General features: G+C 72.0%; 46 protein-coding genes, 1 tRNA gene and 2 pseudogenes (1 of these 49 cut by a window edge). 24 read left to right on the top strand and 25 right to left on the bottom strand.

What is annotated here, in order from left to right:
- Positions 1-298: pseudogene (locus TFC3_RS38375) on the top strand (hypothetical protein); the annotation flags it as partial.
- A gap of 395 nt (positions 299-693) precedes the next feature.
- Complete coding sequence (locus TFC3_RS34020; protein ID WP_067510370.1) at positions 694-1,551, top strand: helix-hairpin-helix domain-containing protein; 858 nt, start codon at positions 694-696, stop codon at positions 1,549-1,551.
- A 65-nt stretch (positions 1,552-1,616) separates the two neighbouring features.
- Here TFC3_RS34020 and TFC3_RS34025 read toward each other — a convergent pair whose 3' ends face one another.
- Both TFC3_RS34025 and TFC3_RS34030 read right to left on the bottom strand, forming a co-directional pair.
- Positions 1,617-1,991 carry a VOC family protein gene (locus tag TFC3_RS34025; protein ID WP_067510371.1) on the bottom strand — a complete coding sequence of 125 codons (375 nt, stop codon included), beginning with the start codon at positions 1,989-1,991 and terminating at the stop codon, positions 1,617-1,619.
- Between the two features lie 180 nt (positions 1,992-2,171).
- The gene (locus tag TFC3_RS34030; RefSeq protein ID WP_067510373.1) at positions 2,172-2,588 is read right to left on the bottom strand and encodes a VOC family protein; all 417 of its coding nucleotides are present in this window, start codon (positions 2,586-2,588) and stop codon (positions 2,172-2,174) included.
- A gap of 105 nt (positions 2,589-2,693) precedes the next feature.
- On the opposite strand from TFC3_RS34030, the gene TFC3_RS34035 reads away from it, so the two are divergent.
- The 5 genes from TFC3_RS34035 (at position 2,694) to TFC3_RS34055 (ending at position 15,823) form a co-directional block, all read left to right on the top strand.
- Positions 2,694-3,407 (top strand): energy-coupling factor ABC transporter permease, encoded by a 714-nt coding sequence (locus tag TFC3_RS34035; RefSeq protein WP_067510375.1) that lies wholly within the window; start codon positions 2,694-2,696, stop codon positions 3,405-3,407.
- The gene (locus tag TFC3_RS34040; RefSeq protein ID WP_067510377.1) at positions 3,404-3,781 is read left to right on the top strand and encodes a PDGLE domain-containing protein; all 378 of its coding nucleotides are present in this window, start codon (positions 3,404-3,406) and stop codon (positions 3,779-3,781) included. The genes TFC3_RS34035 and TFC3_RS34040 overlap by 4 nt, the downstream gene beginning before the upstream one ends.
- Positions 3,782-4,537 (top strand): cobalt ECF transporter T component CbiQ, encoded by a 756-nt coding sequence (gene cbiQ, locus TFC3_RS34045; protein ID WP_067510379.1) that lies wholly within the window; start codon positions 3,782-3,784, stop codon positions 4,535-4,537.
- A complete protein-coding gene (locus tag TFC3_RS34050; RefSeq protein WP_067510381.1) occupies positions 4,534-5,274 on the top strand; it encodes an energy-coupling factor ABC transporter ATP-binding protein in 741 nt (246 codons plus the stop codon). The genes cbiQ and TFC3_RS34050 overlap by 4 nt, the downstream gene beginning before the upstream one ends.
- A gap of 112 nt (positions 5,275-5,386) precedes the next feature.
- The gene (locus tag TFC3_RS34055) at positions 5,387-15,823 is read left to right on the top strand and encodes a hypothetical protein (RefSeq protein ID WP_153040635.1); all 10,437 of its coding nucleotides are present in this window, start codon (positions 5,387-5,389) and stop codon (positions 15,821-15,823) included.
- Positions 15,824-15,964: 141 nt separating this feature from the next.
- Here TFC3_RS34055 and TFC3_RS34060 read toward each other — a convergent pair whose 3' ends face one another.
- Positions 15,965-17,227, bottom strand: coding sequence for a DUF1479 domain-containing protein (locus TFC3_RS34060; protein ID WP_236718632.1), 1,263 nt, complete (start codon positions 17,225-17,227; stop codon positions 15,965-15,967).
- Positions 17,228-17,315: 88 nt separating this feature from the next.
- On the opposite strand from TFC3_RS34060, the gene TFC3_RS34065 reads away from it, so the two are divergent.
- The gene (locus TFC3_RS34065) at positions 17,316-18,497 is read left to right on the top strand and encodes an ROK family transcriptional regulator (RefSeq protein ID WP_067510515.1); all 1,182 of its coding nucleotides are present in this window, start codon (positions 17,316-17,318) and stop codon (positions 18,495-18,497) included.
- Here TFC3_RS34065 and TFC3_RS34070 read toward each other — a convergent pair.
- The 3 genes from TFC3_RS34070 to TFC3_RS38380 form a co-directional block, all read right to left on the bottom strand.
- Positions 18,469-19,302, bottom strand: a complete 834-nt coding sequence (locus TFC3_RS34070) for a Cof-type HAD-IIB family hydrolase (protein WP_067510513.1) — start codon at positions 19,300-19,302, stop codon at positions 18,469-18,471. The two genes, TFC3_RS34065 and TFC3_RS34070, sit on opposite strands and share 29 nt — an antisense overlap.
- A gap of 75 nt (positions 19,303-19,377) precedes the next feature.
- On the bottom strand, positions 19,378-20,388 hold the full coding sequence (locus TFC3_RS34075) for a LacI family DNA-binding transcriptional regulator (RefSeq protein WP_067510394.1): 1,011 nt from the start codon (positions 20,386-20,388) through the stop codon (positions 19,378-19,380).
- Between the two features lie 95 nt (positions 20,389-20,483).
- A complete protein-coding gene (locus tag TFC3_RS38380; protein WP_161952735.1) occupies positions 20,484-20,648 on the bottom strand; it encodes a hypothetical protein in 165 nt (54 codons plus the stop codon).
- 116 nt (positions 20,649-20,764) lie between these two features.
- Between TFC3_RS38380 and TFC3_RS38385 the strand changes: the two genes are divergently transcribed.
- Genes TFC3_RS38385 through TFC3_RS34090 form a run of 3 tightly spaced genes read left to right on the top strand, consistent with a single transcriptional unit; the run spans position 20,765 to position 22,449 of the window.
- A complete protein-coding gene (locus TFC3_RS38385; RefSeq protein ID WP_161952736.1) occupies positions 20,765-21,118 on the top strand; it encodes an STAS domain-containing protein in 354 nt (117 codons plus the stop codon).
- Positions 21,119-21,163: 45 nt separating this feature from the next.
- On the top strand, positions 21,164-21,958 hold the full coding sequence (locus TFC3_RS34085) for an SAM-dependent methyltransferase (RefSeq protein WP_236718633.1): 795 nt from the start codon (positions 21,164-21,166) through the stop codon (positions 21,956-21,958).
- Positions 21,955-22,449: a GNAT family N-acetyltransferase gene (locus TFC3_RS34090; protein WP_067510401.1), complete on the top strand. Its 495-nt coding sequence runs from the start codon at positions 21,955-21,957 to the stop codon at positions 22,447-22,449. Before TFC3_RS34085 ends, TFC3_RS34090 begins: the two co-directional genes overlap by 4 nt.
- 16 nt (positions 22,450-22,465) lie before the next feature.
- Here the strand turns inward: TFC3_RS34090 and TFC3_RS34095 are convergent, their stop codons facing one another.
- A complete protein-coding gene (locus TFC3_RS34095; protein WP_067510511.1) occupies positions 22,466-23,038 on the bottom strand; it encodes a redoxin domain-containing protein in 573 nt (190 codons plus the stop codon).
- Between the two features lie 107 nt (positions 23,039-23,145).
- Complete coding sequence (locus TFC3_RS40265) at positions 23,146-25,698, bottom strand: CHAT domain-containing protein (RefSeq protein ID WP_067510507.1); 2,553 nt, start codon at positions 25,696-25,698, stop codon at positions 23,146-23,148.
- A gap of 107 nt (positions 25,699-25,805) precedes the next feature.
- Here TFC3_RS40265 and TFC3_RS34105 point away from each other — a divergent pair, with 107 nt between their 5' ends.
- Positions 25,806-27,158, top strand: coding sequence for a S8/S53 family peptidase (locus TFC3_RS34105; RefSeq protein ID WP_067510404.1), 1,353 nt, complete (start codon positions 25,806-25,808; stop codon positions 27,156-27,158).
- A gap of 301 nt (positions 27,159-27,459) precedes the next feature.
- On the top strand, positions 27,460-27,930 hold the full coding sequence (locus tag TFC3_RS34110; RefSeq protein ID WP_153040631.1) for a GNAT family N-acetyltransferase: 471 nt from the start codon (positions 27,460-27,462) through the stop codon (positions 27,928-27,930).
- 38 nt (positions 27,931-27,968) lie between these two features.
- Here the strand turns inward: TFC3_RS34110 and TFC3_RS34115 are convergent, their stop codons facing one another.
- Positions 27,969-28,502 carry a hypothetical protein gene (locus TFC3_RS34115; protein ID WP_067510505.1) on the bottom strand — a complete coding sequence of 178 codons (534 nt, stop codon included), beginning with the start codon at positions 28,500-28,502 and terminating at the stop codon, positions 27,969-27,971.
- A 52-nt stretch (positions 28,503-28,554) separates the two neighbouring features.
- Positions 28,555-29,148 (bottom strand): RNA polymerase sigma factor, encoded by a 594-nt coding sequence (locus TFC3_RS34120; protein WP_067510408.1) that lies wholly within the window; start codon positions 29,146-29,148, stop codon positions 28,555-28,557.
- Between the two features lie 312 nt (positions 29,149-29,460).
- Between TFC3_RS34120 and TFC3_RS40620 the strand changes: the two are divergent.
- Positions 29,461-29,577, top strand: a pseudogene (locus TFC3_RS40620) (CGNR zinc finger domain-containing protein); the annotation flags it as partial.
- A 237-nt stretch (positions 29,578-29,814) separates the two neighbouring features.
- Here the strand turns inward: TFC3_RS40620 and def are convergent.
- Positions 29,815-30,354, bottom strand: a complete 540-nt coding sequence (def, locus tag TFC3_RS34125) for a peptide deformylase (protein WP_067510410.1) — start codon at positions 30,352-30,354, stop codon at positions 29,815-29,817.
- Positions 30,355-30,407: 53 nt separating this feature from the next.
- Here def and TFC3_RS34130 point away from each other — a divergent pair, with 53 nt between their 5' ends.
- Complete coding sequence (locus TFC3_RS34130) at positions 30,408-30,878, top strand: hypothetical protein (RefSeq protein ID WP_067510412.1); 471 nt, start codon at positions 30,408-30,410, stop codon at positions 30,876-30,878.
- Between the two features lies 1 nt (position 30,879).
- Here the strand turns inward: TFC3_RS34130 and TFC3_RS34135 are convergent, their stop codons facing one another.
- A complete protein-coding gene (locus TFC3_RS34135; RefSeq protein WP_067510414.1) occupies positions 30,880-31,119 on the bottom strand; it encodes a DUF3040 domain-containing protein in 240 nt (79 codons plus the stop codon).
- Between the two features lie 63 nt (positions 31,120-31,182).
- On the opposite strand from TFC3_RS34135, the gene TFC3_RS34140 reads away from it, so the two are divergent.
- Positions 31,183-31,908, top strand: coding sequence for a GAF and ANTAR domain-containing protein (locus TFC3_RS34140; RefSeq protein WP_067510416.1), 726 nt, complete (start codon positions 31,183-31,185; stop codon positions 31,906-31,908).
- Positions 31,909-31,911: 3 nt separating this feature from the next.
- Here the strand turns inward: TFC3_RS34140 and TFC3_RS34145 are convergent, their stop codons facing one another.
- Positions 31,912-33,285: a hypothetical protein gene (locus TFC3_RS34145; RefSeq protein WP_067510418.1), complete on the bottom strand. Its 1,374-nt coding sequence runs from the start codon at positions 33,283-33,285 to the stop codon at positions 31,912-31,914.
- Positions 33,286-33,508: 223 nt separating this feature from the next.
- On the opposite strand from TFC3_RS34145, the gene TFC3_RS34150 reads away from it, so the two are divergent.
- The gene (locus tag TFC3_RS34150; RefSeq protein WP_067510420.1) at positions 33,509-34,627 is read left to right on the top strand and encodes a sigma-70 family RNA polymerase sigma factor; all 1,119 of its coding nucleotides are present in this window, start codon (positions 33,509-33,511) and stop codon (positions 34,625-34,627) included.
- A gap of 168 nt (positions 34,628-34,795) precedes the next feature.
- On the opposite strand, the gene TFC3_RS34155 is transcribed toward TFC3_RS34150, so the two are convergent.
- The 6 genes from TFC3_RS34155 to TFC3_RS38930 form a co-directional block, all read right to left on the bottom strand.
- Positions 34,796-34,868, bottom strand: a tRNA-Gly gene (locus TFC3_RS34155).
- 22 nt (positions 34,869-34,890) lie between these two features.
- Positions 34,891-35,568, bottom strand: a complete 678-nt coding sequence (locus tag TFC3_RS34160; RefSeq protein ID WP_067510422.1) for an ABC transporter ATP-binding protein — start codon at positions 35,566-35,568, stop codon at positions 34,891-34,893.
- Positions 35,561-36,496, bottom strand: coding sequence for an ABC transporter ATP-binding protein (locus tag TFC3_RS34165; protein ID WP_082772766.1), 936 nt, complete (start codon positions 36,494-36,496; stop codon positions 35,561-35,563). Before TFC3_RS34165 ends, TFC3_RS34160 begins: the two co-directional genes overlap by 8 nt.
- On the bottom strand, positions 36,496-39,159 hold the full coding sequence (locus TFC3_RS38390) for an FtsX-like permease family protein (protein WP_067510503.1): 2,664 nt from the start codon (positions 39,157-39,159) through the stop codon (positions 36,496-36,498). The genes TFC3_RS34165 and TFC3_RS38390 overlap by 1 nt, the downstream gene beginning before the upstream one ends.
- The gene (locus TFC3_RS34175) at positions 39,156-42,281 is read right to left on the bottom strand and encodes an ABC transporter permease (protein ID WP_067510501.1); all 3,126 of its coding nucleotides are present in this window, start codon (positions 42,279-42,281) and stop codon (positions 39,156-39,158) included. The genes TFC3_RS38390 and TFC3_RS34175 overlap by 4 nt, the downstream gene beginning before the upstream one ends.
- A gap of 37 nt (positions 42,282-42,318) precedes the next feature.
- On the bottom strand, positions 42,319-42,483 hold the full coding sequence (locus TFC3_RS38930) for a hypothetical protein (RefSeq protein WP_201787316.1): 165 nt from the start codon (positions 42,481-42,483) through the stop codon (positions 42,319-42,321).
- A gap of 257 nt (positions 42,484-42,740) precedes the next feature.
- Between TFC3_RS38930 and TFC3_RS34180 the strand changes: the two genes are divergently transcribed.
- From TFC3_RS34180 to TFC3_RS40130, 5 genes are all read left to right on the top strand, one after another.
- Positions 42,741-43,898, top strand: coding sequence for an LCP family protein (locus TFC3_RS34180; RefSeq protein ID WP_067510428.1), 1,158 nt, complete (start codon positions 42,741-42,743; stop codon positions 43,896-43,898).
- Positions 43,899-43,933: 35 nt separating this feature from the next.
- Complete coding sequence (locus TFC3_RS34185; RefSeq protein WP_153040632.1) at positions 43,934-44,485, top strand: hypothetical protein; 552 nt, start codon at positions 43,934-43,936, stop codon at positions 44,483-44,485.
- A 70-nt stretch (positions 44,486-44,555) separates the two neighbouring features.
- The gene (locus tag TFC3_RS34190; protein ID WP_067510432.1) at positions 44,556-45,275 is read left to right on the top strand and encodes a hypothetical protein; all 720 of its coding nucleotides are present in this window, start codon (positions 44,556-44,558) and stop codon (positions 45,273-45,275) included.
- A 33-nt stretch (positions 45,276-45,308) separates the two neighbouring features.
- Positions 45,309-46,025, top strand: a complete 717-nt coding sequence (locus TFC3_RS34195) for a GGDEF domain-containing protein (protein ID WP_067510434.1) — start codon at positions 45,309-45,311, stop codon at positions 46,023-46,025.
- Between the two features lie 29 nt (positions 46,026-46,054).
- A complete protein-coding gene (locus tag TFC3_RS40130; protein ID WP_255363823.1) occupies positions 46,055-46,186 on the top strand; it encodes a hypothetical protein in 132 nt (43 codons plus the stop codon).
- Here TFC3_RS40130 and TFC3_RS34200 read toward each other — a convergent pair.
- Both TFC3_RS34200 and TFC3_RS34205 read right to left on the bottom strand, forming a co-directional pair.
- Complete coding sequence (locus TFC3_RS34200) at positions 46,158-46,916, bottom strand: S9 family peptidase (RefSeq protein WP_067510436.1); 759 nt, start codon at positions 46,914-46,916, stop codon at positions 46,158-46,160. The two genes, TFC3_RS40130 and TFC3_RS34200, sit on opposite strands and share 29 nt — an antisense overlap.
- 138 nt (positions 46,917-47,054) lie before the next feature.
- On the bottom strand, positions 47,055-47,615 hold the full coding sequence (locus TFC3_RS34205) for a TetR family transcriptional regulator (RefSeq protein WP_067510438.1): 561 nt from the start codon (positions 47,613-47,615) through the stop codon (positions 47,055-47,057).
- A gap of 105 nt (positions 47,616-47,720) precedes the next feature.
- Between TFC3_RS34205 and TFC3_RS34210 the strand changes: the two genes are divergently transcribed.
- Both TFC3_RS34210 and TFC3_RS34215 read left to right on the top strand, forming a co-directional pair.
- Entirely contained in the window at positions 47,721-48,617 is an 897-nt protein-coding gene (locus tag TFC3_RS34210; RefSeq protein ID WP_067510439.1) for an SDR family oxidoreductase, read from the top strand.
- Between the two features lie 98 nt (positions 48,618-48,715).
- On the top strand, positions 48,716-50,272 hold the full coding sequence (locus TFC3_RS34215) for an ATP-binding protein (protein WP_067510499.1): 1,557 nt from the start codon (positions 48,716-48,718) through the stop codon (positions 50,270-50,272).
- 53 nt (positions 50,273-50,325) lie between these two features.
- Here the strand turns inward: TFC3_RS34215 and TFC3_RS34220 are convergent, their stop codons facing one another.
- From TFC3_RS34220 to TFC3_RS34235, 4 genes are all read right to left on the bottom strand, one after another.
- On the bottom strand, positions 50,326-51,126 hold the full coding sequence (locus tag TFC3_RS34220) for a DNA-formamidopyrimidine glycosylase family protein (RefSeq protein ID WP_067510442.1): 801 nt from the start codon (positions 51,124-51,126) through the stop codon (positions 50,326-50,328).
- A 6-nt stretch (positions 51,127-51,132) separates the two neighbouring features.
- A complete protein-coding gene (gene lysS / locus TFC3_RS34225; protein ID WP_067510529.1) occupies positions 51,133-52,854 on the bottom strand; it encodes a lysine--tRNA ligase in 1,722 nt (573 codons plus the stop codon).
- A gap of 353 nt (positions 52,855-53,207) precedes the next feature.
- Positions 53,208-53,579, bottom strand: coding sequence for a hypothetical protein (locus TFC3_RS34230; RefSeq protein ID WP_067510444.1), 372 nt, complete (start codon positions 53,577-53,579; stop codon positions 53,208-53,210).
- 174 nt (positions 53,580-53,753) lie between these two features.
- Positions 53,754-55,719 carry the 3' portion of a carbohydrate-binding module family 20 domain-containing protein gene (locus tag TFC3_RS34235; RefSeq protein ID WP_236718634.1) on the bottom strand. Its footprint extends 74 nt past the window's final position, so only the last 1,966 of its 2,040 coding nucleotides appear in the window; the start codon falls outside the window, past its right edge — the gene reads right to left on this strand; it ends in the stop codon at positions 53,754-53,756.

Genomic DNA, 55,719 nt, shown 5'->3' with positions numbered 1-55,719 from the left:
GGTCGGGGTGGTGGCGCTGACCGGGGGCGCGAGCCGGATCAGCGTGGCGTTGCCGCCGCCGGACGGGACTTTGACCGTGCGCATGTCGGGCGGGGCGAGTTTGCTGGAGGTGCGAACCTCGCACGCTGTGCCGGTGCGCGTGCGGGTGGCGCGCGGGGCCGGGCAGGTGGTGCTGGCCGGCAAAACCCATGAAGGCGTGGCTGCTGGGGGTACGTTCACCTCGCTGGCCTGGGATGATGCGGCTGACCGGGTGGACGTCGACGCAGCGGCCGGGGTATCCGCACTGACCGTCTCCTGACGCCGGCGCGGGATGCCGACGCCATCGGGCGTCCACACCGGCCGTTCTCGAGGCGGACGCGGGCTCAGGACAAGCCCAAGTGGCCGCTTGCTGTCCAGGGCCACCATGTCGGCAGACCGGCGAGCGAACCGGACTTCCCGGGCACCCGGACCGCCGCACCCCGAGGCCGGGGACGGCGATGCAGCGACGCTCCCCTATGATGCGCGCTACATCAAGCACCCGTAGCCGTCCGGAGGCAAGCCGTGCAACCGTTTCTCTTCCTCGTCGGCGGGCTCGTGGTCGGGGGGATAGCCGGCTGGTTCGCCCGCGGCGCCCGACCCGCCCCTGCCGCCCGGCCGGTCCCCTCCGCCTCGGGCACGTCTGCTGGCTCCGAATCAGGTGGTGCGCCGGCTGCTGTGGCTGCGCCGGTGCGGGGCGTTGCGGCGGAGCCGGGCGTTGCGGTGGAGCAGGGCGCGGTGGCCGTGGCGGATTCCGTTGATGGGGAGCGGGACCCGGAAGCGGAAGGCGCAGCGGAAGGCGAGCGCGCGGCCGAGGAAGAACGCGCCGCCGAAGCGGAACGCGCCGCCCAGGAAGAGCGCGCCGCGGAAGTGGAGCGCGAGGCCGAGGAACAGCGCGAGGCCGAGGAACGGCGCGTCGCGGAAGTGGAGCGCGAGGCCGAGGAACAGCGCGAGGCCGAGGAACGGCGCGTCGCGGAAGCAGAGCAGGCCGCGCAAGAGCGGGCCGCGGAAGCGCGGCGCGCGGCAGAAGCGGAACAAGCCGCGGAGGCGCAGCGCGCCGCCGAAAAGGAACGGGCCGCGGAGGCAGAGCGCGCCGCCGAGGTGCAGGACCGAGAGCCCGTACCCGTGAGCGAGCCGAGGCCCGAGCCGATCCCGGTCGCGCAGGCCCCCGAACCCACAGCCGTCTCCCTCGAGCCAGTGGCCCCGAAGCCCGTCACGACCACCGCAGCGCCGTTCATCCCGGCGCAGGCCACCAGCCCCGACGGGAACCAACCCGCGGCCATCGCCCCGCAAGCCGCTCTCAGCGTCGAGCCGCACCCCGTGCTCACGCATGAGCCGGACGACCTGACCAGGATCGCGGGCATCGGGCCGAAGATGGCCATGGCTCTCGCGGCCGGTGGCATCACCACGTTCGAGGAGCTGGCCGCTGCTGACGTGGGCACGCTCAAGGCGACCATCACCGCGGCCGGGATGCGCCTCGCGCCGACCATCGCCTTCTGGCCCGAACGCGCCCAGGCCCTGGCCGCAACGAAATAGCCGCAACGAACAGAGCTCACCGAGGTGCAGCCCCGGACCGATGAGAGGTCCGGGGCTGCACCACCTCAGAGGTACGGCCGGCTGATGATCTCGATCGCGTGGCCGGCGGGGTCCTTGAAGTAGAAGCCCTGGCCGCCGTGCTCGGCGTTCACCTCACCGGGTCGTTTCATCTGGGGGTCCGCCCAGTAGGTGATGCCCCGCCCGGCGATGGTGGCCAGGCAGCGGTCGAACAGGTCGTCGTCGACCAGGAACGCGTAGTGCTGCATCTGGATATCCACCGGCGGCTCGGCGAACTGCAGCAGGACTCCCTCGTCGAGTTGCACGTTGAGGAACAGGCCCCACGACGGGGCTTCCGGCAGCTCGAACAGGTCACGGTAGAACTGCGCCGAAACGGCTTTGTCCTTGGCGGCGATGATGGTGTGGTTGAAGCGGACTGGCATGCGTACCGTCTTCCCGGTCGGTGAAAGAACCCGGCCGGACGCTCACAGCGACCCCAACCACGGAAAAGACCCGGATGCCACGCACCCGGAAATTCCACGCACTGTGCGTGGCGGCTGAAGAAGCCAGAACCTCCGGGGGTAGGCCCATCTGGGGCGCACCCGGAGGTTAGCACAGCCACTTCAGTGCAGGCAGAACTCGTTGCCCTCGGGGTCGCGCAGCACGTACGTCAACGGTCCCCGGTCACTGTGCGCCTCGAACAGCGACGCCCCCAGCCCGATCAGCCGTTCCACCTCGTCGGTCTTCTTCTCGTCGGGTACGTGGATGTCCAGGTGCACGCGGTTCTTCACGGTCTTGCCCTCGGGCACGCGCTGGAAGTACAGCCGGGGTTCCGTGCCGGCGGGGTCGCTGACCGCTGCCACCTCGCGGAAGGCCGGGCGACCCCCGATCTGCACGCGGTCCTCGGCGGGCATGCGGCCCGAGGCCACGAGCTGGTCGACCAGCGCCGAGTGATCTTCCACGACACACCCGAGCACGGCTGCCCAAAATTGGGCCTGGGCGTGGGGATCTGCGCAGTCAAAGGTCACCTGGGTCCGCATGGGACGTCATTGTGCCGTACGCATGTGACGTAGTTGCCAATACTATGCAACAACAACAGTAGCGCCATATGCTGCGGGAACGAGCGCGTTCCTGGGGAGGAATCGATGCAGGTACAGGCGATGCACATCGCCAACGGGATCGTGGACGGGCCGGTCTCGGCGATGTTTGCTGTGTTCGCCGCGCTGGCGCTCGCGTTCTGCGTGTGGCGGGCCCGGGCGGACCTCGACGACCGCCTCGCCCCGATGGCCGGGCTGGTCGCGGCCTTCATCTTTGCCGTGCAGATGCTCAACTTCCAGGTCCTGCCGGGCGTCTCGGGGCACCTGCTGGGCGGCGCGCTGGCCGTGGTGCTGGTCGGCCCGTGGGTGGGCGCGCTGTGCGTGTCGACCGTGCTGATCGTGCAGTGCCTGCTGTTCGCCGACGGCGGGCTCACCGCGCTGGGTCTCAACATCACGAACATGGCTCTGATCGGCACGGCCGCAGGTTACCTGCTGGTCGCCGCGCTCATGCGCCTGCTCCCGAAGACCCCGGCCGGCGTCGGCGCCACCGCGTTCGTCGCCTCGGTCATCGGGGTCGTGCTGGCCTCGCAGGGCTTCGTGTTCGAGTACTGGCTGGGCGGCACCACCCACCTCTCGCTCGCCACCGTCTCCGGCACGATGGCCGGGGTGCACGTGCTGATCGGCATCGGGGAGGGCCTGATCGCCGCCACCACCGTGGCGACAGTGGCCCGGGTGCGCCCCGACCTGGTGTACGCGCTGCGCCGTTTCCGCCCGGCCGCCCCGGCGCCCAAGCCCGTTCCCGTGAAGGAGCCCGCGGCATGAGCAAGCGACTCGGCTGGTTCCTGGCCGGCGGCCTGCTGATCGCGCTGCTGCTGGCCGGGGTGGTCAGCAACTTCGCCTCGGGCAGCCCGGACGGCCTGGACGCCACGGCCCGCGAGGGCTGCACGGTCAACGCCGACGGCGAGATCACCGGCGGCACCTGCATGGCCCAGCAGGAGAAAAACCACCAGATGGCCGGCAGCCCCCTGGCCGGCTACGGCATCAAGGGCATCGACAACCCGTACCTGTCGACCGGGCTGTCCGGGGTGCTGGGCGTGCTGATCACCTTTGGCATCGGCGGCGGGGTGTTCTGGCTGGCGCGCCGGCGCGGCACCAAAGCCGCCGGGCTGGACCGCAGCGAGAAGGCCGGGGTCTGAGTGGGCGCCGGGCACGCGCATCCGCTGCATCTCGACCGGCCCAGCCCGGTGCACCGGCTCGCCCCCGAGGTCAAGATCGCGGCCACGCTGCTGTTCACGATCGTCGTGGTGGCCACGCCACGCGAGGAGTTCTGGGCGTTCGGCGGCTACGCGGTGCTGCTGGCGGTCGTGGCGGCCGTGGCCCGCGTACCGGGAAATTGGCTTCTGAAGCGCGCCTCCATCGAACTGCCGTTGGTGCTGCTGGCGATCGCCCTGCCGTTCGCCGGGCATGGCGAGCGGGTGACGTGGCTGGGCATGTCGCTGTCGGTCGACGGGCTGTACGGCGCCTGGAACATTTTCGCCAAGGGCACCCTGGGCGTGGTCGCCTCGCTGTTGCTGGCCGCGTCGACCACGATGCGTGACCTCATCCTCGGGCTGGACCGGCTGCGCTGCCCCGCCGTTTTCACCCAGATCGCCACGTTCATGCTGCGCTACCTCGACATCCTGGCCGACGACGCGCGGCGCATGCGCGTCGCCCGGCTCTCACGCGGCTACGATCCGAGGTTCCTGTGGCAGGTCAAGGCGTTCGCGGTGAGCGTCGGGTCACTGTTCCTGCGGGCCTACGAACGAGGTGAACGGGTGTATCTGGCGATGGTGTCGCGCGGCTACGACGGGCGGCTGCCGCGCGCGGGGCGCGACAAGGCCACGCCCCGCCAGTGGGTGCAGTCGGCGGCGTTGCCCGTGGCGGCCGCGGCCATTGCGGTGATGGCCAGTTGAGCCTGTCCATCAAGGACCTGACGTTTGCCTACCCCGATGGCAGCGTCGCGTTGCGCGGCGTGAACCTCGAGGTGGGTGACGGCGACCGGGTGGCGCTGCTGGGCCCGAACGGCGCCGGCAAGACCACGCTGGTGCTGCACCTCAACGGTGTGCTGCACGGCGGTGCGGGCACGGTCGAGGTCGGAGGGTTGCGCGTCGAGGCCCGTGACCGCGCCCGGCTCGCCGAGATCCGCCGCCGGGTCGGGATCGTCTTCCAGGACCCCGATGATCAGCTGTTCATGCCCACAGTGGCCGAGGATGTCGCGTTCGGACCGGCGAACCTGGGGATGCGCGGTGCCGAGCTGCAGGCGCGGGTGGACGAGGCGCTCGAGGCGGTGGGGATGGCCGCACACCGCGATCAGGTGCCGCACCACCTGTCGTTCGGTCAGCGCCGCAGGGTTGCCGTGGCCACGGTGCTGGCGATGCGCCCCGAGCTGCTGGTGCTCGACGAGCCGTCGTCCAACCTGGACCCGGCGAGCCGGCGCGAACTGGCCGAGATCCTCGAGCGGCTGCCGGTGACCGTGCTGATGGTGACGCACGATTTGCCGTACGCGATGCAGCTCTGCCCCCGCTCGGTCATTCTCGATGGCGGCCTGATCGTCGCGGACGGCCCAACCCCGCAGATCCTGGCCGATGAGACCTTGCTGCATGCCCACCGCCTGGAGCTTCCCTACGGCTTTCATCCGGTACGCCCATAGCGCCCGCCACCGCCGGGTGCCCGCGCCGGCAAGGTGCACCCCGCATCGGCCAGGTGTCCGTAAAATCCGGAAACTGAGGACTGCTCGCATAAGTCCGTTCTAGGGTTCGCTCGTGGCAACGAGGGCTTCCCGGCCGCTGGGTTCCGGGACGATGAAAAAGGTGGCGGCGGCCACCGCGACACTGCTGGTCGCCGCGCTGGCGGGCCCGCCATTAGCCGCGTATGCCGATGTGGGGCCGGTGAGCGTGAGCGCGCAGGGGGCGCGCATCGCGGTCAACGTGCTGGGCGGCGTGGCGCCGGTCACCATCAACCAGCCGGACCCCGCCAAGACCTGGTCGACCTCCACCGGCGGCGCCGCCAGCACCGCCAGCGTCGCGGGCGCCACGATTTCCAGCGTGCTCAACCTCGCAGCGGTCACCGCGTCGGCCGGCCCGGTCACCGGGGGTGCCACGGCCACCGCGGGCACCGCCGGGCTCAGCGTGCTGGGCCTGCTCAACGTGGGCGCAGTCAGCACCAGTTGCACCATGTCGGCTTCCACGATCGCGACGACCACCGACGTCGCCAACCTGACGCTGGCCGGGGCGAACGTCAACCCGGACGTCAACCTGGCGATCGGGTTGCCCGGCGTGCTGAACGCCATTATCGACAAGCGGATTGCCGCGTACAACGCCGCGAGCGGGCGGCTGGACTACACCGTGCGGGCGATCGACCTGAGCCTGCTCGAAGAGGGCCCGGTGGTCAACGGCTCGGTGATTGTGGGCGAATCCAAGTGCTCGGGCATCGTGAAGCTCGGCGCGGTGAACCTGGCCGCCGCCGCGCTGGCCCCGGGCGAGAACGGCACCCCGAAGGTCACCGTCACCAACACCGGCGACATCGCGGCGCCGGCCACCACGATCCGCATTCCGTTGCCGCCCACCGGCTACACGCTGGGCACGCCCACCGTCACCGGCGGCGGCACCTGCACGACCAGCACCACCCACGTCATCTGCACCGCGGTGACCGTGCCGGGCGGCGGCAACGCGGTCGTGTCGCTGCCCGTCGCGCTGGCCTCCTCGGCCGGCTCGGCGGCGAACTGGGCCCCGGCGGCCGGAACCATCACCGCGGTGAGCACGCCGATCAGCGGCGTCACCGGCACCACGATCAGCGTGACCGGCGGCGGCACCCTGGTCACCCGCCAGCCCGCGCGCAGCACCGGCGGCTCGATCACTGCCGACCCGATGACGGTGGCCGCGGGCAAGGCCACCACCACCACGATCACCGTGAACAACGACGGCCCGTCGGATGCCACCACCACGGTGAGCATCCCGCTGGCGGGTAAGCCAGCCGGGGTCTCGATCGCCTCGGCGACCGTCGGCGGCACCGCGTGCTCGGTGGACGCCACCGCGATCTCCTGTTCCGGGGTCACCGTCCCGGGCGGCGGCAGCGCCACCATCGCCGTGCGGGCCGCGGCCACCACGACCACCGCGCCGGGCACCACCTGGACCGTGACCGGCATGCAGGCCACGCTCAACGGCACCGCGATCAGCGGGCAGGGCCGGGTGCTCACCGTCAGCGACCCCGACGTCAACCTCGACACCGGCGTCTCGATCACCCCGGCCACCGCGGTCCCCGGCGGCGGCCCGGCAACGCCGAAGGTCAGAGTGGCCAACCTGGGCATCATCCCGGCCACCGGCACCACCATCACGCTGCCCGCGCCCCCGGCCGGCTACACCGCCGGCACGGTCACCACGACCGGTGGGGGCACCTGCACCACCACCGCCGGCATCCGCTGCACCGGCGTCACCGTCCCGGCCACCGGCTCGATCACCGTGTCCCTCCCGGTGACGCTGGGTGCCGGGGTCACGGCGCCGTGGACGGCCACGGCAGACGCCCCGGTCACCGCAACGAGCGGGGATTCCACCGGCACGGTCACCGGCACGATCGTCACCGCCGACCCGCGCTGGACCCTGGGTGCCAGCGCCACCGGCCCGGCCGCGCGCACCGTGCGCCCCGGTCAGAACGCCACGATGACGATCACCGTCAGGGACAACGGCCCGTCCGACGCGCGCGGCGCCGGCTTCGTGGTGGTGGCCCCGCAGGGCACCACGTTCGGCACGCTGAGCGGGGCTGCCGCGGCCTGCACCCAGCTCTCCCCCACCACGCTGCGCTGCACCCAGGACATCCCGGCGGCGGGCCCGGCGGTGACGCTGAGCGTCCCGCTGGCCGTGTCCGCCTCGGCCGACCCTGCCGTCCCGCTGACCGGCGGGTGCGTGAGCCTGGACAACGACACCGACTGCGCCGGTACGAGCGACGTCGCGCTGCCTTCGATCCAGCTGCGCACGCCCATCGCCAACCGGCTCACCGTCACCACCACCCCCGCCACCGTCGTCCCGGGCCGTTCGGACACCGGCGTGGTGACCCTGACCTCGACCCAGGACGAGGACGACCTGACGGTCACGATCCCGCTCACCGGCCTGCCGGCCGGGTTCACCGCGAGCACCGCCACCAGCCCGGCCGGGTCGTCGTGCACCGCCGGATCCGCCGCGCTGACCTGCACCGGGGTGCGGCTGAGCGCGGGCCGCGCGGCCACCATCGATGTGCCGGTGGCGCTGGCGTCCGCGGTGACCCCGCCGGCCACCTGGACCGTCAGCCCGCTGACCGTGTCCGACAGCGGGGAGCAGCTGAGCACCAGCGGCGCGCTGGCCAGCGCGGGCACCCCGGTGTACCAGCTGACCGCCGAGGTCAGCGGGCCGGCCGACAACACCGTCGAGCCGGGGCAGACCACCAGCCTGGCGCTGACCGTCAGCAACGCCGGGCCCTCGGACGCGCCCGCCGCCCCGTTCGGCGTGCTGGCCCCGGCCGGCACCACGTTCGCCCCGCTCGCCGGGGAATCGGCCACCGCGTGCCGGCTGTCCGCGGACTCCACCAGCGCCGCCTGCACGGTCACGCTGGCCGCCGGGGTCAGCACACCGCAGCTCGTGCTGCCGGTGAACATCCCGGCCGGCGCGGACGTCAACACCCCGCTCGGCGGCGGCTGCGTGGACCTGGACAACAACGGCTCCTGCGGGGGCGCACCCGACGTGCGGTTCGACCCGATCGAGCTCAAGGTGCCGTTCGCCCAGCAGGTAACGGTGACTGCGGCCCCGGCCACGGTGACGCCTGGCGACGACGACGCCGCGACGCTGAACGTCAACGCGGTGCACGGTGACCTCAGCGGGTTGACCATCACGGTGCCGCTGGCGCTGCCGAGCGGGGTGACGGTCAGCCGGGCCACGGTGGGCGGCTCGGCGTGCCCGGTGCTGGGGGGCCAGATCGTGTGCAGCGACGTCGCGGTCGGGAACGGCGCCAGCGCCGCCATCGCCATCACCGTGCACGCCGCCTCGGACGCGGCCCAGGGCACCTCCTGGACGGCGGCCGGCATCACGGTCGCCAAGGGCAGCGAGTCGATCACGGCGTCGGAGCAGCTCGCCACCATTGGCGCTGCCGAGTACACGCTGCGCGCCACGGTGACCGTGCCCGACCAGGGGACGCTGGAGCCGGGGCAGAGCGGCACCCTGGGCGTACAGGTGGACAACCTCGGACCCTCCGATGCCACCGCCGCCACCATCGGGGTGCTCGCCCCGACCGGCGCGACGCTCGGCACGCCCGCCGACGCCGCCTGCAGCCTGGTCACCGCGACCCGAGCGACCTGCACGTTCAACCTGACCGCGGCGGGCGCACCGCTGGACTTCGCGTTCCCGTTCACCATCGACGCGGGCGCCGACCCCAGCCAGCGGCTGACCGGCGGGTGCATCGACCTGGACGCCGACGGCGTGTGCGGGTCCGGCGACCCGGCCGTCACCGACATCTGGCTGGCCACCCCGCTGAGCCAGATCATCACCATCGGCACCGACGCGGGCACGGTCGTGCCCGGCGAGTCCGGCACCGGGCGCGTCACCCTGCGGGCCAACCGGCCGGTCAGCGGGCTGACCGTGAGCATCCCGCTGAGCCAGTTGCCGGCCGGGTTCACCGCCCCAGGCGCTCTCGTCGACGGCGGTTCCTGCTCGACCAGCGCCACCGACATCACCTGCTCCGGCGTGGACCTCACCGCCGGGGTACGCAAGGACGTGATCGTGCAGGTGGCGCTGGACTCGGCAGTGGTGCCACCGCTGACCTGGACCGCCACCGGCATCTCGGTGACCGACGGCACCGACAACGTCACCGCGAACGGCGCGATCGCTGCAGCGGGTGCACCCGTCACCGCCGTCACCGCCACCGTGACCGGCCCGGCCGACGGCACCGTCCCGGCCGGGGACACCACCACCCTGACCGTGGTCGCGGCCAACGCCGGGCCGTCGGATGCCACCGGGCGCGCGTTCACCGTCACCGCACCGCACGACACCACGTTCGGCACGCTCACCGGGGACGCGGCGAGTCGCTGCCAGGTCGCCGGGGACGCGCTGTCGGTGACCTGCACCGTCAGCCTGCCGGCCGGGACCAGCACGCCCGACCTGGCGCTGTCCCTGGTGGTGGCCGCGGGCGCCGACCCGTTCACCGCGCTGACCGGCGGCTGCGTCAACCTGTCGGGCAGCGCCGGCTGCTCGGGCACCGGAGACAGGAGCATCGACCCGATCGTGCTGAAGGTGCCCTTCGCCCGGCGCGCGCAACTGGTCACCACCAGCGCAGCGCCCGCCCCCGGCACCGAGGACACCGCCACCGTGGGCATCAAGGCGCTGCACGGCGACCTGAGCAACCTGAGGCTGACCATCCCGCTCGCCTCGGTGCCCGCCTCGCTGAGCGTCACACCCGCCGACGCCGCCTGCACCGCCTTTCCGGGCCAGATCGTGTGCACCGGGCTCGACGTCACCGACCAGCAGACCGCCGGGGTGACCCTGCGCGTACGGGCGACCGCCGCCGCGTCCCCCGGCACCGCCTGGACCGCCACGGGGGTCGTGGCCGACGCCGGCAGCGACAACCAGCTGACCGGCGACCCCCAGCTCGCCCGGGTCGGCGCGCCGCAGGCCACCCTCGCCGCGACCACCACCGCCCCCGACCCGGCGATCCTGCCAGGCGGCACCGGCACCCTGCGCGTCGACGTGGACAACCTCGGTCCGTCCGACCTGGCCGCCGCCACCATCGGCATCGACGTGCCCACCGGCGCCACCCTGGGCTCACTGAGCGCCCCGACTTCCCAGGTGTGCACCGCGAACGCCGGTGGCACCCGGCTGACCTGCACCTTCCCGCTCGCTGCGGATGACACGCCCCGCCGGTTGGACGTGCCGCTGAGGGTGAGCGCCACCGCCGACCCGGGCCAGCCGCTCACCGGCGGCTGCGTCGACCTGAACAACGACGGCGCCTGCGCCGAACCGGCCGACCAGCCAATTCCCGGTCTCGAGCTGGCCACCCCGTTCACCCAGCAGGTCACCATCAGCACCGACCCGGTCACCGTCACCCCGGGCCGCACCCGGGTGGCCCGCGTCGTGGTGGGCACCGACCCGCAGCAGAGCGGCCTGAGCATCGTCATCCCGCTCGCCGACCGGCCCGGCGAGGTCATCGTCGGCACCCCCAGCGTGGCGCCCAGCGGCACCTGCACCAGCGACGCCACCGCGATCCGCTGCACCGGCGTGGACCTCGCCGCCGGCAGCGCCGCCCGGGTGGCCATCCCGCTGTCGGTCACCGCGGCGGCGGCCGCTGGGCAGACGTGGACGGCGACCGGCATCACCGCGAGCAACCCGGGCGGCGGCACCGCCACCGGCAGCGGCGTGCTGCTACGCACCGGCCCGGCCGCGTACACGCTGACCGGCTCGGCCAGCGGCCCGGACGCCGGGACGGTGCTGCCCGGTGGAACCGCCGACGTGACGCTCACCCTGGGCAACACCGGCCCGTCGGATGCCACCGACGCCCCGGTCGCCGTGACCGCGCCCAGCGGCACCACGTTCGGTGACCTCGCCGGCCCGGCCGCGCGGAGCTGCACCGCCACCACCAGTACCACGCTGAGCTGCCGGCTCACCCTGCCGGCGACCGCCGACCCGGTCGTGTGGACGCTGCCGGTGCAGATCCCGGCCGGCGCCGACGCCTCGGTGGCGATCACCGGTGGCTGCGCCGACCTGGACGGCGACAACGCGTGCGGCGGCACCAACGACCTCGTGCTGCCCGACATCTCGCTGCGCGCGCCGCTGGGCTCGGTGCTCACGGTCAGCGCCGGCAACCCGTCGATCACCCCCGGCGCCACCGGTACGGCCAACCTGCGCGTCGCCGCCACCCAGGAACGCACCGGGTTGAGCGTCGCAGTGGACACCACCACCCTGCCCGCCGGGCTGAGCATCACCGGCGCGGGCCCGGCCTGCACCGTGACGACCGGCGCGGTCACCTGCACCGGCGTCGGCATCGCGGCCGGCGGCACCTTCGCCGTCCCGCTGGCCCTGAGCGCCGCCGCCGACGCCGACCCGGCCGGGTGGACCCCGGCGGTCACCATCACCGGCGGCGGTGAAACCGTCGACCGCAGCCCGGCCACCGCCACGATCGGCGCGCCGGTGCACCCGCTGAGCGTGGACGTGGAGGTCCCGGCGCCCGGAACGCTGCTGCCCGGCGGCACCGGCGAACTCGCGGTCACCCTGACCAACGACGGACCCTCGCTGTACCGCCAGGCCCGGGTGCAGTTCAAGGCGCCCACCGGCACCACCTTCGGCCCGCTGGGCGTCCCGGCAGCCACGTTCTGCACGGGCACCGCCGCGCTGGTCGACTGCACCGCCGACCTGCCCGCCGGGGACCGCGAGTTCACCCTCACGCTGCTGGTGCCGGGTACCGCCGACCCGGACAGCCCGCTGGACGACGGGTGCGCCGACCTCAACCTCGACGGCGACTGCACCTCCCCGCCGGACGGCTACTTCCCGCCGATCGTGCTGGCCTCGCCGCTGAGCGCCGACGCGCGGGTCAGCACCGAAGCAGGCACCGCCGTACCGGGTGGGGCGGCCACCACCGGTTACGTTGTGGTCGACGCCGACCGGGCGATCACCGGGCTGACCGCCACCGTCGCGGCCACCGCCGTACCGGCTGGCCTGACGATCACAAGGGTCACCGGCCCCGACGGCTCGGTGTGCACGATCAGCGGCACCGCGATCTCGTGCACCGGCGTGGACCTGGCCGCCGGGCAGCACCGGGTCATCGCGGTCACCGCCACCGCGGCGGCGAACCTGCCCGCCGGGATCACCTGGGCGCCGCAGGTGACCCTGCGCAGCTCCGACGGCCGGAGCACCTCGGCCACCGGCACGCTGATCAGCACCGGGACGCCGGTCGCGCCGGTTTCATACGCGCTGGGCACCACCGCCGGGACCACCGAGCCGGGCGCCACCACCACGCTCACCGTTACCGTGCGCAACGCCGGGCCCTCCGACGCCACCGGGGTCACCACCAGCGTGCTCGCGCCGCAGAGCACCACGTTCGGCACGCTCACCGGGCAGGCCGCGACGAACTGCACCCCGGCCGGCGACACCCGGCTGGACTGCCGCTTCGACCTCGCCGCGAGCGCACAACCGCTGATCTGGTCGATTCCGGTGCTGGTGGCGGCCACCGCCGACCCGGTCACCACGCTGGGCGGCGGGTGCCTGGACCGCTCCGGCGACAACACCTGCGGCACCGGCGACGACCCGCTGCCGGGCATCGCGTTGCGCCGCACGCTGGGACAGGCGCTGACCGTCATCGCCGGCAACGCCGCGATCACCCCGGGACGTACCGGCACAGCCACCGTCACCGTCGCCTCGGCCGATGCGCGCAGCGGCCTGGACGTCACGATCCCGTTCGCGGATCTGCCCGCCGGTCTCAGCGTCACCGCGGCCCGCCAGGGCGGTACGGACTGCGTCATCGGCACCACCGACGTCACGTGCTCGGGCGTCACCCTCGCGGCCGGGGCGAGCACCGGCATCGCTTTGTCGCTGTCGGCCACCGCGAACGCGACGCCGGGCGCGGCCTGGTCCCCGGCCGTGGCGATCTCGCAGGCCGCCGCCAGGGTCACCCGCACCGTCACCGCGGCCACCGTGGGCACCGCGACCTCGACGCTGACCGTGACGGTCGTGCCCCCGGCCGCCGGTACGGTCCAGCCCGGCGGCACCGGCACCCTGGCTGTGACTGTCCGCAACAGCGGGCCGTCCAACGCGCTGGCGCACCGGCTCACCTTCACCGCGCCGGGAAGCACCACGTTCGGCACGCCGCCGGTGGACTACTGCTCGGTGGACGCGGCGGGTACCACGGCCACGTGCACGGTTGATGTGGCCGCGGCCGCTTCGCTGCAGTTCACGCTGCCGGTCACCGTGTCCGCGACCGCCGACCCGGGCACTGCGCTGGGCGGCGGCTGCGTGGACACCGACAGCGACGGCACCTGCGACAGCCCGGTCCCGCCGATCGAGTTGGGTACGCCGCTGAGCGGGCGGGTGCGGGTAAGCGTGGCAGGCGCAACGGTCACTCCTGGACGTACCGGCAATGCTGTGGTCCGCGCAACCAGCAGCGCAGCCGTCACCGGCGCCACGGTCTCGCTCCCGCTCGCAGCTCTGCCCGCCGGACTGACGGTCACGGGATTCGGTGGTCCCGCCGGATCCACCTGTACGCGGACCAGCTCGGCGATCACCTGCAGCGGCGTCACCCTGGCCGCCGGTAGCACCGACGTCATCTCGCTGAGCGTCACCGCCACGCCCGCCCTGCGCGCCGGGGTCGCCTGGATCGCGAGCGGCATCACGCTGACCTCGGGCACCGAAAGCGTCACCGGCAGCGGCACCCTGGCCACCACCGGCGCCCCGGTCTCCGCGCTCACCGCCACGGTCACCGGTCCGACCGGCAACCTCGATCCGGGCGAGCTGACCTCGATGGCCGTCACGCTCAGCAACCCCGGCCCGTCGGACGCCACCGGCGTGACCGCCACCGTGTCCGCGCCCACCAACAGCACGTTCGGCGCGCTCTCGGGCCAGGCCGCGATCGACTGCAGCCCGAGCGGCACCACCGCGCTGACCTGCCGCTTCGACCAGGCCGTGGGCGCCGCGAAGACGTGGACCATCCCGGTGCAGGTGTCGGCGGCCGCGCAGGACCAGGACCCGGTCGGCAACGGCTGCGTGAGCATCGCGGGCGCATCCGGGGTGTGTGGCGGCTCGGCCACCGTGGTCAGCCAGGCCGCCGACCGGCCGGTCAGCGAGACCACCGACGTGACGCTGGCCCCCGGCACCATCGCGGCCGGGCGGTCCGGCACCGCCACGATCACTCTCAGCACCGCCGTCGACGAGTCGGCGCTGACGCTGACCGTCCCGCTGGGCACCCTGCCGGCCGGCCTGACCGTCGACGGCGCCAGCATCGGGGGCACCGGCTGCCCGGTCTCCGCCACGGCCATCACCTGCGCGGTCGACGCGCTGATCGCCGGCACCGATGCCACCGTGCAGATCGCGGTCAGCGTGGCCGCGACGGTCGCCACCGCCACGACCTGGAACGTCACCGGGGTCAAGCTGAGCAACAACGCCAACCCCAGCGACTTCCGCTCGGCCGGCGGCGTGCTGGTGACCACCTCGGCGGTCGGCTACACGGTGACGGCCACGGCCGGCGCACCGTCCATCCTCAAGCCGGCACCCGGTCAGACCACGGTGCTGCCGATCACGTTGACCAACAGCGGGCCGCTGGATGCCGACCCGTACACCGCGACGTTCGTGCTGCCCCCCGGCACGACACACGGCACGCTGCCGGACCGCTGCGCCGAGGGCGCGACGGCGAGCATCGTGACGTGCACGGTGTCGCTGGCGGCGGGCGAGAGCACCGACCTCGATCTGCCGCTGGTGATCGGGGGCGGCGCGACGCCCGGTTCGACGATCAGCGGCGGGTGCTTCGACGGCGACGCCAGCGGTACGTGCGGCTCGGACACCGACCTGGCGCTACCGAGCCTGGTGGTCAGCAAGGCGACGGTGGACCTGGACATCAGCTACAGCAACCCCAGGCCCTCCGGCGCCAAGGGTGCGACGGTGCTGCTGCGGTTGCCGTACAGCAACAACGGCTCGCAGAGCGCCGCGGATGTCACGTTCCTGATCGACCCGCCGGCGAACACGACGCTGACCAACGCGGCGGTGCTGCTGGACGCCTCGGCGGCGGAGTTCACCGCGGCCGCCACGTCGGCCGGCACCGTCGACATCGACTGCGAGCCGGCGCCGGACGCGGACGCCAACACGGTGACGTGCACCGGGCCGGATGCCTCGGTCGGGTCGAACAGCGAGCTGTGGCTGTACCTGGCGATCGCGAAGACCGCGAAGGCGGGTACGTACCCGGTGAACGTCATGATCAGCACGACCAGCGCCGAGGGTAACGTCGTCAACAACACGGCTACGGCTCAGCTGACAGTTGCCGGTTCACCCTCCACCAGCGACCCCAGCGATGCGGACGATTCCGACAAGTCCGGTGATGATGGAAACGGGGGCAATGGGGATAACGGCGGCTCGGGTGGTAGCGACAACCTGGCCAAGACCGGCCAGGACCTGACCGGCCTGATCCTGCTCGCCGTGCTGATGATCATCGGTGGTGGGGCGGCGCGCATCGCCGCCCGCAACCGCCGCACCCGGCCTCGCCCCTAGCGCTGGACCGGCCGCTTGAAACGGGCCGGGCGCTTGAAACGGGCCGGGCGCTTGAAACGGGCCGGGCGCTTGAAACGGGCCGGCCGCTTGAAACGGGCCGGGCGCTTGAAACGGGCCGGGCGCTTGAAACGGGCCGGGCGCTCAGGACAGGCCCAGCCCGTGCCGGCCGGTTTCGTTCAGGTCGGCCGGCTGGAAACGGTCCGCCCAGTCGCGTTCGTAGTGTTCCTCGGGGAAGTCGCTGGGGCTGGAGCCGGTGCGGAAGGCCTCACGCACCTCGGCGGCGTACCGCTCGTTGCGCGGGCACCACGGTGCTGCCGGGATGTACATGACGTTGCCCCAGCCGCGCTGGTTCGTCACCGGCGCCACGCTGTGGATCATGTCGGCGTGCCACCACACCGAGTCGCCTGCCTTGACGTCCGGGATGCCGGTGAGGGCGCGCATCAGCAGCGGATGCCACTTCTCGTTGGCCGGGAACACCTGGTTGACGGTGACCCCGCACATGTCGTCGTCCGGCACGTCGCTCAGCAGCGGGCGCAGCATCAGGTACGCCATCGCCTCGGGGATGGGCACGGTGTGCAGCACGCCCTGGTCGTGGTCCATGTCCGACAGCGCCGTCCAGCCCTGGAACGTGCGGAACGCCGAGCACATGGTGCTGCCCGGGTACTGCGGTCCGGCGGTGCGGTAGGCGGGGTCCCAGGGGTCGTACTGCTCGACCGAGCCGTCGAAGAGGTGCCGGAACGCCTTCTGGTAGGCCGAGGTCAGCCACAGGTCCAGCGTGCCGGGGTCCAGGTGGGTGCCCAGCCCGCCGGAGTCGGCGCCCTCGGGCCGGCGCCGGATGCGGTCGGGGTACAGCGAGTCGCGCTGGGGGTCGAACCAGGTGGTGCCCCCGGACTCGTGCTTCCACTGGCTGTTGAGGAAGGCCTGGACGGCAGCCATCCGCTCGCTCTGGCGGGCCTGCATCTGCGCCGGCGACCAGTAGATCGGGTAGATCTCGGGCTTGGAGCCCACGCTGCCGAAGAAGTCGTCGCCGGGGCCGCGGTAGTTTTCGAAGAACCGGTTGCCTTCCACGTACCGCACGATGTCGCGGTCCCAGCCCAGCGCCTGCTCGCGCTCGAAATGGCCCCGCACGACCAGACAGCCACGCCGCCGCACCAGGTCGAATTGCTCGCTGCTCACGGTGCCGGCGGCGATGTCGTCGTACCGGATGACGGGCCACACCTCTTCCCCGCGGGCCTTGGCCGCCTCGACCTGTTCGACCGCTGCATCGATGCGGCCCTCGACGACCGTGAAGACCTCGTCGACGGTACGGCCGGAGCTCGCGATCCGGGCCCGTAGAGCGGTCTTGACCTCGCGGATCGCCGCCCCGAGGTCGTCCGGCGGGCTCTCCCAATGCGGCAGCGTCATCATGTCAACCTTTCAAGTCAGGCTCCCTTACTTGAGCAACGTACGGACCCTCCCCATACAAAGCAAGTCCCCTGACTAGAATTGGCAGGTGGACCTGGCCCGCTCGATGACCGACGAGACCGTGCTGCGTGCCCTCATGCAGCACCGCCGCCTGACCCGCGCCGAGCTCGCCGCGCACACCGGCATCTCCAAGCCCACAGCGGGCGAAAGCGTGCGCCGTCTGAGCGCCGCCGGCCTGCTCGCCGACACCGGCGAACGCACCCCCGGCGGGCGCGGCAAGGGCCGGGTGGGCTCCTACTACGCCCTCACCCCGGACGCCGGCACCGCGCTGGCCGTCAGCATCGGCCCCTCCGGCGCGGTGGCCGAACAGGTCGACGCCTACGGCGACACGGTGGCCCGCGCCCGGCGTCCGCTGCGCACCCCCACCGAGCCCGAAGCGGTCGCCGCGGCGCTGCACGAGCTGACCGCGCTTGCCGGACCGCTGCCCCGGCTGGCGGTGGTCAGCGCCGCCGACCCGGTGGACCGGCGTACCGGGCGCCTGCGCAAGATGCCCGACGCCCCGTTCCTGCTCGGCGACCTCGATCCGGTGGCGGTGCTGTCACCGTACGTCGCCGGTCCGATCACCGTCGACAACGACGTCAACTGGGCCGCCCGCGCCGAACGCGACGCCACCGAGGGGCGCACCGACTTCGCTTACCTGCACCTGGGCGTGGGCCTGGGCGGCGCGGTGGTCAGCGACGGCGAGGTGCGGCGCGGTCACGGCGGCCTGGCCGGCGAACTCGCCCACCTGGTGACCACCGGCCCGAACGGCGACGCCACCGGCTTCATTCAGGTGTTCGGCGAACTCGGCCTGCGCCTGCCCGGTTCGACCGCCATCGACACCGCCCGGCTGCTGGCCGCGGTCACCGGTGACGACCCGGACGCCTCGGCCACCCGCTCGCTGATCGCCCGCGCCGTGGCCGGGGTGGTGGCGGCGGTGGTGGCGCTCACCGACCCGGCCGAAGTGATCCTCGGCGGCTCCTGGGGCCCGCACCCGGCCATCCTCGACGCTGTCAGCGCGGTGGTCGCCCGCCAGCCCCGCCCGGGCCCCCTGCACGCGGCCACCGTGACGGCCGAACCGTCCCTGACCGGAGCCCGCACCGACGCCATAACCCGCCTGCGCACCGCCATCATCACTGCCAGTCAGCCCCCGGGCCCCGCCGCCGATGCCGGGCCGCTGAGCCAGGCCGGTGACCGGTGGGTCAGGCTTGCTGGGCCAGCAGGCGCGTGAGGGTGGTGACCACGCCGTACTCCCGATGCGAAGGCGCCTGGAAGCGCGCCCGCCGCGCCACCTCCGGATGGGCGTCGGCCATCGCGAACGACCATTCGGCGGCGTCGAGCATCTCCAGGTCGTTGAGGTAGTCGCCGAACGCCGCGGTCTGCGCCGGTGTGATGCCCAGCGCCGACTGCAGGGCCCGCACCGCCGCGCCCTTGTCGGCGGTCGCGCTCATCAAGTCGATCCAGTGCACCCCGGAGACCACCACGCGGTTCTTGTCCGAGCGCAAGCGGCTCAGGTGCGGCGCGGTCTGCTGCTCGGCGTTGCCGAAGTCGTACACGGCGACCTTGAGGATCTCGTCGTCGACGGCCGCCAGGTCGCAAACCACCTCGAGGGCGGCGTAGTACTTGCGGGCCTCGCCCAGGAACGCGTCGTCGGTGCGGGACACGTACGCCGACCGCTTGCCGCACACCACCACGCCGAGGTCCGGCCCGTCCGCGGCCAGTTCGTCCAGGGCCACCAGCACCTCCCGGACGAACGCGCCATCGAGGGGATCGGAACTGATCTCCACGCCGTCGCGGACCACGTACGAGCCGTTCTCGGCGATGAACGGCATCCCCTCGGCGGCGTGGGCGAACTCGCGGTGCAGCGTCGCGTACTGGCGCCCGCTGGCCGGCACGAACAGGACTCCCCGGGCCCGCATGTCCGCCAGCAACGGCCACAGCCCGTCCGGGACCTGCCCGTGCTCGTCGAGCAGCGTGCCGTCCATATCCGCTACCACGAGCCGCAGATCGAGCGCCGCCTGAACCGAAGCCGTCATACGTGGCACGCTATCCGGCGTCCGGGGCAGGCTTGCAGGCCGTGCGACAAAAGGTGAGCCGCCTGACTACACCTCTCAGAGAGATCCCGCGAAGCTCGGCAGCGGCCCGAACCGTCCCCGCCGGCGAATCCCTGTTGACCCGCGTTCCACCAGCCGCACCGGCAACAACACCGGCCCGGCAACCGGCGATCCTTCGATCAAATTCAGCAGCCGCCGTACGCCCACAGCCCCCATCTCCCGCAGCGGCGCCGCCACAGTGGTCAGCCCCGGAGTGATCAGCTCCGCCGCCGCCACGTTGCCGAAGCCGACCACGTTCACCTCCTGCGGGACCTGGATGCCACGGGCGGTCAGGGCGCGGATGAGCCCGATCGCGATCAGGTCGTCGTACGCGATGATCGCCGTGGCCGGATGGTGCAGCCACTCCCCCGCAGCGGCCATGCCCCCGGCGGTGGTGGCCGGGAACGGGCCGATGCGCCGCGACTGGACGCCGTACTCGCAGCCGGCCTGGCGCAGCGCCCGCCGGTGCATGCCGTCCGCCCAGCATCCGGCCGGGCCGCCCACATAGGTGACCGATTCGTGGCCCAGGGCGGCCAGGTGGGCCATCACCTGGCGCATGCCGTCGGCGATGTCGGCGATGACGGCCGGCACAGCGGCGCACAGCCGGTCGACCAGCACCGCCGGGCGCTGGGCGGCCAGCCGGAGCAGGTCGTCGTCGCCGGGGGTGCCGGACATGATCAGCGCGCCGTCGACGGTGGCCAGGGCCCGGTCGAACGCCTCGCCCGGGCCGTGGGCAACCACCGTGATGTACCCGGCCTCGCCCGCGGCGTCCTGCGCGCCCCGCATCACCTCGGCGGTGACCGGGTCGGTGACGTCGCTGGCGATCAGGGCGAGCATCGAGGTACGGCCGGTGGGCAGCGCCCGGGCCAGCGGGTTCATCCGGAAGCCGAGCTCGTCGACGGCGTTCCTGATGCGCGCCACGGTGCTGTCGGCCACCCGGCCGGGGCGGGTCAGGGCACGCGAAACCGTCGACGCGGCCACCCCGGCGGACCTGGCGACGTCGTAGATCGTGGGCGCCCGATCTGCCATAGCCTGCAGGCTAACCGGAACACGGCTCGCGTCAGGCCGGATCAACCAGAGCCGTCCGGCTCGATCGGCGATCCGGGCGTCGCACCGCCGGAGAATCAGCCGGCCTCGCCGGGCGATGCCGGGGCGGGCTGCAGGTCGAACGGGTGCCGCAGCCGGGCCATCGCCTCGTCGCTGTGGTCGGCCGCGACGAGGCGCGGGGTGGCGTCGTCGCCGACGGGCTCGGTGCGGAACTGCGGGACGGACAGGACTTCGGGAACCATGCTGTGCGGCTCCTGCTGGTAGTAGAAACAGAACCCGGGGGGCTTACCCCTTTTGTGCCACCGGGAAGCGTCGCTCGATCGAGGGACCGCCGACCGGCCGGCTGCTACAAAGGGTCATGCGGTCCCCACAGTACGGCGTCGTCCGGGTGATGATCGACGGTGGTCGGGAGGTGTGCGTGCGGCTCTTCGGTGAGCTGGACGTGGACTGCCTCGACGACCTGCGCCGCGAGCTGGCCACGGCACGCAACAACCGTGCCCCGCAGTTCGTGGTGGACCTGGGCGAGACCCGGTTCCTGGCGTCGGAGGCGATCGGGGCGCTGCTGGAAGGCTGTCTGCGCGCCCGGGACGCGGGCAAGCAAGTGGAGATCGTCAACGCGCGGGGCATTGTTCGTACCGTCCTGCAGGTGACCGGTGTTCTGGATCTTTTCACCGTGGCCGTCGCACCGCTCGGACTGCGCTGGGCCACCTGAAGGGCCGGTTCGTAACGGCGGGCGGGTGCTGCCATGATGGTCGCCATGACGGCGATCGACTCGACGGTTCCGCACCCGGCCCGCCGCTACAACTACTGGCTCGGCGGCAAGGACAACTTCGCCGCCGACCGCGCTTCCGGTGACGAACTGGAGGCTGCTTTCCCCAATGTCCGCAAGGGAGCACTGGCCAACCGGGCGATGCTGCGCCGGGCCACCCGCTTCCTGGCCGCCGAGGCGGGCATCCGGCAGTTCCTGGACATCGGCACCGGGCTGCCGACCGCCGACAACACCCATGAGGTGGCGCAGAGCGTCGCGCCGGAGAGCCGGATCGTCTATGTCGACAATGATCCGCTGGTCATGGTGCACGCGCGGGCCCTGCTGACCACCAGCCCGCAGGGCCGCACCTCCTACATCGAGGCGGACCTGCGCGACCCGGACGCGATCCTGGCCGACCGCACGTTGCGTGACACCCTGGACCTGAGCCAACCGGTTGCGCTGATGCTCATCGCGGTGCTGCATTTCGTGCACGGTCACGGTGCGGCCAAGCCGATCGTGCAGCGCCTGCTTGCGGATCTGCCCGCCGGCAGCTTCCTGGTGGCAACCCATGCGACCTCCGACTTCGGTACACCGGAGCAGGCGGCCCTCTACCAGCAGATGGTCGAGCAGGGGCGCAGTGACGTGTGGACCCGCCCCCGCGACGAGGTCGCCGAGCTGTTCGAGGGTCTGGAGCTCATCGACCCCGGTGTTGTCCCGGCCAGCAAGTGGCGCCCGGGCCCCGGCGACCCCGCGTTCGCCGACAACGAGGTGAACGTGTGGTCGGGGGTCGGCCGCAAGCCATGAGCGTGCACCCGGTGGCGATGACCGCCGCGCACGCCGGGGCGGTGCTGGCAATCTACGCGGCGGGCATCGCCACCGGGGACGCCACCTTCGAGACCGAGGTGCCGGACTGGGCCGCCTTCGAGCGCACCAAGCTGACCGGCCACAGTTTCGTAGCGCTCGACGGCGACGGCCCGGTGCTCGGCTGGGTGGCCTGCTCACCGGCGTCGGCCCGGCGCGCCTACGCCGGTGTGGTCGAACACTCGATCTATGTGGATCCGGCGGCCGCCGGTCGCGGGGTGGGACGCCTGTTGCTGCAGAAGCTGATCACCTCCACCGAGGCGGCCGGCATCTGGACGGTGCAGTCGGGCGTCTTCCCGGAGAACAAGGCCAGCCTGGCCCTGCACGACCGCTGCGGTTTCCGCCGGGTGGGCACCCGCGAACGGGTCGCCCGGCTCGATGGCGTGTGGCGCGACGTCGTCCTGCTGGAACGTCGCAGCCCCCTGATCAGCTGATCCGCAACGCCTCGGCTCAGCCGTTCCGCAACGCCTCGGCGATTGCCGGGGCGCCGGTGCGGGTGCTCCGGTCGGAGTGGACGTCAACGAGGCGGACCACGCCGGTGCGGCCGGCCACCACCACCGCCGGGTAGGGCAGGGTGGAGCGTCCGGTGCCCAGCGCCGCGGTGGTGGCCGGGCTGCTGAAGCCGATGTTGAACGCGTCGATCAGCGCGTGGCGGGGGTCGGAGGCGACCAGCATGCTCAGCCCGGCGCGGTGTTTGTGCTCGGCGAGGCGCTCGGGGCGCTGAGGGCTGACCGCGACGATGTGCGCGTCGATTCCGGAAAGACTCTTCTCGTACGCGGTGAGAGCCTGTTCGCAGCCGGCGGCACCGGCATGGGCGAAGAAGATCAGCACGAGCGGGCCGGTGTGCAGCAGGCGGCGCAGGAAGATCGGGCCCAGGTCGGCTTCCACCAGGGGCAGATCGGGCACCTGGGCACCCGGGGAGATCATGCGGCTCCAGACAGCGTCGCGTTCCAACTGATGGCGGAACGCGGCGTCGGTGGCGGTGCGGGCTTGCACGTCAGGGCGGGCCGAGGTGACGGTCATGGGACTCAGCCTACCCGGTACCGACCCGCATTTCCTATAGGTTTAATATGCTTAACGAACCGTTCGCCGGGCGTTGGCCTGCCCCTTGTGACGCGGCTTGCACGGCGTTATCCGGGGCCATAAGCGGTCAGGCCGTACCAGGCGACGTACTCCTCGGCACCGCCCTCGGCCAGGGCACTGCGCGCATGCCACACCGCGCTGGGCATGGTCTCACCGCGGGCCAACTGCTGGTGCAGCACGGTCATCGCGCCCGCCGACGCGCCATCCGGGATCGGCACGTCGGCCGCGGCCACCCCGGTGCTGCCGTGCGACATCAGGGCACTGGCAAAACCCAGCACTTCATTTCCCATGTACGGCTGCTGCGCCCCGGAGTGACATGACGCCAGCACCACCCGGTGCGGGGCGATGCCGTGAGCCAGCATCTCGTACAAGGTGACCGGCCCGTCGGCCAGTTGCAGCGCGGAGAACAACGGGCTGTCCGAGCGGAACCGGCCGTGGCACGCGAAGTGAGCCAGCCCCGCGTTCTTCACCAGCGCCAGCGTTGCCTCGGCGGTGCTCTGCGGCGGCAGCAGCACCCGGGCCCCGTCGTACTCGCCCGCAACCGCCTTGACCTCAGCACCCGCGCCGTCGAGATCCGGGCCGGCGATCACCACGACCGGCGGCTTCGTCCCGCTCGCCCGGCCCCGGCGGGCGTGCGCCCAGAGCCCCGCCGACGGCACCACCGACACCGGCGCCGAGTGCAGCGCGGACCACGGCACACCGAGCAACTGCGTCGAGGGCACCACGACCAGCGGTACGTCCGCCGGCACCCCCAGCGGCTCGACCAGCAGCCGGGCCAGCTCGTCCACCGCGTCCTGGGTGGCTGTGCGCGCAGCCGCACCGAACCGGGTGCCGCTGAGCAGCCGCCGCAGCCCGAACTCGGCCGCCGCCAGCTCCCCCTGCACCGCCGCCACCGTGCCCAGCTCGATCACCCGCGTCCGGCGCGGGGCCACCACCACGGCCAGCACCCGCTCCCCCATCACCGCATACTCGACCAGCCACTGCCCGTCCAGCGAGCGCCGCAGCTCGGGCAGGCTCGCCGGGGCCGTGGCCTCCCCGCCGTCACCCTGCTCCCCCGACCACGAGCGGCGGCGGATCCGGGCCTCCAGCGCGCTCTGCCGGCTCAGCAGCGCCGCCGGTTCCTCACCACGGTCCAGCCTGGCGTCACGCAACTCCTGCTCGACGTGCCGCAACGCGACCACGTCCTCGTCCACCCCGGTCGCCGGGGGATGCACCCGCAGCAGCGCCGCGGCCCGGGTGCGTTCCAGCCACTCGAAGATCCGCCCCGGCGAGCCGCCGGGCAGCAGGGTGCGCAGCCCGACCTCCCCCAGCTCGGCGCCGTGCCCGGAAGCCAGGACACGCAACTCCAGCGAGGGCAGCGCCGCGCGGTGCCGGGAAAGATCGCGCAGACCTCGTACGCAGGCTCGCAGCACGTGATCAGGGTTCTCCGCCTCGGCCAGCAGGGCCCGGGCCAGGTGACCGCGCAGACGCACCAGCAGCGACTGACCCTTGGCGAGTTCGCCGACCGCCACCAGTTCGCTGCGGGCGGTGTCATGGCGGTGCAGCGCCAGCGCGGCGCGCCCGGCTGCCAGCCGGGCATAGGCGGCTTCCTCGCGCAGGCCCTGGCGTTCCAACGTGGAAGCCGCCCGGCGCAGACGGTGCAGGACAGCTGCGGACGTACCGTCCACAGCCGCGCGGGCCTCCGCTTCCACCACCGCGGCCCGCGCCGCCCAGGCCGGGCGCCGCTGCCGGCGGAAATCGCGCACCGCCGCCTGTGCATCCGCCACGGCAGTCGCCGAATCCCCGAGTTCCAGCGCCAGCCGGGCGCACCGCAGCCGCGCCTCGGCGGCCATCAACCGGGCGCCGTGCTTCTCGAACTCCACCCGCGCCGAGCGGGCCGCCACCGTCGCCTCGTTGAGCAGACGCAGGTCACGCAGCACATCGGCATACTCGACGTGATGCTCGCCCAGCGGCAGCCCGGCCTCGGCGTGCAGACGCCCGGCCTCCTCGAAGCGGCGCACGCTCTCGGCCAGGCGCCCGGCGTGATAGCTCGACCAGGCGTGGCTGTTGGCCACGATCGCGGTGTAGCGGGCCCCCAGCTCCCGGGCCAGCCCCGCGGCGCGGTCCAGGTAGCCCAGCGCGTCGTCCGGGCGCCCGCGCAGGGTGTGGATGTTGGCGAGGTTGTTGGCCGCCTTGACCCACACCACCGGCGGGCTGGCCGGATCGTCGAGCACCTGCGTGTACGCCCCCGCGGCGTCCTCCAGCCGGCCCCGGTTGTGATCGAGCACGGCTAGCTGGAAGCGGATCTCGGGCCGCCCGGCCGGGTCGGCGAGGTCCCCGGCACGGCGCAGGTCGCGGGCCGCGGCGTCATAGCGGCCCAGCTCCTGCAGCGCCACCGAACGGGTGACCAGCACATCGGCGAGCCGGCGGGACAGTACACTGCGGTCCGCCAGCCGCACCGCGCGGTCGAGCAGCCGGCGGGCGCCCTCATTGTCCAAGGTGACGTGACGCACGTACGCGACGGCCCGCAGGCTCGCCACCAACGCCTCGGTGTCGCCGGCCGCCGTGGCGTACGCCACCAGTTTCTCGGCCTCCGCGGCGTATCTGGCCGGATCGACCACGACTCTGTTGTAGGCAGCGTCAGCCTGATCTCGCAGATTTGCATACATGAAAGCCGCCCCGCCTTCCCCAGAAGCACGAGAGTACCGATGACAAGGGAGAAGAATCCATGACCGTCGCGTCCCGCTGGCCGCTCCCCGACCGGCGAACCGCCGCGCAGCTCGCGCAGGACCAGGAGGATGTACGCCGCCAGGTCAGCAAGTTGGCCGCCGCCAACGTGGACCCGGCCGCCCGTCAGGAGCAGGACGTGTTCGTCCAGCGGATTCTGCGCCGCCAGCGCGCCGCCGACGCCGCCCAGGCCACCGACTTCGTGCACTTCCTGCTCGAACCCGGCGGCGACCGCGCCAGCCTGGCCGCCGCCGGTGACCTGGTCGTCGATGCCACCCCGCAGGCCGCGCGGCGCCTGGCGGACCTGCTGCGCGACTACGAGCCCGCCGACCGCCCCGGCCGCAGCCGGCACCGGCGCACCCGGGTGTTCCGCAGCCGGGGCAAGAACGCCGCAGCCCTGCGCGCCGACGCCCGCCGGCTGTGCCGCGAGGACGGCGTGACCGCGAACATCAACGCGATCGTCCCGCTCGGCTATGTCACCAAGGGCAACTCCTACCCGGGCAGCACCGTCGCCCCGGCCCCGTTCGCCACCAACGGCGCCACCGCCCCGGTCCGGGTGGCCCTCATCGACACCGGCATCACCGCCCAGCCCCGCGACGACGGCTGGGACAGCGGGGTGGTCCGCGAGGGCACCGACCCGATCAACGTGCTGGCCCCGTTCGACCGCATCGACTGGTTCGCCGGGCACGGCACGTTCAGCACCGGCATCGTGCGCCAGATCGCCCCCGACGCCGACGTGTCGGTGTACCGGTTCACCACCACCGACGGCCTGGGCACCGACGAAGCCGCCGCTGACATGCTCATCAAGGCCGCCGAGGACGCGGGCGGCGAACGCCTGATCATCAACGCCTCCTTCGGCGCCCCAGCGGTCGACGGCATCCCCCCGCTGGCCATGCAGGAGGCGGTGGCACACATCGCCGCCGAACACCCCAACACCCTGATCGTGGCCAGCGCCGGCAACGACGGCCGTGACCTGCCCCTCTACCCGGCAGCCTTCCCCGGCGTGAAAGCGGTGGGGGCCCTCAACAGCGACCTCACCCCCGCTACGTTCACCAACCGCGGCACCTGGGTCCACTGCGCAGCGGTGGGAGTGGGCATCATCAGCACCTTCGTCGAGGGCAAACTCCCCCCGGAGGACAACATCGGCACCGACGTAACCTTCGGCCCCGACTCCTGGGCCACCTGGAGCGGCACCTCCTTCAGCGCCCCCCAGATCAGCGGCGCGGTAGCAGCCCTGTGCGGCGAAGACCCGTCCCTGACCCCGCACCAGGCGTTCAACCAGCTCATCGCCGGACGGCCCACGGCACCGGGGCTGGGCGCAGTGGTGCACATCCTGCCCGGCACCCCGGTCTGAGCAGACCAGCCGGCGGCCTCTCGGAGGGGTGAGGCCGCCGGCTCCCGGCTCTTTGTACGGGTTTGCGCCTTGGTGATCGCTGGCGGGTGCCCCTGCGGCCCCGTGGACCCCAACTGCCCTTCCACCCCGCCTGCCAAGCCCCAGCTCACCCGCGACCTCGCTGGGGACGGTCACCTCAACGCCGCTGTTCGCCGCAGGGATCCGGCCGCTTCTCGCTGGGTGTCCGGCCGGCCCGGCCCCGCAACCCGGCATGATGACCCCGCCGCACCCACGCACCACCAACCAAGCGGGGAAACCACAAATGTCATTAGCCCCAGAACCAAGCATCCGCCTGCGCCAAGTAGCCGACAGCGACCTGGACGTCTTCTTCCAGCACCAATCCGACCCGCAGGCCACCGCAATGGCAGCCTTCCCCGCCCGGGACCGCGCCACCTTCGACGCGCACTGGGCGAAGATCCGCCCCGCCCCCGGCGTCGTCATGCGCACGATCGACGTCGGCGACCAGGTTGCCGGTTACCTCACGAGCTGGCCCGGCGAGGGGATGCGGCTGCTCGGGTACTGGGTTGGGCGGGAGTTCTGGGGGCGGGGTGTGGCGAGCCGGGCGCTGGCTTTGTTCGTACGGGAAATCGAGGATCGGCCCTTGGGTGCTCATGTTGCTGCGCACAACGGGGGGTCGATACGGGTGTTGGAGAAGTGCGGGTTCCGGCGGGTGGCGCAGGCGCCGGCGGCCGGGGACGGCGTGGAGGAAGTGAGTTTCGTCCTCGATGACTAGGCCTGTTTCGCAGGCCCTGCGAAACAGAACCCAGCGGCTCAGACCAAGGTCCATTGGGTGGCCACGGCGGGGAAGCCTTCGCGGCGCAGGGTGAGGCTCATCGGACCGGGCAGGACGTCCTCGACGACGAACAGACCGCGGCCGTCGGCGTCCACGTGGCGGGAGTCGGTGGCGGCGGGCTGGCGGACCTCGATGGCGGCTGGGCCTCGGGGGGCCAGGTGGCCGGTGAGGCGGCGGCGACCGCCTATCGACTCGACCTGGACGGCGATGACCACCTCGTCGTTGCCGCGCTCGTCGACCACCTGGAAGGTCAGCTGGCGGGGCGGCGGGGCTGCACCGGGGCCGCGAACCGCCATGGCACGGCTGCCGGCGGGCTCGGCGGTGGCGGTGGCGGAGTCCTCGACGAGCTGGGCGAACTCGGCGTCGAGGGCGCGCAGGATGAAGCTCTGCTGGGCCAGCGTCACGAGGTCGGCCGGGGCCGGATCCACGTCGCGGAACATCGCTTCCAGACGGGCGAGCAGCCGTTCGTCGTCCGGGGCGAGGTCGTCGCCGGGCTCGACTGAATCCGTCACGGTGTCTCCTCGGGGCGGGGGGAAAACGCGTTGCGTGGCGCGTTCGTCACTGTCACGATTCCCGAGTTTGGCCGTCGATACCTTCTGTCAGGAATCGGCGCAACTGATTCAGGCAGCGTTTGCGGGTGGGGCCGAGGCTGCCGATCGGCATGTCGAGCGCCGCGGCGGCCAGTTCGTACGACGGGCGGCGGTCCTCGGCGTCGACGATCAGCACCCGCAGCACCTCCTGGCAGCGCTTGCCCAGCTGGCCGAAGGCGTCCCACAGCTCGGCATCGCGCGCGGCCGTGAGCACCGGGCGCTCCGGGTCATGATCCGGGCCGGCCTCACGGTCGAGCAGCCACAGATCGTCAACCGGCTGCGTCCGCCGGCCCCGGCGCAGCGTGGCCCGGGCCTCGTTGCGAGCGGTGGTGCCCAGCCAGGCCCCCAAGCGTTCCGGGTCGCGCAGCGCACTCAGGTTCTCCAGCGCCCGCAGCCAGGTCTGCTGGAAGACGTCGGCGGAGTCCGCCGTACCGAGGCCATGGATCCGGCAGATCGCCCAGACCCGCCCGCTGTAGCGGTCGACGATGCGGTTCCACGCGGGATGGTTGCCCTCGAGCGCCAGGCCGACGAGCCGGGCCAGGTCCTCCACCGGCGCCGTGTCGTTCATCGAGCGGTGTCGTTCATCGGGTGGTGTCACTCATGGTGGTTGGACTCCCGGAAACAGAACCGAAGGTGGGCTGAATTCACCTTAGACCAGCGCCTCACCCGGCCCGGCACCCTGACGCAGCGGGGTTCCCGGCGCGTCCACAGCCGACTAGGTGTGCCGCAGGCGGCGGATCCGGCGGGTGGGCATGGGGACGGTGGAGACTGCCACACCGGTGCGCGAGGCGATCCGGGACGCGTGCGAGGGACAGGTGGGCGTACCGGTGGATGAAGAGGCCCGGAATCTCCTGGCGGGGGCGGCACTACGGCGGGGCGCAGCCGGTGGTGCACGATGAGCATCTGCGGCAGCCGCGCCAAAATGCACGCCTACCGGGAACGCCGCACGCAGAGACCCGGCCTGGGGACAGTAAAGCCTCAGGGCAGTAAAGCCTGAGAACAGCAAAGCCTGAGGGCGGTAAAGCCTGAGGGCGGTAAAGCCTGAGGGCGGTAAAGCCTGAGGGCAGTAAAGCCTGAGGGCAGTTAAAACGCCGCTGCGAATTCCACGGGGGAAGAACTCGCAACGGCGTCATACACACCATAGTCGATGGGCTCGCCATCGTCCAATCGGGTGGGCCGTGATCCTCCGATCGCGGCGGGTCCCGCACATCGGCCACCCTTGATCCGGGGTTGCTCAGTGCGGGCTGGTGCGCACCTCGGGCATCGGCACGCCCTGCGCCCAGGCTGCCTCGCGGATCGTGGTCAGCAGGCGTTCGCGCTGGCCCGGGCGTTGGCGGTCGATGAACAGCACGCCGTCGAGGTGGTCGGTTTCATGCTGGATGCAGCGCGACAGCAGGCCTTCGCCGACGAGTTGGAGGGGGTCGCCGCGCTTGGTGTAGCCCTTGGCCACCACGTTCATCCGGCGACGGGTGTCGAGGTAGATGCCGGGGATGGACAGGCAGCCCTCGAAGCCGTCCTGATCTTCCTCGTCGGGGAACTCGAGCACCGGGTTGACCAGGTGGTCGACCTTGCCGTCGCTGAGTTGCGGGGCCAGGGCGAACACGCGCAGGCTGACGCCGAGTTGCGGCGCGGCCAGCCCAGCCCCCTGGCTGTCGGCGAGGGTTTCGCTCAGATCGTCGACGAGTTTGCGCAGCTCGGCGTCGAAGTCGGTGACCGGTGCGGCCGGGGTGCGCAGCACCCGATCTCCCACCAGCTTGATCGGCAACACAGTCATGGGAGCCAACCTACCGCCGGTTTGCTTGCCCCGGCGGCGGGCACCCGCAGGACATGGGTATCGGATTCCTGAGCGGTGCGGCGGCGGGTGCGGCGGGTACGGCGGCCCTCAACGCTGCCACTTATCTCGACATGGCCGTGCGGGGGCGGGCGGCGAGCAGCACCCCGGAGAAGACCATCGAAGCCATGGAGACCCGGTTGCCGGTGGACGTGCCGGGCGAGGGTGACACGCGGCAGAACCGGGTCAGCGGGATTGCCAGCCTGACCGGGGTGCTCACCGGCGTGGGCATCGGGGTCGCCTACGGGGTGCTTCGCCGCGCCGGTTTCCGCCCGCCGGTGCCGGTGGGGGCGGTGCTGACCGGGGTGAGCGTGATGGGCCTGACCGACCTGTCGATGGCCCGGTTACGGGTCACCGATCCGCGTAGCTGGTCGGCGACCGACTGGGTCAGTGACCTGCTCCCCCACCTGGTGTACGGCGCGGTCACCTACGCCACGCTCGCCGCGCTGGACCGCAACTCTCAGTGACTCAGCCACGACCCTTGAGCACGAACGCCATGCCGGCCAACCAGGGCAGCACCGACAGCACCGCGCCCTTGACCCCGCCGAAGGCGAGCATGCCGAGCGCGACCAGGCACAGCACCACGCCGATGATCAGCGGGACACGGCCGGGCGGGCGCCGCTGTTCGTGGAACGCCGCGGTGAAGCCCGGATCCTCGCGGTGCAGGTTGGCCACGATCTTCTCGAAGCTCGGCTCGTCATCGGCCATGACGCAAAGCTTAGAACCCGGGTACGACGTTTAGGCCCGCCGTGTCCGGCGAATGCGGCGACGATGACGCAGCAGCCGTACCTGACCATGCTCGACACCCTGAGTGAGGGCCCCGACCTGCAGACGTTCCTACGCGAGACGGTACGCATCGCCGCGCGCGACCTATCCGGGGGCGGCTCGTGCGGGCTTGCCGTGTGCTGTGACGAGCACGGGTGGACCACCGCGGCCAGCAGTGATCTGGCGTTACGGGCCGACGAGGCGGGTTACGGCGGGATCGAGAGCCCGGGGCTGGAGGCGATGCAGGCGGGCTCGCTGGTCGAGGTGGATGATCTTGCCGAGGAGTCGCGCTGGGCGGCGTACCGGCCGTACGCGATGGATCTGGGTGTGCGCAGTGTGCTGGCGGCGCCCTTGCCGGCGCAGGGCCGTTCACGGGCCGCGCTGACCGTCTATTCGCAGAAGCCGCACGCGTTCGCCAGCCAGCAGCGCCAGCAGTTCGAGATGTTCGCGGGGGCCTGCGCGGCAGCTCTGGGGGTGGTGCAGCGCCTGGCCGGGCTGACCGAGGTCGAGGATCAGCTGCGTCACGCCCTGGACTCGCGCGGGGTCATCGACCAGGCGATCGGCATCATCATGGCCCAGCAGCGCTGCCCGGGTGACACCGCGTTCGCCATGCTGCGCGCGGCTTCACAACGTCGTAACCGCAAGCTGCGGGACCTGGCCGTCGACATCGTCACGCGGGTCGGGGGTCAGGCTCCGCACCAGCCGACCCCTTTCAAGGTACGAGCACACTGAGGCTTACGACACCAGCAGCCCCAGCACCGGTCCGGCCGAGCGCAACGCCGCGATCAGATGCTCGCCGGACAGCCGCACCGGGTGCCGGTCCTCCCACAGCGCGGCGATCGTCAGCGCGGTGGTGGCGTGCGAGGCGGCGAGCGGCAGCGTCGGGTACCGGCTCATCGCAAGCTGGTCCAGCAGCGGCCGGTGCCGGGCGAAGCGGGCCAGCGAGCGCCACAGCTCGGCCGGCGCGTACGACTCGGCGGCCACCCCGGGCGCTTGCGGCAGCACGCTGATCGCCTCGAACGGCTCGGCCCCGGCCAGCCACATCTCCGCCGCTTCCACGCCGCGGCGCGCCGCCGACTCGCACCAGTACGGCACCAGCGCACCGGCGTGCACCCGCCACGGATCGAACAGCGTGCCGGTCTCCACCACGCAGTGTTCGGTGACCGCCCCGGCCGCCCGCCACCACTGCCGGTACAAATCGGCCACGAACGCGCTCAGCGCCCCGGGCCGCGGATAGCAGATCCGGTACGCCGGGGTGACCCAGCGCCGCAGCTCGTTGTCGAAATCGGGTTCCCCTGCGGTTTCGGCGTACCGGCTGACCGCGCCGGCGCCCGGGGTGGCCCAGCTCGTGACGCCGAGGGTGGCCAGCAGGTCGCCGAACGCCGGGTTGGCGGTGGTGTAGTCGGCGCTGGTCCAGCCGGACACCGGGCTGCCGACCTGGAACCCGTACCCGGGCGTGAGGTCCTCGACCGTCCAGTTGCGCAGGTCGCGCACCATCAGCGCGGGTCCGCCGGCCAGGCGGGTGCGCAGGAACAACCGGTACGCGTGCGGGATGCGCCGCCACCGCACGTGCAAGGTGAGCGTGCTGCCGCACAGCGGGCCGCGCTGCACCGGATCGTGCACCTGGCGCACGCTGACGCCCGGGTTGCCGCCCAGGATGCAGGCGGCGATGTCGCGGCCGTAGTCGCGGGCTCCCCGCCAGTCCTGCACCGCGCCAGGCCAGCGCACAGTGACCACGAACCCGGACGGCAGCCAGGGCGCTCCCAGCGCGGCCGCCAGGTGCACCGCGCCGCCGTGCGCCGATCCGAGCACCATGGCCGGGTAGGAGGCGCCCGGGTAATGGTCCACAATCCACTGTGCCACCGCGTCGGTATCCAGGGCCGCCGCCATCTCCGGGGGCAGCGCGGCAGCGGCGGCGTCACACGCCAGTTCGGTGGCGCGGCGCCGCGCCGGTGCGCGGGGGTGCCGGCCGAGGATCGGGACGCGGTCGAGCCCTCGGCTGTCCTGCTGGTGCAACGCGCGGGCGGCTGCGGCCAGCAGCCCCCGGCCGAGGCTGTCCGGGCACATCGCGTGGGCGGCGAGCGGGGCGGGTAACCCGACGGCGGTCATCGCCGTCCTTCGATCAGGTGAGCCGGGCCGCCGCGCACCTGCGCCGGCACATCCATGAGCTGCCCTCCCGCCGTGCCTGCTGCCGTGGCGAGCAGCCCGAGTACCGCATCCAGCGCGTTTCACACGGGGTGTTTATCGGCACTCCAGGGCATTGCGCACCCTCGGCGGGCGGGACTACGGTCAGCCAGAACGCGGCCGGGCAGCTCACCTCAAGGAGGTGCCGATGACCGCTACACACCCGCCGGGCAACGCGCGGGAAGACCTGGACCAGATCGCCGTCGCCTACGCCGAACGCTGGGCCGTGGCCGGCCCGTCCGGCCGGGCCGCACTGCGCGACAAGGTGATCACCGTGCTGCTGCCGTTCGCCGACCGGCTGGCCCGGCGGTACCGCCTGCGCGGCGAACCGCTCGACGATCTGCAGCAGGTCGCGCGGATGGGCCTGGTCAAATCCATCGACCGGTACGACCCCGGGCGCGGTTCCTTCACGGCGTTCGCGGTCATCACGATAAACGGCGAGATCAAACGCCATTTCCGCGACCGTACGTGGAGCCTGCACGTGGCGCGCCGGCTGCAGGATCTGACCCTGGAGGTGAAGGCGGCCACCGAGGCGCTCGGGCACGCCATGGCCCGCGACCCGACCACGGCGGAGATCGCCGTGCACCTGGGCATGACCGAGGATGACGTATGCCGGGCCCAGTGCGGCGCCGCCGATCACACCGCCCTGTCGCTGGCCCTGCCGGTCGGCGACGATGAGCAGGAGCTGGGCGACATGCTGGGCATGCGGGACGCCTCGATCGAGTCGATGGCCGACCGGATGACCGTGGCCGGGCTGGTGCGCCGCCTGCCGGCCCGGGTGCAGCGGATGATCAGCCTGCGCTTCTACGGCAACCTGACGCAGGCCGAGATCGCCGAGCGGCTGGGCATTTCGCAGATGCACGTGTCGCGGCTGCTGGGTCAGGCGCTGAGCTGGCTGCGGGCGGCGATGCTGAGCGACGTCCCGCCGCCGTGGACGGGTGTGGTGGCCGACGACGATCACAGCAAGCTGTGGATCCGGGTCCGCCGGACGGTGGCGGGGGCGACGGTGCTGGTGTCCGGGGAGATCGACCGGGACACCGCCGAGCAGGCCCGGCTGCGGCTGCACGAGGCAATCGCCCACGCCCCGCCATCGGGGCTGGTGGTGGATCTGACCCGGCTGCCGTTGGTGGACGCGGCGGGGGCGGCGGTGCTGCGCGACATGGCGGTGGCGGCGGCGCTGGCCTCGGTGCCGATCGCGATCACCGGCATGCAGCCGCAGGTCCGCCACGTCCTGACCGTGCTCGGCCTCGACTGCGGCGACGCCTGACCGCAGCTCACCTGGGGCCCGGCCGAAACCCGGCGTGGCCCAAGCCCTGGCCCGCCAAAGCCCGGATCGGCCACGAGACAGCTCTGCGCAGCGAGCTGGAACGCGAAAACCCCTGGACCCGCGGTGCGGATTCAGGGGTTGCGATGTCCCGGACGGGACATCATCACGAGCGGACGACGAGATTCGAACTCGCGACCCTCACCTTGGCAAGGTGATGCGCTACCAGCTGCGCTACGTCCGCGTGCTGCGTGCAGAACTTTACCTCACGGTTCGAGGCGCCCGTCGCGCAGGGTGAGAACCCGGTCGGCGCGGTCCATCAGGCTGGGGTCGTGCGTGGCCACCAGGGCGGTCATGCCGCGGGCGTCGACCAGCGCGCGGAGCAGGTCCATGATGGCCCGCCCGGTTTCGGAGTCGAGCTGGCCGGTGGGTTCGTCGGCGATCAGCAGCGGCGGGTCGTTGGCCAGGGCGCGGGCCACCGCCACGCGCTGCTGCTGACCGCCGGACATCTCGTACGGCCGCTGGTTGGCCTGGGCGCCGAGCCCAACCAGTTCGAGCAGCAGGCTGACCCGTTCCTCGCGCTCCTCGGGGTTCTGAGCGGCCAGGCGCAGCGGCACGCTGATGTTCTCGGCTGCGCTGAGGATCGGGATCAGCCCGAAGGACTGGAACACGAAGCCGATGGTGGTGCGGCGCAGACCCAGCAGGTCGTTCTCCCTCGCGCCGGATACGTCGTGCCCGTCGACCTCGATGGTGCCGCTGCTGGGGCGGTCCAGCCCGCCGATCAGGTTGAGCAGCGTGGTCTTGCCCGCGCCGGAGCGGCCTCGCACGGCGACGAGCTCCCCGCGCCCGGTTTCGAAGGACACGTCGCGTACGGCATGCACGGCGCGGTCCCCCGTACCGTAGTGGCGGTTCAGTTGCTTGACTGTGATCAGCGTGTCACTCATCGCCCGGCCTCACCTGCACGTGGTCGGTTTCCAGCGTCAACTGCACCCGGTCCTTGAGGCTCAGCGCGTCCACGAAGCCCGCCGGCAGCTGCATGCGCCCGGCCCGGTCGAGCACCGAGTACTCCTGGGAGACGATTTCCTCGGCACCGCCGGCGCCGGTGCGGGCGCTGCGGCGTACCTCGGATGCGGTGCGGCCGTCACGGATCGCGACCGTGCGCCGGACCTGGCCCGACACCGCATGGTCATGAGTGACGATCACGATGGTGACGCCCAGTTCGGCGTTGATGGTGCGCAGCGCGACGAACACGTCGGCGGCGGTGGCCTCGTCCAGCTCGCCGGTCGGCTCGTCGGCGAACAGCACCTCGGGGTCGTTGGCCACCGCGACCGCCACCGCCGTGCGCTGCTGCTCGCCGCCGCTCATCTGGTTGGGCCGCCGGTCGGCGCAGTGCGCCACCCCGGTCATGTCCAGCAGTTCCAGGGCCCGTTTGCGACTGGCCCGCCCGGCCAGGCGCATCGGCAGCTCGACGTTCTCGCGGGCGGACAGGTACGGCAGCAGGTTGCGCCCGGTCTGCTGCCACACGAACCCGGCCACCTTGCGGCGGTAGCGCAGCCGGCGCCGCGAGGTCATGGTCAGCAGGTCGAAGCCGGCCACCCGGGCGATGCCGGCGGTCGGCACGTCGAGCCCGGACAGGATGTTGAGCATCGTCGACTTGCCCGAGCCGGAGGCGCCCACGATCGCCAGCAGCTCGCCCTGATCCACGACCAGGTCGAGGCCCTGCAGCGCCACCACCTCGACACCTTCGGTTTTGAAGATGCGCACCAGCCCGTCGCAGACTATGTGCCCGCGCAGCCGGTCGGTGCCCCCGGCCCGGGCCGCGGCCCGCTGGGCTGCCCGGCGTTGCAGCTCGCCGAGATCCGGTCCGGTCATCAGATGTCCTCTCCCAGGCGGAGTGAGGCCCCCAGGCCCATCCGGCGGTGCGCCGCGGTCTCCACGAGCACGGCGGTGGAAAGCCCGGCCAGCAGCAGCGCCAGGGCTTGTACGGCCAGCCACGGGTCGACGGCCACCCGCGGCGCGACCCCGGCGGTGAACGCGTCGAGCCCAAGCGCCGGGCCGATCAGCCGGGGCAGCAGCCAGCCCACCGCCGTACCGGCCAGAAAGGCGACCGCCAGCAGCGGGGTCAGTTCGAGGATCAGCAGGTTGCGGCCCTGGCGCCCGGACAGCCCGAGGGTGCGCAGCCGCGACAGCGCCTGCCCGCGCCCGGGGGCGTCGGCCAGCACCGCGAGCCCGACGGCGAGCAGGGCCAGCACGATTGAGCCCACCGCCCCGGCCAGGAAGACGAAGGTCAGCAGCGCGTTCACACCGCTGTCCTCCAGCTCTTGGCGGTGCTGCTCCCAGGTGATGATCTCGGCCAGGCGGGGCAGCTGCTGATCGGTGACCTGGGTGATGCCGGCGTCGATGGTGCGCCGCAGCAGGGCGAGGTAGTACTCGCGCTGCCCGGCGTCGGCCGCCTTGCGCACCGCGTCGTTGTCGAAGTCGTGCCCGGCGAGCAGGTAGCGGGTGGGCACGAGCGGCTGGAAATCCGGCGCGGGCACCGAGCGCCACGGCAGCGCAATGAACCGTCGGGTGCCGGTTCCCAGGCCGGGGATCTCCGCGGTGGTCTCGGCGACGCGGAACTCGTAGCTGCGGCCCTGCACGGACACCGAGCCACCGGCGCCGATGTCGGCGGCGACGTCCGGGGAGACGACCGCCTGAATCGGGCCGCTGGTGGTGGCCGAGGCCAGCGACCCGGGCATGCGGGCGGTCACGCCGCTGCGGCGCAGCAGGTCGTTCGCGGCGGCACCGTCGATGATCACCAGCTGGGCCTGGGCGCGGCGCCCGGAGGTTGCGGTGAGCTGGGCGCCCGAGCCGGCCAGCAGCGGGACGGCCGCATCCACGCCGGGCACCTGGGTGAGCAGCCGGTCGGTGCCGGCGGCGAAGCCGAACCCGGTCACCTGGGCGTCGGCGCCGACCGCGCGGTCGGTGGCCCGGTCGCGGGCGTCGCTGATGGTGGAGTTGACCGCGACGGTGAACACGCCGGTGGCCGCGGCGACGATGAGCACGGCGACCGGGCCCGCGGACAGCGGGGTGCCGCGGCCGGCGCGGGCCAGCCCGAGGAAGGCGACGAGTCCCCGGGCGCGGGCCGCCAACCGACCGGCTTTGCGCAGGGGCCAGGGCAGCAGCCGTACGACGGCCAGCGCCGCAGCCGCGCCCAGCAGCACCGGCACCACCGACAGGAACGGGTCCACGCCGTCCTGCACCCCCCGCTGACGCACGAGTACCACGCCGAGCCCGGCCAGCAGCAGCACGAACACCTCACCGGCGAGCCGGCGCGACCCGGGCCGCCCGGGCCGGCGCCCGCCGGTGCCCCCGACCAGCGCGGCCAGCAGCGGAGCCACCCCGACGGCGAGCAGCAGCAACGCAGCGATCAGCGCCGGTTCGCTTCCGGCGGCGCGGCCGGGCAGCAGGGCACAGAACAGCCAGCCGAGCAGCACGGTCGGGGCGACCACCAGCACGGTTTCGGCGAGCGTGCGCAGCGCCACCGTGCCGGCGATCGCACCGCGGGCGCGCAGCAGGGCGTACTCGGCGCGGCGGCGTTCGACCATCAGCAGCGCGGCCAGCAGGATCAGCCCGAGCACGGTGGCGATCAGGCCGGACTCGACGACCGCCACGGTGGCCTGCGCTCCGGACTGGGCCTTGGCGAAGGCCAGCAGCGCTGGTTCTGCATTGGAGCGCAGGGTGCGGCCCTGGGGCGGGTTGCGCCGGGCGTCGACGACGGCGGTGGTCAGCGCGTCGAGGCCGGGCGCGGTGATGCGGTCCACATCCAGGCGGTAGCGCCACCGGCCCTCGAACAGCTCGGTCTGCTTGACCGCCAGCCGGCTGCCCTCAAGGTCGGTGAGCACGGTGCCCTGCCAGGTCATCCCGTCGTCGGCCTGCGGGCAGCCGATGCGTTCGACGCGCTGGGTGTCCCAGTACGGCGCGTCGTCGTCGAGCGGCTCGAACAGCCCGCTGATGAGCACGGTGGTGGTGCCGGCCGCGGTCAGCTTGGTGCCCACCTTCAGCCCGAGCTGCTTGGCGTCCGCGCGCGACACCATTGCTCGCACGGTGGTGGTGTCACTGACCGGTGCCGCGCCCTCGACCACGCGTACGGCCCCGGCCTCGCCGCTCTGGTAGCGCACCCGCAGCGACGGGCGGCACACCCCGGTGTACGGCGCCGGGCCGCTCAAGTTCTGCCCGGGCACTTCGCTGTCTGCGGTGTACCAGCGGTCCTCGACCAGCGCGGGCAGCGGGTCGGGCAGGTCGTGTTCGTAGCTGGGCAGCAGCGCATCGCCCCCGGAGGGCAGGCTTTTGTCGCTCGCGTCGTAGCCAGAACCGAACACGATGTCGCGGTTGAGGTACGACAATCGGCTCAGGTCCGAGCGCAGCCCCTGATCGGTGTAGTGGTTGGCCACCCGGGGCACCCCGGCGACCAGCAGCGCCGCCACCAGCGCGAGCGCAGCCAGCAGGCCCAGATGCCCGCCGAAGGCCCGGATCCGGCGCAGCACCGCGCTCATCTGTCGGCTCCCAGGTACAGCCGGGCCGCGGCCAGCCGGCGCCGCAGCGTGATCCCGGCCAGCGCGCTGAGCCCTGCGGCGAGCACGAACAACAGCAACGCGGTCCCGCCAGCCCGCACCCAGTCCACAACCAGGTACGGCGGTGGCACCGGGCGCGATGCCTGCGGGGTGAGGATCATCAGCGGGGCCATCGCCGCGGCCACCCCGATGCCGACCGCGAGCCCGGCCAGCACCCCGGTCCCGGCCAGGAACGCCTGCTCGGTCATCAGCGAGCGGGCCAGCAGCCGCGGCCCGGCGCCCAGGGTGTGCAGCACGGCCAGCTCGCTGATGCGCCGGCGGGTGGTGGTGCGCACGTCGACGAGCACGCCCGCCGCGGCCAGCAGCAGCGCCCCGATCGCGGCGGCGAACAGCGCGGTGCGCCCGCCCACCCCGTACGAGTCCACAGCCGAGGCCGCCGCCTGTTCCCGGCGGTCGTTCACCTGCAGCCCGCCGAGCCGCAGGGCCTGCATGGCCGCTTGGGTGTGGGTGCTCGCCGGCACGGACAGCCACCATTCCTGGGTCTCGTGCACGATCCCGGCCTGATACAGCAGGTACGCCTGCAGGGTCGGCAGGTCGGCCAGCACCGCGGCGGGGTCGTCGGAGCCGGGCACCGCCACGATGCTGCCGGCCAGGCGCACCGGCACGTCGGCGCCGCCGATGCGCATGGTCACCGGCCGGTCGCCGCTCAGGTGCAGGCGCTGCTGGGCGCCGGGGGTGGCCACGATGGGCACCGGTGGCACCTTCACCGGCCGCACGATGGTGACCTTGGCGCGGCCCAGGCCCCCGGCCGGCACGGTGGCGCCGATCGCCGCGCCGCTGACGACCACCGAGTCGGGTTGCTGCCCGACGCTCATCAGCGCCCACTTGTCACCCAGCGGCAGCGCCTTACCGTCGATCGCGAGCTGGGACAGCCGCAACTCGATGGTGGTTGCCACATAGGACGCGTCGGCGTCGGCCACGAACCCGGCCAGGCGCAGCCCGGTGCCGTCGCCGGGCAGGGCCGCGGTGAAGCGGCCCGGGCTCAGGGGGATGCGGATCGCCTCGCCGGTGCTGTCGACGACGATGGCGGTGATCGTGGGGACTCCCATCGAGCCGATGACCTCGGCCCGGCCGGTCAGCCGGGTGCCGGCGGGCAGCGCGTCCAGCGACACGTCGGGCCGGGCCCCGGTCAGCACCGTGCTGAGGGCTTTCGCGCCGCCGCCGTACAAATCGGAGCGGATCTGCACGCTGCCCCCGGCTGCGATGCCGTCGATGGCGATCAGGTCGGCGGCGCTCTCGCCGATGCTTGCCTGCACGCTTTCGCGCCAGCCGCGCCGCACGTCGGTGACCCCGGACAGCGCGGCCAGCCGCTGTGCTCGCCCGGCCGGGGCGGCGCCGGAGATCTCAGTGAGCCGCAGGTCCGCGCCAACGCCGTGGTCGGCCTGATCGCTGACCGAGCGGCTCGCCGTCCCGGCCAGGCACCAGCCGACAGTGCTGGCCGCCACGGCCAGCGCGAGCAGCAGCACCGGACCGGCGTGCGGGCGGCGACCGGCCTGCCACATGCCGAACAGCGGCGCGAAGCGCTGACCGCCGGTTAGTCGCCGCTCGGTCAGCCGCGCGGCGGGGGCCAGCAGCCGCAGCGCGAGCGTGGCCCCGGCGAGGATGGCGAGGGTAGGCGCCGCAGCCAGCAGCGGGTCGATGCCCAGCCCGCCGCTGGGGCCGCCGGACAGCGGGGAGGCGTAGCGGCGCAGCTGCAGCCAGCCGAGCACGGCCAGCGCGATCAGCAGCACGTCGGCTCCGGCCCGCTGCAGCGCCGCGCGGCGGTTGGGCCGTGAGCGCGCCTGCAGGTCCTCGACGTAGGTGCCACCGCGCAGCACGGGCACGGTGATGGCGGCGGCGCACCCGATCGCGGCCAGTGCAGCGACAATCCAGAGCAGCGGGCCGGGCTGCCACCCGGAGGGTTCGGTGAGCCCGAACCAGCGCCGCTGCCCCGCCAGGTGCACGGCGGCGGCGGCAAGCGGTGCGGCGATGAGCCCGGCGGGCGCCACGACGGCCAGGGCCTCGGCGGCGGTCAGCCCGGCGAGCTGGCGGGAGGTCGCCCCGCGGGCGCGCAGCAGCGCGGACTCGGCGCGGCGGTGCTCGGTGAGCAGCGCGGCGATGAGCACCAGAGCCAGCCCGCTGAGCACGGCGACCAGCAGCACCGGGGTGACCAGTGCGGAGCGGCCCACCAGGTCGGCGCGTTCAAGCCGGTCGATCAGCCCGCTCAGCCCGGTGTCGACCACGGCCGAGGTGCCCAGCCCGCTCTTGGCGGGTAGCTCCGCGCGTTCGGCGGCGGCGGCGTCGGCTGCCCGGCGGACCTGGGTCACCCCGGCGCCGCTCAGGTCGACAGCGGCGAGCCAGGCGGCCGAGGCGTTGCCGGCGAAGGAGCGGGCGAAGTCGGCCCGGTCCACTACCAGCGGCCCGTACGTGGCAGAGCTCGGTGCCACCCCGGCGACCACGTCGGGGGCCAGCTGGAAGTAGGGGTCGGCGGCCTCGTGCGGGCGCCAGATGCCGCTGACCCGCAGCGTGGTGACCTTCTGGTTGATGCGGTTGACCACCGGCACCCGGTCGCCGACGGCCAGGCCGAGCGCGCGGGCCACCCCGGCGCCCACCGCGGTCTGCGGTTGCTGCGCGCCGGGTTCGGGCCAGGCGCCGTCGGTGAGCACCGCGTGGGCGCTCAGGTCGCCGAGGAACATGACCGAGGCGTAGACCACGCCGCCGGAGTCGGGCACGGCGTCGCCGGTGGGGCCGGAGAACGCGCGGCCGGTGGCGTATCCGGCGGCGGAGACGGCGACGTCGCGCCCGCCCAGACCGGCGGCGAAGCGCTGGCGCACGGCGGCGTCGCGGCGATCCAGGTCGGCCGGGTCGCGTCCGGCGGAGCCGCGGACCAGCACGGCGCGTTCGGGGGGAGCCGAGGCGGCCAGGGTGCTGGCCGCGCCGGCGCGCACGACCTCACGGCTGTAGGCTACGAGCCCGGTGAGCAGCAGGGTCGCGATCAGGGCCAGGGCACCGGCGGCAGCCAGCAGGGATCGTGCTGCACCGGCCCGTCGTATGAGCAGACTCATGACCCCGCGCCCTCCCGGCCCCGTCCCGCCGCAAGGACTATAGAGGCCGCGGAGATCGCGGTGGATCAACGCCTCGCCGCTCGGAGCGGATGCGGCGCAGCGTGCGCTGCAGCAGCAGGTCGGCGCCCTCGGGTGGGCCGTCCAGCAGCATGGCTTCGCTCAGCTCGGCGTGTTCGCCGCCCGGCTCCGGCGCGTTCCCCATGCCCCAGGTACGAACGCGGCCCGGCGACCGGTTCGAATTTCCGGACAGAGATGCAAGTCACAACTGTGAATCTTCGCGCCCGAATCGCCCGTCTGTGTCGGCCTGCCAGCCGCCGAATTGACTGATAAAAGGCCGTTTCCGCCGCTTGCTGCCGCCGATCATGATGCTCAGAGTCGTCAGCTAGCATTCGCCGCCGCGCGACTCCTCCGATCAGCTGCAATCTTCAGAGGGTCGGCCCGTCTGCCGAAGGGAACACCGTGAGCAAGACCGCGCGTTCCAAACGCCGCCGCTCGCCCCTGTGGGCGCGGTGGCTCGTCGGCCTGGGTGTCGTGCTGGTGGTGGCCAGCGGCGGCTCGATCGTCGCTGCCAACGTGGTGCTGAGTTCGGCGACCGGCGCGGTCAACGAGACGCCCCTGCTGCCGCAGAATCCCGCCGTCGAGCGCCAGCACGCCGACGTCAAGGGCGCCAAGAACATTCTGCTGGTCGGGCTGGACACCCGGCCGAGCTGGAAGAACAAAGAACCGAGCCGGTCGGACTCGATCATCCTGCTGCACCTGCCGGCCGACCATTCACCGGTCTATCTGGTGTCACTGCCGCGCGACAGCTACGTCGAGATCCCGGCCTACGACAACGGCAAGCAGAAATACGCCGGCGGGCACAACAAGATCAATTCAGCGTTCGCGTACGGCAGCCGTGGCCTGGAAGGCGCCGCGGCTGAGGCGCACGGCTTCGAGCTGCTCACCCTGACCGTGCAGAAGCTGACCGGCATCACCCCCGACGCGGGCGCGATCATCGACTTCACCGGCTTCAAGGATGTGGTGAACGTCCTGGGCCAGGTCTGCATGTACGTCGACGAGGACGTCACGTCGATCCACGTGGGGCACACCGCCGACGGCAAGCAGGCGGTGCCGTACACCACCGACTCGGCCGGGCTGCACCCGCGCAAGGTGCCGGGGGTGACCGCCAACTTCTACAAGAAGGGCGACCACTGCTTCACCCCGGTCGAGGCGCACGACTACGCCCGCCAGCGTGATCTGCTGGCCAACAAGGACTCCGACTACGGCCGCCAGCGCCACCAGCAGCAGCTGCTCAAGGCGATCCTCAAGCAGGCGGTCAAGTCGGGCTTCAACCAGCCGACCAAGCTGCCCAGCCTGCTGTCGGCGATCGGCAAGACCATGACCGTCGACGGCGGCGGGATCCCGCTGGAGGACTGGGCATTCGCGATGAAGAACACCAACCCCGACGACCTGGTCACCATCAAGACCAACGCCGGCACCTTCAACTCCGACTCGATCGCGGGCCTGGGCGACGTCGAGATCCTCAGCGACGACACCATGGACCTGCTGCGCTCGGTCAAGAAGGACACCGTGGCCACCTTCCTGCAGGCCCATCCGGATTGGATCACGCAAAGCTGACCCACCGCCGGGCCCGGCGCGACATGCTGACAGGCATGCCCGTACGACATCGCCTGTCCTGGATCCTGACCCTGGCCACCGCCGGCGCCGTGCTGGCGGCCCCGCCACCCGCAGCCGCGGCGGCCGTGCACTACGGCGGGACGATCACCCGCAACCAGGTCATCGCCCGCGCCGCCGACTGGCTGCGGCGCGGCATCCAGTACTCGCAGAGCAACGCCGACGCGCGCTGGGACGTCAACCGCGGCCGGCGCTACCGCCCCGACTGCTCCGGCATGGTGTCGATGGCCTGGGCGATCGACCCGGCCGCACCCGGTCTGGGCCGCGCTCTGGTCACCTGGGAGATCCCGGCGGTGGCGAACCGGGTCCGCTGGGCCGACGTGCGCCGCGGCGACGCGCTGCTGCACCTGGTGCCCCGCGACCGCTCGCAGGAGCACGTGCAGCTGGTGCAGGCCTGGGCGAACCCGGCCCGCACCCGGCTGTGGGTCATCGAGCAGAGCAGCCGCCGCTACGACATGCGCCGCAAAGTCGTGACGATCGCGGCGGTGCGTAGCGCGTACCAGCCCTACCGTTACCGCTGGATCCGGTAGCTGCCCGCACACCTGATTCGCACCCGTCCCGGACCGTTGTGAGACCCCCTCCGGCCCCACGCTGGAGGCCATGAGCAGATCCGACGTCCTCGCCCTGCCCCGGCGCCTGGCCGGCTGGCAGTGGTTCCTGGTCGCGGCGCCCGTCACCATCGCTTTGTACTACGCGCTGCTCTCGCACGGTCCGGGCTGGGAACCCGAGCAGGCCATGATGTACGCCAGCGCGGACGCGAGCATGGCCGTCGCCGCGCTGCTGGCCGCGCGCCGGCACCTGCAGGTCCGCGGCGGGCTGCTGCTCATCGCCGCCGGCGCGGTGACCGGGGTGATCGGTGACCTGATGTTCTGGATCACCACGCTGACCACCGAGCGCGTCACCTACCTCAACCTGTCCGACCTGGCCTACCTGACCACGTACCTGCTGCTGGCCGCCGGGCTCGTCGTGCTCGTGCGCCGGCGCACCCCGGGCTGGGATCTGGCCGGGCTGGTGGACACCGCCATCGTCGCGGTAGGCGCCGGTTTCCTGGTGTACGCGCTGGTCATCTCGCCCACGCTGGCGGCCGGCGGCGAGCGCAGCGACACCCTGGTCGCGCTGGCGTACCCGATCGGCGACCTGCTGCTGATCGCGGTGGGCGCCCGGCTGCTGATCGGGGCCGGGCCGCGTACGGTGTCGCTCGCCACGGTGGGCACCTGCCTCGCCCTCACCCTGGTCGCCGACATCACCTACAGCGTGCAGGCGCTCAGCGGCTCGTACATGGTAGCGACCTATGTGGACGCGATCTGGATGGCCGCCTAGTTCATTCTCGCCGCGGGCCTGCTGCACCCGTCCATGACCACGATGATCGCGCCGAGCCCGGTGATGACCCCGGACGCCACCCCGGGGCGGCTGGCTCTGCTCGCCGCCGCAGCGCTGCTGGCGCCCGGCACCATGCTGGTGCAGCATCTGCGTGGCGCCGGGGCCCCGATCCTGTCCGGCACCATCGTGTGCGCGCTGCTGTTCCTGCTCGTGCTCGCCCGCATGGCCGGTCTCGTGCAGGCCCAGCGGATCGCGGCGATCACCGACGGCCTTACCGGGCTGCGCAGCCGCGGTTACCTCACGCAGGCCCTGCACACCGAGACCGCCCGTTCGGTGCGCTCGGGCGCGCCGGTCGCGATGCTGCTGCTGGACGTCGATCACTTCAAGACCGTCAACGACACGTACGGCCACAGCGTCGGCGACCAGGTGCTCATGGAGGTGGCTGATCGCCTGCGCCGGCTCGTGCGGCCCGGGGATCTGGTGGCGCGCTACGGCGGCGAGGAGTTCGCGGTTGTGCTGCCCGGCACCGACCTGACCGAGGCCCGCCTGGTCGGTGAGCGGGTCCGCCGGGGCATTGCCGCCGCCCCGATCGCCGTGGGTCCGGGGCGGCTGCGCACCGTCACGGTGTCGGTGGGCCTGGCCGGCATCCCGGATCCCTGCCTGAGCGTGGACGACCTGGTGCTGGCCGCCGACCGTGCCCTGTACGCCGCCAAGCACGCCGGACGCGACCAGGTGGCCTCGGCGGTTTGACCACCGGGCGCGGCGGTCAGTCGACGCCCATGACTGCGCAACCCGCCTGTGCCAGCGCCAGCCTCGCCGAGCTGCTGCTGCCCCCGGTCGACCTGTCGCTGTCGGTCGCGCTGGGCACGGCGGTGCGCCCGATCAGCCGGCTGATGGAGGGGGCGCGCTGAGGTGCCGGGCGAAGAACCGGACCGCGCTTTCGGCCTCGAAGCGCGGTAAGTCCTTGTGCCGTCCCGCATTGGCATGCAGCGTTTTCTCCGGTGAACCGAAGGCGTCGAACAGCTCCAGCGCCGAGGAGCGAGGGATGTGCTCGTCGTCCCACTGCATCACGTACTCGATCGGCACGGTGATCCGCCGGGCTGTCTCGGCTAACGCGTCAGGCCAGTGCTGCCCGAAGACAGCCGCCGAGATGCGCGGTTCGGAGGCCACAAACGGCACCCCGATAGCGGTGGCCATGTTCAACCCGAAGTACCCGACCCGCCGTTCCCCGCCCAGCCAGCAGAGCAGAGCGTCCAGGACTGCATGCCATTCGGGTACGGCCAGAGTGGCCAGACAAGTGTTGTAGCGCACCACGATCGGGCCCTCCGGCTCCCCTGCCGCCCGAGCCCGGAACAGCTCGGCGATCTCTTTCTCGTCGTGCTCCGAGCGCGTCCGGTCGCCGTGGCCGGGGGCGTCGATGACGGCAACATGCAAGCCGCACCCGGCCACCAGCAGCCGCGCCCGCCCGCTCATGGCCGGGGCCTTCTTGTGGGTGCCGCCGCCGTGGCCCATCAGCACCAGCGGTGCCCGGCCGGCAGCCGAGGGCGGCGACCACAGCACGCCGGGAATCGATCCGAGGGTGAAGTCCCGCTCGATGATGGCGTCCAACGAGGACTCGGCGGTGAATCGCAGTGTCTGCACAGGTGTGGCCCTTCGAGAACGGGGCGCCCCCGGCTCAGCTCCCAGGCTGGGCAACGCGAGGAGGCACCCACATGGTTACGACGTTCACGGGGTTCACCTCCTCGAGTAGGCCGACACCGTAGCACCGGCGTGCGGCGCTCAGCGGCCGGATGTCAGCGCGACCAGCTTCTCGAACACCGCGCGCTGAATCTCGGCGAATGGCCGCTGCTCCCCCTCGGTGAGCCAGGCGATGAAGGCCGTACGGAACACCGTCACACCGCTCTCGGCCGCCAGCGCCGCTGTCACCGGGTCGATCCCGCGCTCGGTCAGGGCCGTCGTCAGGGCAGCCGCGACCGAGGACAGCTTGTGCCGCTCGCGTTCCTGGAAGGCCTCGTCCGCGTCGATGACACCTTGCCGCGCGCGGGACCAGGCGCGGCGCTCCTCGGGGAACAGGGTGGCCGCGCCGTCGAGAGCCCGCTCGACCATGGCCATCGGGTCACCGGTGTTGCCGAGCTGGTCGAGGAACGCGTTCTGAAAGTCGGCCTGCCCGGAGAAGAGCACTTCGCGTTTGTCGGTGAAGTAGCGGAAGAAGGTGCGCTCGGTCAGCCCGGCCCGGGCGGCGATCTCGGCGACCGTCACGCCGTCGAACCCGCGGTCGGCGAACAACTCCAGCGCCGCTTGCCCCAGGCGCGCGTCCGCACCACCTTGCCACCTAGCCATGGGCCCCATCCTAAACGCCTGAGTCCGGACCGGAGACTACCGATGTCAGACTCTGACATCAGGGTGTACGCTGATTTCAGTCACTGACATCAGGAGGTCACCCTCATGCGGGTATTCGTCACCGGAGCCACCGGCTGGATCGGCTCTGCCACCGTCGACGAGCTCATCGCGGCCGGCCACGACGTCGTCGGGCTGGCTCGCTCCGACAAGGGCGCCGCGGCGCTCAAGGCCCAGCACGCCACCGTGCTGCAAGCCGACCTCGACGATCTGGAGGCCCTGCGCCGCGGCGCCACCGAGGCCGACGCGGTCATCCACCTGGCCAACAAGCACGACTTCGCCAACCCGGCCGAGTCCAACCGCGCCGAGCGCGCCGCCGTGGAGACCTTCACCGAGGCGCTGGCCGGCACCAACCGCCCGTTCGTTCTCGCCTCCGGCCTGGCCGGGCTCAGCGAGGGGCGTCCGTCGACCGAGCAGGATCCGTCGCCGTTCACCGGCCCGGAATCAGCGCGCGGCGGCGGGGAGAACCTGGCCCTGGACTCCGTCTCGCGCGGCGTGCGCACCATCGCCGCCCGTTTCGCCCCGACCGTGCACGGCACCGGCGACCACGGCTTCATCGCGCTGATCGTGGCCGCGGCCCGCAAGCACGGCGTCTCGGCGTACATCGGTGAGGGCACCAACGCCTGGTCCGCCGTGCACCGCTCGGACGCCGCCCGCCTGGTGCGCCTCGGCCTGGAGCATGCCCCGGCCGGCACCCGCCCGCACGCTGCGGCCGAGCCGGGCATCCCCACCCGCGAGATCGCCGAGGCCATCGGGCGCACGCTGGGCCTGCCGGTCACCTCGGTGGCGCCGCAGGACGCGGTCGAGCACTTCGGTTTCATCGGCCGGTTCTTCGCCATGGACATGCAGGCCACCAGCATCGCCACGAGGGAGTCGCTCTCCTGGCACCCGAGCGGCCCGACGCTGATCGAGGACATCGAGGCGGGTGCGTACACCCGGTCCTGACCTGGCGCCGCGCGACCTTGACGAGCAATCCCGCCCAGCGGCCGGTTTGCGGCGTTGTGGATACTCATGACCTCGTCCGCACACCTGGGGAGCCGGTCATGCCCGCGACGCGTTTTCGTTCGTGGACCTTGCGCAGCCGCGTCATGGCCATCTGCGGGGGGCTGAGCCTGCTGCTGGTCGCGCTCAGCGTCGCGGCGGCGCTGATCGCCGAGGACAGCAGCGGGCGCATCGACGTGCTGGTCAACAAGACCGGCCCGATGCGCACGGCGGGGCAGAGCCTGGACGCGGCCTTCGTGGACCAGGAGACCGGGATGCGCGGGTTCCTGCTCAGCGGCAGACAGGACAACCTCTCCCCGTACGACCGCGGCCGCGCAGCCGAGACCCAGCTGCTGGACCAGATCGCCACCTTGAACGCCAGTGGCCGCAGCGACAAGGCGGTCACGGCCGACCTCGACCTGGTCCGGCAGCGGTCCACCCAGTGGCGCACCACCGTCGCCGAGCCGGTCATCGCGGCGGTGCGCAGCGGTGGACCGCAAGCGGGGCAAGCACTTCCCGGCGCTTCCAGCACCCAGCAGTTCGACGCTGTCCGCGCCGCCGTCGCGCAACTGCAGGGCGACATCTCGACCGTGCGCAACGCTGCGGTGCAACGTGCCAAGGACACCGGCGGGTCGCTGGTCGCGCTGGAACTTCTTGCGGCGGCGGCCGTCGCCCTGGCCGGGGCGGCGCTGATGGTGCTGCTCGACCGGCTGGTCAACCGGCCGGTGCTGCACCTGGCCGGCCAGATCCGCACGGTGGCCGCCGGGGACTACGACCACGACATCACCGGGCGCGGCTCGCCGGAGTTCCGCGCTTTGGCCCGCGACGTCGACGCCATGCGGCGCAAGATCGCCGCTGAGCTGCGCGAGGTGCAGCAAGCGCGGGCGCAGATCGAGTGGGGCAACGCGCAGCTCAAGGTGCAGGCCGAGGAGCTGACCCGCTCCAACCGCGATCTTGAGCAATTCGCGTACGTCGCCTCGCACGACTTGCAGGAGCCGTTGCGCAAGGTCGCAAGTTTCTGCCAGCTCCTGCAACGCCGGTACGCCGGCCAGCTCGACGCACGCGCCGACCAGTACATCGCGTTCGCCGTGGACGGGGCCGAACGCATGCAACGGCTGATCAACGACCTGCTGGCGTTCTCCCGCATCGGCCGGCTCACCACCGGCTTCACCGCCGTGGACCTCGGCCGCGTGCTCACCCAGGTACGCTCGCAACTGGAGGAACGCGCCGGTGCGGATGCCGAGATCAGCTGGTCGGGCCTGCCCACGGTACGCGGCGAGGAGCCGTTGCTGACCACGCTGTTCACCAACCTGATCGGCAACTCGCTCAAGTTCCGCCGCCCCGGGGTGCCGCCGAAAATCAGCGTCACCGGCGTTCGCGAGGACGACCACTGGGCTGTGACCGTACGGGATAACGGCATCGGCATCGAACCGGAATTTGCCGACAAGGTCTTCGTCATCTTCCAGCGTCTGCACCCGCGCGAGGCCTATGAGGGCACGGGCATCGGACTGGCCATCGTGAAGAAGATCGTCGAATACCACGGCGGCACGGTCACGCTGGACACCAGGGTCGAGGAGGGCGCCTGTTTTCGCATCACCTTGCCGGTGCTGGAAGAATAATTCACCGTCGGCGCAGGTGTCCTGGCTGCAGTCCCCCGTTTCGGGTCAGCCATTCACACCTGCCTGCGCGTGCTCTGGCAGTGCGGGCACCACCACGTTTCCCGGTCGTACGGGTCGGCACCGGCGGCCCGGAACGCGACGGGGGTGCCGCAGCGCAGGCAGGGCCGGCGGTATCGCCCGTACACCCAGTGCGTACGGCCGCGGCGCAGATCCCCGGTGGTCGACTGGGTGGCGTTGCGCAGGCCGAGCAGCATCATGCGGTGCGCCCGGTCGAGCGTTGCCGCAATGTCGATGGCGCCGCTGCGGGCGTACGGATGAATCCCCCCGATGAACAGCGACTCGACCGCCCACAGGTTGCCGATCCCGCAGAGGTTGCGCTGATCCATCAGCGCCTGCCGGATGGGCAGGTCCGGGGCTGCCGCCACGTTCGCCACCGCCTCGCCGATCCGCTCCGCCCAGTCGGCGGCCAGGATGTCCGGGCCGAGATGGCCGATCACCGTGTGCTCGCGCGTGGTTGCGACGACCTCCAGCACCGGCATGTCGTGCGCCGCGAGCACCCCCCGCTCGCCCAGATCCAGCCAGGCACCGAGCCGATCGGCTACCGGCCGGGGGCGCCACGCCGGGCGGTGGGTGCGCCAGGAACCCTGCATGCGCAGATGGCTGTGCAGCGTACGGCCGCTGGCGAAACGCATCAGCAGGTGCTTACCCACCGCCGCGACCTCGGTGAGCGTGTCGCCGGCGAAGCGCACCGGCACCTCACCACCGCGCCGGTACTCGCTGTCGAGCACCGGCGCGCCGGCGAACGTGGTGTGCAGGCGGGTGGCGAGACGCCTGATCGAGTCGCCCTCCGCCACGTCCGGCTACTGCCCGATCAGGGTGCGCAGCCGGTCCGCGCCGACCGCCAGCAGCAGCGTGGGCAGCCGGGGGCCGGTCTCCTTGCCGATCAGCAGGCGGTAGATCAGCACGAAGAACGCGCGCTGGGCGACCTTGAGCTCGTTCGTCGGCTTGGTGTCGGCGGGCAGGCCGGCCATCGTCTTGGGCACCCCGTAGAGCAGCGTGGTGAGCCCGCTCAGCGACCAGTTGCCGGTCAGGCCCGCGGCGAGCAGGCGCAGGGATTCGCGCTGGTCCTCCTCGAGCGAGGCGAGCAGCTCCTTGTCGGGCTCGGTGCGTACCTGCGTGCGGGCGTCGGCGTCCATCTGGGTGTTCACCCACACCTGCGCCTTGTCGAGGCGGGGGCGCACCTCGGCCAGCGCGGTCACCGGCCGCTGCGGGTCGAGGTCGTGCAGGATGCGCAGGGTCTGCTCGTCGTCGCCGGTGGTGATGTCGACGATCGAGGCGAGGGTGCGGTACGCGATCGGCACCGGCGTCACCGGCAGCGTCGTGCCCGCCGTGCGGACCGCGCGGTCGTGGGCGGCCTCGTCGGCCGGGGCGGCGGTGCCGGCCGCGATCTTGGCCGCCAGGGCGTCCCACTCGTCGTACATGCGCTGGATCTCGGCATCGAACGCGATCTTGAACGACTGATTCGGCCGGCGGCGCGCGTACAGCCAGCGCAGCAAGGCCGGCTCCATGATGCCCAGCGCGTCGGCCGGGGTCGGCACGGCGCCACGCGAACTCGACATCTTGGCCATGCCGCTGATGCCCACGAACGCGTACATCGGTCCGATCGGCTGCCGTCCGCCGAACACCTCGCTGACGATCTGCCCGCCGACCACGAAGGACGACCCGGGCGAGGAGTGGTCGACGCCCGAGGGTTCGAAGAGCACGCCCTCGTACGCCCAGCGCATCGGCCAGTCGACCTTCCAGACCAGCTTGCCCCGGTTGAACTCCGACAGCAGGACGGTCTCGGTGAAGCCGTCGAGCGTGCACTCGTACGCCATGGCGGTGCTCTGGTCGTCGTAGGCCGTGACCGTCGTCAGATCCTTGCCGCACTCGCCGCAGTAGGGCTTGTAGGGGAAGTAGCCGGTGGTCGCGGTGCCGTCGTCCTCGTCGGCCGCGCCCGAGCCTTCCTCGGCCGCCGCTGCCGCTGCCGCCTCCGCCTCGTCGAGCTTCTGGCTCTGCTTGGGCCCCTTGGCCGGCCGGCCCTTCGTGCGGTAGCGGTCCAGGATCTCGTCGATGCGGGCACGCTCGCGCATGGCCAGAAGAACCTGGTCCCGGTACGCCCCGCAGGTGTACATCTCGGTCTGGCTGATGCCCCGGTACTCGACACCCATCTCGGCGAGCGAGTCGATCATCGCGGCCTTGAAGTGCTCGGCCCAGTTCGGGAACCGGCTGCCGGGCGGCGCGGGCACGGCGGTCAGCGGCTTGCCGATGTGCTCGGCCCACTCCGGCGGGATCCCGGCCGGCACCTTGCGGAACCGGTCGTAGTCGTCCCATGAGATCAGGTGCACCACCTCGTGCCCCCGGCGGCGGATCTCGTCCGCGACCAGGTGCGGGGTCATCACCTCACGCAGGTTGCCCAGGTGGATCGGCCCGGACGGGCTCAGCCCGGACGCGCACACCACGGGCCGCCCCGGCTCCGCGGCGGCGATCACCTCGTCGGCGAACCGGCTCACCCAGTCGACGGGTCCTGCAACTTCAGCCACGATCTCCAACTTCCCCTGTCGTCTCGTCAACCCCCATTTTCCCGCATCGCGGTGCGCGTCCGGGCATGACCCCCGGCTCAGCTCTGACGGGGGCGCCTCAACCCACCGGATTGCGTTGCAGATGCAGGGCCGGCTCGCCACTGCCCGGCGAGATGCTCCCCGAGCCGGCGACGCACGTCCACGAACCAGGCAGGGCCGGCGGCCCCACCGATCAGCTCGACCAGGCGCGGCCCCACGCCGCGCCGGTGCCGCGCGTAGTCGAAGAGGTAGATCTTCGCGTCCGCGGCCCACAGCTCACCATGGATGCCGGGGCAGCTCGGCGCTGGCGTACCGTCGATATTCCGAGGACGGGCTCAGACGTCGAGGCCGGATTCGATGCGCCGGAGCTGGTGGCGGGCCATTGCCAGGTTGGCCTTCGACCTCACCAGCGCCAGGTAGAGGAACAGCCCTTCGCCCGCGCGGCCCTTGAGCGGCCGGATCAGGTGGTACTGCGTCTCCAGCGTGATCAGCACGTCCTCGATCTGCTCGCGGATGCCCAGCATCTCCATGGCCCGCAGCTTGGCCCGGACCACATCGGTGTTGCCGGCCGCCGCCACCGCCAGGTCCAACTCCGGGGTGCCGCCCGCGATGCCCAGCGCCATGCCGCTGGTGTAGTCGACAAGCGCAACGCCGATCGCTCCGTCGATCTGCATCGAGTCCTGGAGAGCGACGTCCATTTCCGGCATGCGTTTACCTCCCGCGGTCGAGGCGGCCCCTCCCGGCCCGGCGGCTGGGGTGTCGCGGCGACGGAACGGGGCCGATCAGTGAGAACGATCAATGAGCGCTGGCCCAGCATCCGGGTGAGCGAGCGGGGCCGGCCGCACCGGCTGTGCGACCGGCCCCGGAGAGAAGCGTCACTCTCATCGCCAGGAATCTGCCCACGTGGCGCTGCAAGGGCTTGCATTCGGCGTCGTCCGGGTGCGGTTGGGGTCGCTCTCCCACGTCACCGTCGAGCCCTCCTTCTTGATGTACTTGTACTGCACCGAGGTGCTGCCCGGCAGGTTCACAGTCGCCTTCCATACCGGGTACGACGCCGAGGACAGCGCCACCGCCTGAGCCGGGTCCCAGTTACCCAGTGCAGCGGTGTTACCGGTAACGAAGACGTTCTGGCCGAACGTGGTTGTCACAGTGGCTTCCACGTTGACTGCTGCGGTCGTACACCCGGTGGGATTGGCATTTCCGCCCCGGGCATTGATATGCAGAGCGAGCGCCGCGTTGGCCCCGACTGTTGCCGTGAATTGCCCAGAGCTGTCAACCGTGTACGCCGTCCCACCGCACGTGCCGTTCGTGAAGTCGCCGGTCATGACGTCGCAGTAGGTGCCCGCGGGCAGCGAGGTCTGGAAGGTGCGGGTCAGCGCCGAGCCCGAGCGGTTGAACGCCACATACGCGTTGCTGCCACGCCCGAACGCGATCTGATTGGACCCGTTGCTCCACCAGTTCGTCACCGCTGCGCCGGCCGCCGCATTGCGCAGGCCCACCATGTTCGCCGTGGTACGCGCCCGGTGCTCGCACTGCCAGCCGCTACCGCAACTCACCGCGTTCGTCGTGCCGTTGCTCGATGAAGGCGGCCCCTGGTCGGCGTTACTGAAGGTGAAGCTCGACATGACCTGCGGCACGCCATACGGATAGGTGATCATAAAGGCTTCGGCCAACGCGTACGAACTGCCGTCCTTGTAGGTCAGCGTCGCCCGCCCATTGCGCTGGGTGTCGTGATTGTCAATGAAAGCGACCGCGTCGCCACTGCTCAACAGCATGGAGCTGGGAACATTGTTCAGGTTCGACAGGCTGCCATTCTTGAACGCTGCCCCCACCACATCGCCATACCGGAATTCCGTCACATCGCCGATCCCGGTGTACTCCTGCGGCGCCGGCTCACCGCTACCGCCCTCGATAACCTCGGAGAACACGTAAGGGTCACCGGTAACCGGGTTGATGAACGCGGACATGTCGGCGGCGGGCATGTGTTTCGCGGCGTCCACCCGGAAACCGTCGACCCCCAGGGAAACCAGATCATTGAGGTACGCCGTCAGCTTGCCGCGCACGTACGTTGATTCGGTCCTCAGGTCGGAGAGGTCAACGAGCTCGCAATTCTGCACCTCCCAGCGGTCACCATAGTTGGCGATATCGTCATTACCGTTGCGCCCGCAGTGGTGAAAATCGTCATTGCCGTACGGCACCGACGGGTACGCATAGTGGCTGTAGGTCGAACCGGCGCTGCCCGCACCCGTCGAACCGCCACCGGCCATATGATTGACAACGGCATCCACATAAATCTTGACGCCGGCCGCATGACATGTCGACACCATGTTTGCGAATTGCGTCCGGTTACCCCGGCGCGTGGTGAGCTGATAGCTGACCGGCTGATAATCCTGCCACCACGGGTAACCGGAGCCGGGTAACACAACGTGTTCCTGCGGCGGGGAGACCTGCACGCCACCGAAGCCCTTGGGGCCCAGGACGGAGGTGCACTCGCTGGCAACCGAGGCCCACGGCCATTCGAAGAGATGAACGATGGTGTCCTTCGCACCCGGGCTCGCTGGCGAAAGCGCCGCGGCGCCGGTGAGCGACGCTGCTGCCGGCGCAGTGACACCGCCGATGATGCCGTATGCGCCGACCGCAGCGGTGACGATGGCGGTCGCCGCGCTGGCAACGACCTTCCGGTTACGCATGGGAAGCCTCCAGGGGGACGCGGGGGAAGCGCCGGATCTCCCTGCGCCTGAAATTTCTTGCGCAGTGCCGTGGAAGTTAGCAGCGTGTTTCACACCGGTAAAGCGATACCCCTCGATGCTCTCGCGGCTAATGTCCCATCTTGCCGGATGTTTCTTA

The organism is Actinoplanes sp. TFC3, from assembly GCF_001553785.1.
Lineage (GTDB): Bacteria > Actinomycetota > Actinomycetes > Mycobacteriales > Micromonosporaceae > Actinoplanes.
Note: the sequence above shows the minus strand (reverse complement) of the source record. Positions and strands in the feature narration are given on the sequence as shown.

Excerpts from the sequence above, each read along its gene's own strand:
- TFC3_RS34105 (WP_067510404.1), top strand. The coding sequence starts at position 25,806 with ATGACCGTCGCGTCCCGCTGGCCGCTCCCCGACCGGCGAACCGCCGCG.
- TFC3_RS34165 (WP_082772766.1), bottom strand. The coding sequence starts at position 36,496 with ATGACCGGACCGGATCTCGGCGAGCTGCAACGCCGGGCAGCCCAGCGG.
- TFC3_RS34160 (WP_067510422.1), bottom strand. The coding sequence starts at position 35,568 with ATGAGTGACACGCTGATCACAGTCAAGCAACTGAACCGCCACTACGGT.
- TFC3_RS34060 (WP_236718632.1), bottom strand. The coding sequence starts at position 17,227 with ATGACGCTGCCGCATTGGGAGAGCCCGCCGGACGACCTCGGGGCGGCG.
- TFC3_RS34030 (WP_067510373.1), bottom strand. The coding sequence starts at position 2,588 with ATGCGGACCCAGGTGACCTTTGACTGCGCAGATCCCCACGCCCAGGCC.
- TFC3_RS38385 (WP_161952736.1), top strand. The coding sequence starts at position 20,765 with ATGCGGTCCCCACAGTACGGCGTCGTCCGGGTGATGATCGACGGTGGT.
- TFC3_RS34085 (WP_236718633.1), top strand. The coding sequence starts at position 21,164 with ATGACGGCGATCGACTCGACGGTTCCGCACCCGGCCCGCCGCTACAAC.
- TFC3_RS34195 (WP_067510434.1), top strand. The coding sequence starts at position 45,309 with ATGACCACGATGATCGCGCCGAGCCCGGTGATGACCCCGGACGCCACC.
- TFC3_RS34185 (WP_153040632.1), top strand. The coding sequence starts at position 43,934 with ATGCCCGTACGACATCGCCTGTCCTGGATCCTGACCCTGGCCACCGCC.
- TFC3_RS34210 (WP_067510439.1), top strand. The coding sequence starts at position 47,721 with ATGCGGGTATTCGTCACCGGAGCCACCGGCTGGATCGGCTCTGCCACC.
- def (WP_067510410.1), bottom strand. The coding sequence starts at position 30,354 with ATGACTGTGTTGCCGATCAAGCTGGTGGGAGATCGGGTGCTGCGCACC.
- TFC3_RS34175 (WP_067510501.1), bottom strand. The coding sequence starts at position 42,281 with ATGAGTCTGCTCATACGACGGGCCGGTGCAGCACGATCCCTGCTGGCT.
- TFC3_RS34215 (WP_067510499.1), top strand. The coding sequence starts at position 48,716 with ATGCCCGCGACGCGTTTTCGTTCGTGGACCTTGCGCAGCCGCGTCATG.
- TFC3_RS38930 (WP_201787316.1), bottom strand. The coding sequence starts at position 42,483 with ATGGGGAACGCGCCGGAGCCGGGCGGCGAACACGCCGAGCTGAGCGAA.
- TFC3_RS34070 (WP_067510513.1), bottom strand. The coding sequence starts at position 19,302 with ATGACGGCTTCGGTTCAGGCGGCGCTCGATCTGCGGCTCGTGGTAGCG.
- TFC3_RS34095 (WP_067510511.1), bottom strand. The coding sequence starts at position 23,038 with ATGACCGTCACCTCGGCCCGCCCTGACGTGCAAGCCCGCACCGCCACC.
- TFC3_RS34140 (WP_067510416.1), top strand. The coding sequence starts at position 31,183 with ATGACGCAGCAGCCGTACCTGACCATGCTCGACACCCTGAGTGAGGGC.
- TFC3_RS34145 (WP_067510418.1), bottom strand. The coding sequence starts at position 33,285 with ATGACCGCCGTCGGGTTACCCGCCCCGCTCGCCGCCCACGCGATGTGC.
- TFC3_RS40130 (WP_255363823.1), top strand. The coding sequence starts at position 46,055 with ATGACTGCGCAACCCGCCTGTGCCAGCGCCAGCCTCGCCGAGCTGCTG.
- TFC3_RS34130 (WP_067510412.1), top strand. The coding sequence starts at position 30,408 with ATGGGTATCGGATTCCTGAGCGGTGCGGCGGCGGGTGCGGCGGGTACG.
- TFC3_RS34190 (WP_067510432.1), top strand. The coding sequence starts at position 44,556 with ATGAGCAGATCCGACGTCCTCGCCCTGCCCCGGCGCCTGGCCGGCTGG.
- TFC3_RS38380 (WP_161952735.1), bottom strand. The coding sequence starts at position 20,648 with ATGGTTCCCGAAGTCCTGTCCGTCCCGCAGTTCCGCACCGAGCCCGTC.
- TFC3_RS38390 (WP_067510503.1), bottom strand. The coding sequence starts at position 39,159 with ATGAGCGCGGTGCTGCGCCGGATCCGGGCCTTCGGCGGGCATCTGGGC.
- TFC3_RS34150 (WP_067510420.1), top strand. The coding sequence starts at position 33,509 with ATGACCGCTACACACCCGCCGGGCAACGCGCGGGAAGACCTGGACCAG.
- TFC3_RS34025 (WP_067510371.1), bottom strand. The coding sequence starts at position 1,991 with ATGCCAGTCCGCTTCAACCACACCATCATCGCCGCCAAGGACAAAGCC.
- TFC3_RS34090 (WP_067510401.1), top strand. The coding sequence starts at position 21,955 with ATGAGCGTGCACCCGGTGGCGATGACCGCCGCGCACGCCGGGGCGGTG.
- TFC3_RS34230 (WP_067510444.1), bottom strand. The coding sequence starts at position 53,579 with ATGCCGGAAATGGACGTCGCTCTCCAGGACTCGATGCAGATCGACGGA.
- TFC3_RS34120 (WP_067510408.1), bottom strand. The coding sequence starts at position 29,148 with ATGAACGACACGGCGCCGGTGGAGGACCTGGCCCGGCTCGTCGGCCTG.
- TFC3_RS34035 (WP_067510375.1), top strand. The coding sequence starts at position 2,694 with ATGCAGGTACAGGCGATGCACATCGCCAACGGGATCGTGGACGGGCCG.
- TFC3_RS34040 (WP_067510377.1), top strand. The coding sequence starts at position 3,404 with ATGAGCAAGCGACTCGGCTGGTTCCTGGCCGGCGGCCTGCTGATCGCG.
- TFC3_RS34205 (WP_067510438.1), bottom strand. The coding sequence starts at position 47,615 with ATGGCTAGGTGGCAAGGTGGTGCGGACGCGCGCCTGGGGCAAGCGGCG.
- TFC3_RS34110 (WP_153040631.1), top strand. The coding sequence starts at position 27,460 with ATGTCATTAGCCCCAGAACCAAGCATCCGCCTGCGCCAAGTAGCCGAC.
- TFC3_RS34135 (WP_067510414.1), bottom strand. The coding sequence starts at position 31,119 with ATGGCCGATGACGAGCCGAGCTTCGAGAAGATCGTGGCCAACCTGCAC.
- TFC3_RS34075 (WP_067510394.1), bottom strand. The coding sequence starts at position 20,388 with ATGGCAGATCGGGCGCCCACGATCTACGACGTCGCCAGGTCCGCCGGG.